The organism is Labrenzia sp. 011 (genome assembly GCF_003075075.1).
GTDB lineage: Bacteria > Pseudomonadota > Alphaproteobacteria > Rhizobiales > Stappiaceae > Roseibium.
The window spans coordinates 1-57,532 of record NZ_QCYM01000017.1; the positions used below are offsets into that span (position 1 = coordinate 1).

The 57,532-nt window shown below is 61.4% G+C and carries 52 protein-coding genes and 4 pseudogenes (1 of these 56 cut by a window edge); 22 read left to right on the forward strand and 34 right to left on the reverse strand.

From position 1 onward, the window contains the following. Positions 1-23 precede the first annotated feature (23 nt). The 11 genes and pseudogenes from DCO57_RS16730 to DCO57_RS16780 form a co-directional block, all read right to left on the reverse strand. Positions 24-301, reverse strand: a pseudogene (locus DCO57_RS16730) (transposase); the annotation flags it as partial. Positions 302-451: 150 nt separating this feature from the next. Beyond that, complete coding sequence (locus DCO57_RS16735; protein ID WP_116700057.1) at positions 452-1,411, reverse strand: dihydrodipicolinate synthase family protein; 960 nt, start codon at positions 1,409-1,411, stop codon at positions 452-454. A gap of 92 nt (positions 1,412-1,503) precedes the next feature. Continuing rightward, a complete protein-coding gene (locus tag DCO57_RS16740; RefSeq protein ID WP_116700058.1) occupies positions 1,504-2,817 on the reverse strand; it encodes a TRAP transporter large permease subunit in 1,314 nt (437 codons plus the stop codon). 4 nt (positions 2,818-2,821) lie between these two features. Then, positions 2,822-3,337 (reverse strand): TRAP transporter small permease subunit, encoded by a 516-nt coding sequence (locus tag DCO57_RS16745; protein ID WP_116700059.1) that lies wholly within the window; start codon positions 3,335-3,337, stop codon positions 2,822-2,824. A gap of 20 nt (positions 3,338-3,357) precedes the next feature. Further along, the gene (dctP, locus tag DCO57_RS16750) at positions 3,358-4,419 is read right to left on the reverse strand and encodes a TRAP transporter substrate-binding protein DctP (protein WP_116700060.1); all 1,062 of its coding nucleotides are present in this window, start codon (positions 4,417-4,419) and stop codon (positions 3,358-3,360) included. Positions 4,420-4,665: 246 nt separating this feature from the next. After that, a complete protein-coding gene (locus tag DCO57_RS16755; protein WP_116700061.1) occupies positions 4,666-5,388 on the reverse strand; it encodes a GntR family transcriptional regulator in 723 nt (240 codons plus the stop codon). 376 nt (positions 5,389-5,764) lie between these two features. Beyond that, positions 5,765-6,733 (reverse strand): ABC transporter ATP-binding protein, encoded by a 969-nt coding sequence (locus DCO57_RS16760; RefSeq protein WP_165814773.1) that lies wholly within the window; start codon positions 6,731-6,733, stop codon positions 5,765-5,767. Positions 6,734-6,735: 2 nt separating this feature from the next. After that, positions 6,736-7,785: an oligopeptide/dipeptide ABC transporter ATP-binding protein gene (locus DCO57_RS16765; protein WP_116700063.1), complete on the reverse strand. Its 1,050-nt coding sequence runs from the start codon at positions 7,783-7,785 to the stop codon at positions 6,736-6,738. Next, positions 7,772-8,659, reverse strand: a complete 888-nt coding sequence (locus tag DCO57_RS16770; RefSeq protein WP_116700064.1) for an ABC transporter permease — start codon at positions 8,657-8,659, stop codon at positions 7,772-7,774. Before DCO57_RS16770 ends, DCO57_RS16765 begins: the two co-directional genes overlap by 14 nt. Before the next feature lie 2 nt (positions 8,660-8,661). Further along, positions 8,662-9,615 carry an ABC transporter permease gene (locus DCO57_RS16775; RefSeq protein WP_116700065.1) on the reverse strand — a complete coding sequence of 318 codons (954 nt, stop codon included), beginning with the start codon at positions 9,613-9,615 and terminating at the stop codon, positions 8,662-8,664. Between the two features lie 125 nt (positions 9,616-9,740). Continuing rightward, positions 9,741-11,354 (reverse strand): ABC transporter substrate-binding protein, encoded by a 1,614-nt coding sequence (locus DCO57_RS16780; RefSeq protein ID WP_116700066.1) that lies wholly within the window; start codon positions 11,352-11,354, stop codon positions 9,741-9,743. A gap of 386 nt (positions 11,355-11,740) precedes the next feature. Here DCO57_RS16780 and DCO57_RS16785 point away from each other — a divergent pair, with 386 nt between their 5' ends. From DCO57_RS16785 to DCO57_RS16795, 3 genes are all read left to right on the forward strand, one after another. Further along, the gene (locus tag DCO57_RS16785; RefSeq protein WP_116700067.1) at positions 11,741-12,472 is read left to right on the forward strand and encodes an FCD domain-containing protein; all 732 of its coding nucleotides are present in this window, start codon (positions 11,741-11,743) and stop codon (positions 12,470-12,472) included. 28 nt (positions 12,473-12,500) lie between these two features. Further along, positions 12,501-13,664: an amidase gene (locus DCO57_RS16790; protein ID WP_116700068.1), complete on the forward strand. Its 1,164-nt coding sequence runs from the start codon at positions 12,501-12,503 to the stop codon at positions 13,662-13,664. Positions 13,665-13,758: 94 nt separating this feature from the next. Further along, entirely contained in the window at positions 13,759-14,682 is a 924-nt protein-coding gene (locus DCO57_RS16795) for an N-carbamoyl-D-amino-acid hydrolase (protein WP_116700069.1), read from the forward strand. Here the strand turns inward: DCO57_RS16795 and DCO57_RS16800 are convergent. Continuing rightward, positions 14,679-15,416, reverse strand: a complete 738-nt coding sequence (locus tag DCO57_RS16800; protein ID WP_116700070.1) for a hypothetical protein — start codon at positions 15,414-15,416, stop codon at positions 14,679-14,681. The two genes, DCO57_RS16795 and DCO57_RS16800, sit on opposite strands and share 4 nt — an antisense overlap. Before the next feature lie 123 nt (positions 15,417-15,539). On the opposite strand from DCO57_RS16800, the gene DCO57_RS16805 reads away from it, so the two are divergent. The 6 genes from DCO57_RS16805 (at position 15,540) to DCO57_RS16830 (ending at position 21,684) form a co-directional block, all read left to right on the forward strand. Beyond that, the gene (locus DCO57_RS16805) at positions 15,540-16,217 is read left to right on the forward strand and encodes an aspartate/glutamate racemase family protein (protein ID WP_133192695.1); all 678 of its coding nucleotides are present in this window, start codon (positions 15,540-15,542) and stop codon (positions 16,215-16,217) included. 347 nt (positions 16,218-16,564) lie between these two features. Further along, positions 16,565-17,296: an outer membrane beta-barrel protein gene (locus tag DCO57_RS16810; protein ID WP_116700072.1), complete on the forward strand. Its 732-nt coding sequence runs from the start codon at positions 16,565-16,567 to the stop codon at positions 17,294-17,296. Between the two features lie 111 nt (positions 17,297-17,407). Continuing rightward, complete coding sequence (locus tag DCO57_RS16815; protein WP_116700073.1) at positions 17,408-18,583, forward strand: helix-turn-helix domain-containing protein; 1,176 nt, start codon at positions 17,408-17,410, stop codon at positions 18,581-18,583. Between the two features lie 169 nt (positions 18,584-18,752). Further along, positions 18,753-19,973: a DUF1566 domain-containing protein gene (locus DCO57_RS16820; protein WP_116700074.1), complete on the forward strand. Its 1,221-nt coding sequence runs from the start codon at positions 18,753-18,755 to the stop codon at positions 19,971-19,973. A 71-nt stretch (positions 19,974-20,044) separates the two neighbouring features. Further along, positions 20,045-20,575, forward strand: a complete 531-nt coding sequence (locus DCO57_RS16825; protein ID WP_133192696.1) for a ricin-type beta-trefoil lectin domain protein — start codon at positions 20,045-20,047, stop codon at positions 20,573-20,575. Between the two features lie 158 nt (positions 20,576-20,733). Continuing rightward, the gene (locus DCO57_RS16830) at positions 20,734-21,684 is read left to right on the forward strand and encodes a hypothetical protein (RefSeq protein WP_116700076.1); all 951 of its coding nucleotides are present in this window, start codon (positions 20,734-20,736) and stop codon (positions 21,682-21,684) included. Positions 21,685-21,919: 235 nt separating this feature from the next. On the opposite strand, the pseudogene DCO57_RS23935 reads toward DCO57_RS16830, so the two are convergent. Then, a pseudogene (locus DCO57_RS23935) lies at positions 21,920-22,030 on the reverse strand (UDP-2,3-diacylglucosamine diphosphatase); the annotation flags it as partial. A 406-nt stretch (positions 22,031-22,436) separates the two neighbouring features. Between DCO57_RS23935 and DCO57_RS16840 the strand changes: the two are divergent. The 3 genes and pseudogenes from DCO57_RS16840 to DCO57_RS23945 all read left to right on the forward strand — a co-directional run. Further along, the gene (locus DCO57_RS16840; RefSeq protein WP_116700078.1) at positions 22,437-23,900 is read left to right on the forward strand and encodes an amidohydrolase family protein; all 1,464 of its coding nucleotides are present in this window, start codon (positions 22,437-22,439) and stop codon (positions 23,898-23,900) included. 66 nt (positions 23,901-23,966) lie between these two features. Next, positions 23,967-24,353, forward strand: a pseudogene (locus DCO57_RS24080) (META domain-containing protein); the annotation flags it as partial. An 81-nt stretch (positions 24,354-24,434) separates the two neighbouring features. Further along, a pseudogene (locus DCO57_RS23945) lies at positions 24,435-24,674 on the forward strand (MliC family protein); the annotation flags it as partial. Positions 24,675-24,696: 22 nt separating this feature from the next. Here the strand turns inward: DCO57_RS23945 and DCO57_RS16850 are convergent. Next, a complete protein-coding gene (locus tag DCO57_RS16850; RefSeq protein WP_116700080.1) occupies positions 24,697-25,740 on the reverse strand; it encodes a magnesium transporter in 1,044 nt (347 codons plus the stop codon). Between the two features lie 240 nt (positions 25,741-25,980). Here DCO57_RS16850 and DCO57_RS16855 point away from each other — a divergent pair, with 240 nt between their 5' ends. Beyond that, complete coding sequence (locus DCO57_RS16855) at positions 25,981-26,793, forward strand: DUF481 domain-containing protein (RefSeq protein ID WP_205756188.1); 813 nt, start codon at positions 25,981-25,983, stop codon at positions 26,791-26,793. A 12-nt stretch (positions 26,794-26,805) separates the two neighbouring features. Here the strand turns inward: DCO57_RS16855 and DCO57_RS16860 are convergent, their stop codons facing one another. The 16 genes from DCO57_RS16860 to DCO57_RS16935 all read right to left on the reverse strand — a co-directional run bounded on the left by DCO57_RS16860 (position 26,806) and on the right by DCO57_RS16935 (position 44,294). After that, positions 26,806-27,693, reverse strand: coding sequence for a hypothetical protein (locus DCO57_RS16860; protein WP_116700081.1), 888 nt, complete (start codon positions 27,691-27,693; stop codon positions 26,806-26,808). 154 nt (positions 27,694-27,847) lie between these two features. Next, positions 27,848-29,227, reverse strand: a complete 1,380-nt coding sequence (locus DCO57_RS16865; protein WP_116700082.1) for a glutamate decarboxylase — start codon at positions 29,225-29,227, stop codon at positions 27,848-27,850. Between the two features lie 85 nt (positions 29,228-29,312). Continuing rightward, a complete protein-coding gene (locus tag DCO57_RS16870; protein WP_116700083.1) occupies positions 29,313-30,428 on the reverse strand; it encodes a linear amide C-N hydrolase in 1,116 nt (371 codons plus the stop codon). Positions 30,429-30,571: 143 nt separating this feature from the next. Beyond that, positions 30,572-32,077: a TolC family protein gene (locus DCO57_RS16875; RefSeq protein ID WP_116700084.1), complete on the reverse strand. Its 1,506-nt coding sequence runs from the start codon at positions 32,075-32,077 to the stop codon at positions 30,572-30,574. 47 nt (positions 32,078-32,124) lie between these two features. Beyond that, entirely contained in the window at positions 32,125-33,945 is a 1,821-nt protein-coding gene (locus DCO57_RS16880; RefSeq protein WP_116700085.1) for an FUSC family protein, read from the reverse strand. Continuing rightward, a complete protein-coding gene (gene mdtN / locus DCO57_RS16885) occupies positions 33,929-34,966 on the reverse strand; it encodes a multidrug transporter subunit MdtN (protein WP_205756189.1) in 1,038 nt (345 codons plus the stop codon). Before mdtN ends, DCO57_RS16880 begins: the two co-directional genes overlap by 17 nt. Positions 34,967-34,986: 20 nt before the next feature. After that, positions 34,987-35,265: a YtcA family lipoprotein gene (locus DCO57_RS16890; RefSeq protein ID WP_165814770.1), complete on the reverse strand. Its 279-nt coding sequence runs from the start codon at positions 35,263-35,265 to the stop codon at positions 34,987-34,989. Between the two features lie 74 nt (positions 35,266-35,339). Further along, on the reverse strand, positions 35,340-36,413 hold the full coding sequence (locus DCO57_RS16895) for a transporter substrate-binding domain-containing protein (protein WP_116700088.1): 1,074 nt from the start codon (positions 36,411-36,413) through the stop codon (positions 35,340-35,342). 354 nt (positions 36,414-36,767) lie between these two features. Then, positions 36,768-37,862, reverse strand: a complete 1,095-nt coding sequence (locus tag DCO57_RS16900; RefSeq protein WP_116700089.1) for an aldose epimerase family protein — start codon at positions 37,860-37,862, stop codon at positions 36,768-36,770. Positions 37,863-37,921: 59 nt separating this feature from the next. After that, positions 37,922-38,734, reverse strand: coding sequence for a TIM barrel protein (locus tag DCO57_RS16905; RefSeq protein ID WP_165814771.1), 813 nt, complete (start codon positions 38,732-38,734; stop codon positions 37,922-37,924). Between the two features lie 7 nt (positions 38,735-38,741). Then, the gene (locus tag DCO57_RS16910; protein ID WP_116700091.1) at positions 38,742-39,701 is read right to left on the reverse strand and encodes a sugar phosphate isomerase/epimerase family protein; all 960 of its coding nucleotides are present in this window, start codon (positions 39,699-39,701) and stop codon (positions 38,742-38,744) included. 36 nt (positions 39,702-39,737) lie between these two features. Further along, positions 39,738-41,027 (reverse strand): TRAP transporter large permease, encoded by a 1,290-nt coding sequence (locus DCO57_RS16915; RefSeq protein WP_116700092.1) that lies wholly within the window; start codon positions 41,025-41,027, stop codon positions 39,738-39,740. Further along, positions 41,024-41,554, reverse strand: a complete 531-nt coding sequence (locus tag DCO57_RS16920; RefSeq protein WP_116700093.1) for a TRAP transporter small permease — start codon at positions 41,552-41,554, stop codon at positions 41,024-41,026. The genes DCO57_RS16915 and DCO57_RS16920 overlap by 4 nt, the downstream gene beginning before the upstream one ends. A gap of 16 nt (positions 41,555-41,570) precedes the next feature. Further along, positions 41,571-42,551, reverse strand: coding sequence for a TRAP transporter substrate-binding protein (locus DCO57_RS16925; RefSeq protein WP_116700094.1), 981 nt, complete (start codon positions 42,549-42,551; stop codon positions 41,571-41,573). Between the two features lie 23 nt (positions 42,552-42,574). Next, positions 42,575-43,276 carry a GntR family transcriptional regulator gene (locus DCO57_RS16930; RefSeq protein WP_116700095.1) on the reverse strand — a complete coding sequence of 234 codons (702 nt, stop codon included), beginning with the start codon at positions 43,274-43,276 and terminating at the stop codon, positions 42,575-42,577. 535 nt (positions 43,277-43,811) lie between these two features. Next, positions 43,812-44,294 (reverse strand): nucleoside deaminase, encoded by a 483-nt coding sequence (locus DCO57_RS16935; protein WP_116700096.1) that lies wholly within the window; start codon positions 44,292-44,294, stop codon positions 43,812-43,814. 406 nt (positions 44,295-44,700) lie between these two features. Between DCO57_RS16935 and DCO57_RS16940 the strand changes: the two genes are divergently transcribed. The 5 genes from DCO57_RS16940 (at position 44,701) to DCO57_RS16960 (ending at position 49,850) form a co-directional block, all read left to right on the forward strand. After that, a complete protein-coding gene (locus tag DCO57_RS16940; RefSeq protein WP_116700132.1) occupies positions 44,701-45,705 on the forward strand; it encodes an ABC transporter substrate-binding protein in 1,005 nt (334 codons plus the stop codon). A 6-nt stretch (positions 45,706-45,711) separates the two neighbouring features. Then, complete coding sequence (locus DCO57_RS16945; RefSeq protein ID WP_116700097.1) at positions 45,712-46,491, forward strand: ABC transporter ATP-binding protein; 780 nt, start codon at positions 45,712-45,714, stop codon at positions 46,489-46,491. Further along, positions 46,491-47,351 (forward strand): ABC transporter permease, encoded by an 861-nt coding sequence (locus DCO57_RS16950; RefSeq protein ID WP_116700098.1) that lies wholly within the window; start codon positions 46,491-46,493, stop codon positions 47,349-47,351. The genes DCO57_RS16945 and DCO57_RS16950 overlap by 1 nt, the downstream gene beginning before the upstream one ends. Further along, complete coding sequence (locus DCO57_RS16955; RefSeq protein WP_116700099.1) at positions 47,348-48,766, forward strand: amidohydrolase family protein; 1,419 nt, start codon at positions 47,348-47,350, stop codon at positions 48,764-48,766. The genes DCO57_RS16950 and DCO57_RS16955 overlap by 4 nt, the downstream gene beginning before the upstream one ends. Before the next feature lie 85 nt (positions 48,767-48,851). Next, positions 48,852-49,850, forward strand: coding sequence for a 2-oxoglutarate and iron-dependent oxygenase domain-containing protein (locus tag DCO57_RS16960; RefSeq protein WP_116700100.1), 999 nt, complete (start codon positions 48,852-48,854; stop codon positions 49,848-49,850). 62 nt (positions 49,851-49,912) lie between these two features. On the opposite strand, the gene DCO57_RS16965 is transcribed toward DCO57_RS16960, so the two are convergent. The 4 genes from DCO57_RS16965 to DCO57_RS16980 are packed head-to-tail and all read right to left on the reverse strand — an operon-like array spanning position 49,913 to position 52,956. Beyond that, complete coding sequence (locus tag DCO57_RS16965) at positions 49,913-50,740, reverse strand: amidohydrolase family protein (protein WP_208978000.1); 828 nt, start codon at positions 50,738-50,740, stop codon at positions 49,913-49,915. An 8-nt stretch (positions 50,741-50,748) separates the two neighbouring features. Continuing rightward, positions 50,749-51,180: an RbsD/FucU domain-containing protein gene (locus tag DCO57_RS16970; RefSeq protein ID WP_116700102.1), complete on the reverse strand. Its 432-nt coding sequence runs from the start codon at positions 51,178-51,180 to the stop codon at positions 50,749-50,751. Next, entirely contained in the window at positions 51,165-52,220 is a 1,056-nt protein-coding gene (locus DCO57_RS16975) for an aldo/keto reductase (RefSeq protein WP_116700103.1), read from the reverse strand. Before DCO57_RS16975 ends, DCO57_RS16970 begins: the two co-directional genes overlap by 16 nt. Positions 52,221-52,242: 22 nt before the next feature. Further along, the gene (locus tag DCO57_RS16980; protein ID WP_116700133.1) at positions 52,243-52,956 is read right to left on the reverse strand and encodes a GntR family transcriptional regulator; all 714 of its coding nucleotides are present in this window, start codon (positions 52,954-52,956) and stop codon (positions 52,243-52,245) included. A gap of 102 nt (positions 52,957-53,058) precedes the next feature. On the opposite strand from DCO57_RS16980, the gene DCO57_RS16985 reads away from it, so the two are divergent. The 4 genes in view from DCO57_RS16985 to DCO57_RS17000 are tightly spaced (at most 44 nt apart) and all read left to right on the forward strand, a layout consistent with a single transcriptional unit that may run on beyond the window. Further along, positions 53,059-54,585 carry an altronate dehydratase family protein gene (locus tag DCO57_RS16985; RefSeq protein WP_116700104.1) on the forward strand — a complete coding sequence of 509 codons (1,527 nt, stop codon included), beginning with the start codon at positions 53,059-53,061 and terminating at the stop codon, positions 54,583-54,585. A 44-nt stretch (positions 54,586-54,629) separates the two neighbouring features. Continuing rightward, on the forward strand, positions 54,630-55,385 hold the full coding sequence (locus DCO57_RS16990) for an SDR family oxidoreductase (RefSeq protein ID WP_205756193.1): 756 nt from the start codon (positions 54,630-54,632) through the stop codon (positions 55,383-55,385). 36 nt (positions 55,386-55,421) lie between these two features. After that, complete coding sequence (locus DCO57_RS16995) at positions 55,422-56,948, forward strand: sugar ABC transporter ATP-binding protein (RefSeq protein WP_116700106.1); 1,527 nt, start codon at positions 55,422-55,424, stop codon at positions 56,946-56,948. A gap of 41 nt (positions 56,949-56,989) precedes the next feature. Beyond that, on the forward strand, positions 56,990-57,532 hold the 5' portion of the coding sequence (locus tag DCO57_RS17000) for an ABC transporter permease (RefSeq protein WP_116700134.1). It continues 417 nt past the right edge of the window; only the first 543 of its 960 coding nucleotides appear in the window; it begins with the start codon at positions 56,990-56,992; its stop codon lies beyond the right edge, outside the window.

Genomic DNA, 57,532 nt, shown 5'->3' on the forward strand with positions numbered 1-57,532 from the left:
TTGGCGGGTTTTAAAACTGGACTTCAGGCCGCTGTTTTCAGTTTCATTGCGGGTGTGATGCCGCCGATGGCCATGTTGGGCCGCTCGTTGTTGTATGTCCATAGCCAGCGCGTGGCGTGGTCCTGTGCCTCCTCGATCGTTTCGAATATGTATTGTCCGAGCCATTCATGGCGGACGGTCGGTTGTAGCGCTCGACATAGGCGTTCCGTTGCGGTTTGCCGGGCAGGATGTATTCCAAGCCGATCCCACGTCTTGAAGCCCATATTTGCAGGGCGGCACTGACGTTTTCCGGACCATTTTCGTCGGTGCAGACCTTTCGACAGTTTCCCAGGTGACGGGCCGGATTTTCCCGGCCCGGCAAATGCGCACCACTGTGATCAAGCGGCCTGGATCGGGAACCGGTCAGCGACGTCTTGCGTCAGGTCCAGACCCTGGCCGAAATGCATTGCATCTACAGGGTTTCGCTGACGATACCGGGCTGCCGGCTCCAGTCGGCGTACCACGACCGGAAGAGCGCATATTGTGCGTCGAGATAGTTGCGTTGCGCATCGCTCAGGGCGTCGGTTTCGTTGAAGTGCAGCTCGTAGGCGTCGTCCCCGGTCAGTACCATCAGGCGCTTGTAGAAGAGCACAAGGTCCGCTCCTTCGTCGAAGGTGGACAGGACATGGAGTGCTTCGTCCAGTTCCTGCGCCTTGACGCGCGCCTGCGCATCTCCTGCCGCCGCCAGTTGGCAAAGCCGGGTCAGGTGCAGCACTTCCTTCGGCAAGGCATTGCCGATACCGGTGATGGCGCCATTGGCTCCGCAATTGACGAAGCCGTGGAAGACATTCGTGTCGACACCGATCATGAGCGAGATGTCCTCGCTGCGGGAGGTGATATTCTCGGCCGCGTAGCGCAGGTCCTCGGCCCCGCCGAATTCCTTGAAGCCCACCAGGTTGGAATGCTCTTTCCGCAGTTCGAAGAAGAGATCGGCGCGCGTCGAGAACCCGTAGTAAGGGCTGTTGTAGATGACGGCGGGAAGATCCCGGGCCGCGGTCAGGATCGCCTTGAAATGCGCTTTCTGGGCGATGGCGGACGTGCCGCGCGACAGAACCCGGGGGATGACCATCAGCCCCTGCGCACCGACATCCGCCGCATGGGCCGTGAGACCCACGGCACTGGCGGTGTTGATGGCCCCCGTGCCGACGATGGTCGGGACGCCGGCCGCGACGAGCCGGGCGACACCTTCCTTGCGCTGGTCGTCTGTCAGCAGCGGCCAGTCGCCCATGGATCCGCAATAGATCACCGCGGACATGCCCGCCTCGATCATCTCCGTGCCCTTCTTCACCAGGGCATCAAAGTCCGGGGTCCGGTCCGCCTTGCAGGGGGTCATCAGGGCGGGCATGCAGCCGGAAAAGGTTTGTACTGCCATTTTAGGTCCTAGTTGTGTTTGCCGGAGAACCGCGGACGTTCGGCGCGGGTGTCTGACCGGCGATTGTTATGGTCTGTGCGGCCGCGTCAGTGTCAGAAGCCGACGATCTGGTCCGGCAGCCAGGTCGCCAGCGCCGGGAAGAGAACGACCAGCGCGAGTGTGGCGAGCTGCAGGAAAATGAAAGGCACCACACCGCGGCACATCTGCCCGTAGGTCATGTCCGGCGGAGCGATGGACTTCAGATAAAAGATTGAAGAGGCCATTGGCGGCGTCAGGTAGCTGGTCTGGATCACCACGATCACCATGGTCCCGAACCACACCGGATCGATGCCCGCCTGGCGGATGACGGGCGTGAAGAGAGGCACGCAGATCAGGACGTTCGCGGTCCAGTCGAGCACGAAGCCAAGCAGGAAGACGATGATCAGGAAGAAGACGATGATGCCTGCGTCCCCCAGGCCGATGTTCTCCACCGCCGAGCGGATGAGGCGGGAACCGCCATTTGCGGCGAATGTACCCATGAACATGGTGCCGGCCGCCACGATCAGCAGGATCATCGCCGAGATGCGCACGGTGATCTGCAGGGACTCCCGCAGCATTGCCAGAGAAAAGCGGCCATAGACCACACAAAGGACGAGCGCGCCGACGGCTCCGACCGAGGCGGCTTCGGTCGGCGAGGCGATGCCGGCCAGAAGCGAGCCCAGCACGGTGAAGATCAGCGCGCAAATGGGCACGAGCGACGTGACCGTCAGGCGCAGTTTTTCGCCCAGAGGCATCGTGTCGGCCTCGGAGCGGTCCTCGATCTTTTCCGGCGGCCAGAGGAGGCCGTGCAGCATCAGATAGGCGATGAACAACACCACCATCAACAGGCCGGGCAGCATCATGCCGGCAAGGAGTTCACCGACGGACATCTGGGCCAGCGAGGCATACATGACCGCGATCACCGATGGCGGGATCATGGTGCCGAGCGAGCCGCCGGCGCAGATCGTGCCGGAGATCAGGCTGTTGGAATACCGGAACTTCTGCATGGCCGGGATGGCCATCATGCCGATCATGACTTCCACGGCGCCGACGACGCCGGCAGCCGCCGCGAAAATGGCGCCCATGGCGATGGTCGCGATGGCGAGGCCTCCGGGGAGCCGGCCCATCCAGATCTGCATCACCTTGAAGAGCCGCTCGGCGATGCCGGAGCGCTCCAGGACCGCCCCCATCAGAACGAACATCGGGATGGCGGCGAGAATGAAATTCGTCGCTGCCGAATAAAAGGAGCCGTAAAGCTGGGCAAAGACATTCGGCCCGAAGACCATGTAGCCGGCCCCCGCGGAAACGATGGTCAGCGACAGGGCAATCGGAATCCCTGTCAGGACCAGCAGGAACAGCAGTGGGAACATCAGTAGCGCAACGGACATCGGGTCAGGCCTTCAGCTTGAATTCTTTGCCCGCCGTGCCGCCGAAAGTACGCAGGCCATGGACGAGGATCTGCAGCGTGAAGGCCAGGAGACCGACAGCCAGCAAGGAATAGAAAGGCCACATCAGCGGCGCCCAGGGGCTGACCATCTCGACTTCCATCGTGGCATAGGCGCGCCAGGCCCGCTTGATGGCAAACCACGACAGGCCGCCGTAGATTGGCGTCAGCAGTATCACGAAGACGGTTCCCTCGATGATCTGCCGCAGGCGGTCAGGGAGCTTCTGCGCAAGGAAGTCGATCCTGACATGGGCATCTTCCCGAAGGGCGTAGGCCGCCCCCAGAACGAACAGGGTGCCCGTGCACATGTATGAAATGTCGAAGGCCCAGATCGTCGGCGCGCTAAAGACATAGCGCGCCGCGACTTCGTAGATCATGGAGACGACCAGGATGAGGGTCACAGCCTCTGCGACAAGGGAAAGCGCCTTCGAAAAGACATCGACTGTTTTGAACAACCCTGACATACCGGCCGCCTCCCGCCAGCTCAGTTCTGGTTCCGGATCAGGTAGCTGCTTTCGGCAGACCAGCGATCCAGGAACGTCATGTAGTCGGCAAGAAGTGCGGACATTTCAGGCTTGCCGGCTTCCTTTTCGCTCGCCGCCTTCTTGGTGATCCAGTCCTTGCCGGCTGCGGACAATTCAGTCACGAATTCCGGGTCGAGCGTGATGATCTCGTTCTTGCCGTTCTGGTAGGTCGCGAGCGCCTTGACGTCTTCGGAATAGAAGTTCAGCAGCGCCTGCATGGTTGTCAGGTCGGCCGCCTTCTCGATCAGGGGCTTCAGGTCGTCGTCGACGGCATCCCAGGTTTCCTGTTTCAGGACGACTTCCCACAGGAAGGTCGGCTGATGGACACCGGGAACGATGATGTATTTCGCGGCTTCATGGAAACCTTCCGGCAGGTTTCCGGACGGCGGGCCCCATTCGATCAGGTCAACGCCCTTGCGCTGCAGAAGCGTGTAGATTTCTCCCGGCGGAACCACGGTTGGCACTGCGCCGAAATATTCGCTCATGACTTCGGCCCATGGGCCGGACGTGCGGTACTTGAGACCTTTCAGATCCTCCGCGGTACGCACCGGCACGTTGGAGTGCGCCATGATTTCGGAGGAGCCGATGCCGACGATCAGGCTCTTGAAGCCTTCTTTCGCGCGCAGGTCGTAGAGGGCTTCCTTGCCGCCGTCCTCGTAGATCCAGGTGATATAGGCTTCCGGGCCCATGCCGCCCGGGAACCCGGCGAACACCGCATTGATCGGATCCTGGTTGACGAGATAGCTCGGCGTCGAATGCCCGGCCTGGATCACCCCGTTACTGACACCTTCATAGACCTGAAGCGCCGGGACCAGGATGCCGGCCCCGAACGGCTCGATCTTGACCCGACCCTGGGTCAGGACGTCGACATTGTCGGCGAACCGCTCGACGAAATTCACGAAGTAGGGGGAGCCTTCGGGAACCGAGGTGGGAATCTGCCAGGTAATGTCCTGGGCCGCCGCGGGCATTGCAGCTGTCAGCAGAGTGGCTGCGAGCCCCCATGCCTTCAATCGATCGAACATTGTTGTTCTCCTGTCTGACGCACGGAATTCTTACGTCCGCGCTCTGGAAGGGCCGTCCAGCCTGGGGTGGCTTCCGGACGGGAAATGCTTAGCAATTCGAACCTAGGTCAAAATATATTTTATGTCGACAAGAAAAATTTAAAAAATATACAAAGAACGCGCAGGCGAGTAATGTACTGAAAAACAACAAAAAACCGGCCTGAGCCGGTTTCTTTTACGGGTATCCGAGTGACGGGAGGAACGCCGCTACAGCGAGATTTCCGCGTTCAGCCGTCTGTCATCGACGATGTAGCTCTGGATCTGGCGGACGATCTGGTCGGCATGCTGCCCGGCGATACGATCGGCGGCGCCGACATCTCCGGCCTCGATCGCGCGGACCATTTCCTCGTGCTCGTCCAGATAGGCAGCCGGCAATTCGTCGTTGAAGGAGGAATAGTAGAAGCGCAGCAACCGCCGCCCCTCATCCAGGAGCCGTTCGAAAAGCTCCGTGTAGTAGCGGTTCTTGCCGGCCTTCGCGATGGCCGAATGAAAGTACCGGTTGACCTCGATCATCCGGTAGACGTCCTTGTCGGCGACCGCGTCGGAATACTGTGCCTGCAGGTCCCGGATGACGGCGACCTCGTCCTGCGTCCGGTTTTGGGCCGCAAGGCGCGTCGTCACGCGGTACATCAGCGTCAGGGCATCGTAGAAGCTCGGCAGCTCCAGAAAGTCGAGCGGTGCGACGATGGTCGCCCGGTTCGGCAGGGTCACCACCAGCCCGTCGTTGGCAAGCTTGATCAACGCCTCGCGGATCGGCGTGCGGGACATCTTGAAGCGCTGGGAAAGCTCGGTCTCGTCGATCGGGCTGCCGGGCGCAAGCTTCAGCTCGAGAATTTCCCGGCGCAGCGTTTCCAGCACCGTGGAAACGCCAAGCCCGCGTTTCGGCTTCGCGCCGCCCGTTTCGGTTTCGTCCTTTGCCTTTGCCGCCATCGCACGGTCTCCGTGTCGTTTTCCTTCCCGGAAAAGAGCAACAAAAAAACACTCTGTCGACTAAAACCCGCTCCCGCGACGAATTGACCACAATTCGTTGGCTTCAGGTTCCATAGCGCTGCGCGCAGGACAAAGACCGGATTTTGCCGATCCTGCCGGTGGCTCCGCACACCGTGAACTGAGCCGCCTCAGGGGTATGGACATCCGGGAAGCCAGGTCCGTATCGACATCTCCCGCAAACAGGACCTGTTCCCCATGCGCGCGGAACACGGCGCGTCCGGCATTGCCGTGTCCCTCATGTCGTCAGAGGAGCTGGATCGGGCAGAAAGCCAGTGAGGATTCCGCGCTTCACCTACCGGTCATTCGGCAGCGCAGATCATACGTTCTCCGCCTCCAGGACACAGGTGACCTGATGCTGACCGGAGACATTCACCACAGGCGGCAAGGCGCTGCGGCAGCGGTCGGTTGCATGGGAGCAACGTTCGGCAAAGGAACAGGCGTCCGGCGCCCTCTCCAGGGCCGGTGGAGAGCCCGGAATGGCGTCCAGGCGCTGGCCCTTCACGGCCCCATGCAGGTTCGCCGCCAGAAGCCCCTTGGTGTAGGGATGTCTCGGATCCTTGATCACATCGGCCGTCGAGCCGGTCTCCACCAGGTTGCCGGCATACATGACCGCGATCCGGTCCGAGACTTCAACGGCAACGCCGATGTCGTGGGTGACGAAGATGACGCCCATGCCGAATTCCTGCTGCAACTCGCGCAGCAAGAGCAGGATCTGGATCTGGACCGTCGCGTCCAGAGCCGTTGTCGGCTCATCGGCCAGCAGGAGTTTCGGACGACAGGACAGGGCCAGTGCAATCATTGCCCGTTGACGCATGCCTCCGGACATCTCGTGCGGATAGTTTTTCAGGCGGCGTTCCGGCGAGGGAATGCGCACCCTGGTCAACATGTCCAGCGCCACGTCCATGGCCGCGCTACGACTGACACCCTTGTGGCGCATGACGGTTTCCGCGATCTGCTCTCCGACCGTGTAAACGGGATCCAAAGCCAGCGCGGGCTCCTGAAAGATCATGGAAACGTCGCCGCCGCGGTGGTTGGCCAGGGCCTGCCCCGAAAGGCTCATGACATCGGTGCCATTGACACGGATCCCGCCTTCCAGTTCGCTGCGCCTCGGTGGCAGCAGGCGCAGCAGGGTCTTCAGAGTCACGCTCTTGCCCGAGCCGGACTCGCCCAAAAGAGCAAGCATTTCTCCCGGCTGCAGCGAAAGGTTCAGGCCGTTGATCGCATGAACGGTGCGTTCGCCCCTGAACCGCACCGTGAGATTTTCGAACTCGACCAGTGGGGTCACGCTCATTCCGCAGCCTCCTTCAATGCCTGGCTGTGCCCGGAAGCAGGATCCTGAATGTGGCAGGCGGCCAGATGTTCCGGGACATCGCCGATGACACTGAGTTTCGGCTTTTTCTGCGCGCAAATGTCTTCGGCAAAGCGGCAGCGGGTGTGGAACCGGCAGCCCGTGGGAGGATCGATCGGGTTTGGCGGATCGCCGGCAAGCGGCGGTTCCTCTGTGCGATGATCCGGATCCATGGACGGCATGGCGGCGAACAGGGACGCGGTGTAGGGATGGGCCTGTTTCGCGTAGATGGTTTCGGCCGGACCGATCTCAACCACTTCCCCCAGATACATCACCAGCACCCGGTCGGAGATGTAGCGGACCACGTTGAGGTCGTGGGAGATAAACACATAGGTGAGACCAAGTTCTTCCTTGAGGTCGTTCAGGAGGTTCAGAACCTGGGCTTCCACGGACTTGTCGAGTGCCGATACGGCCTCATCGAGAATGACCAGCCGCGGGGAAAGCGCGAGCGCCCGGGCTATATTGACCCGCTGACGCTGGCCGCCGGACAGTTCGTGAGGATAGCGCTCCGCAAAGCGTTCAGGATCCAGGCCAACCTTTTCCATCAGATCCCTTGCGACGCCGGATGGATCCGCATGGCCATGGATCTTCGGGCCGAAGGCGATGGAGTCCACGATGGTCAGGCGCGGATTGAGGGACGCGTAGCTGTCCTGGAACACCATCTGAACGCCACGGCGCAGCTCCTTCAGCTTGATGTCCGCCCCAAGGGCGTCACCATCGAAGATGATCGAGCCCTCGTCCAGCTCGATCAAGCCGATCAACAGGCGGGCTGTAGTGGACTTGCCGCAGCCGCTTTCCCCCACAATACCGAGGGTTTCTCCCTTGTGAACCTCAAACGAGACGCCATCGACAGCATGAACTGTCGCTGTCTTGCGATTGAGCAGGCCGGAGCGGATCGGAAAGTGCTTCTTCAGATCCTTCGCGATGATCAGAGGCTGATGCGGGCCACCGCGATCAGCTGTGCTGAGGCTGGCTTCAGTCTTTGACATTCATTGCACTCCGAAGACCATCGCTGAGAAGATTTAGGCAAAGAGACGTGATGAAGATCATCATGCCCGGCAGGGCGGCGATCCACGGATTGATGTAGATCGCCGTGCGCAGGGTGTTGAGCATCAGCCCCCATTCAGGTTCGGGCGGACGCACGCCGATGCCCAGGAATGACAGACCGGCCGCTAGGATCATGCACACGCTTGTCAGGCTGGTGGCATAGACGAAGATCGGCCCGAGGACGTTCCCGATGACATGGACACGAATGATGGTCAGGGCACTGCCGCCCGTGGCCCTCGCGGCGTCTATATAGTCCAGCGACCTGACACTTGCGGTGGCACTTTCAGCCACACGGGCGATCGGCGGAATGAAGACGATCGTCAGGGACACAAGACTGTTCACGATCCCGGCCCCCAGGGCGCTCGAGATGGCAATGGCCAGAAGCACGGACGGGAAAGCGAAGAAAACATCGACCGTGCGCATGATCATTGTGTTGACCCAACCTCCGACATAGCCCGCCACCAGACCGAGGGTGGAGCCGATGAAGAAAGCCAGAACGACGGGCACCAGGCCGACAAAAAGCGTGAGGCGGCCGCCGTAGATCAGACGGGCCAGCATGTCGCGCCCCTGTTCGTCGGTGCCAAGCGGAAAGCCCGGATAGCCGATGGGCTTCAACCGGTTGATCATGCTGGCCTTGTAGGGATCGTTGAGGCCCAGATAGGGCGCAAAGATCGCAGCCAGGATCAGCAGGACAACGATAACCGTGCATGTGACGGCGACCGGATCCTTCGAGAAACGCTTGAGCACGCCAGCCCAGTAGCCAGGCGCCTTTCGAACAGGTTCCGAAACCTCGGCCGTATCTGCAATGGCGGTCATGGTCAGGACCTCTTGATGCGTGGATCGATGGCGGCCTGTGCCACGTCGACGATCAGATTCATGGAAACAAAGAACAGGGCAAGCACGAGGATCGTTCCCTGCAGGAGAGGCAGGTCGCGCTGAAAGATCGCATTGGACAGGAGAAAGCCCGAACCGGGCCAGTTGAAAACGGTCTCGATCAGGATCGACCCGCCCAGGAGGTAGCCGAGCTGCAGCCCCATAACCGACAGGGCCGTCGGGGCCGCGTTGCGGATCACATGACGAAGAACGTCACCGTGGCGCATCCCCTTGGCATAGAGAGCCTGAACGAAATCCATGGAGAAAATATCCCCGACCAGCGCCCGTACGGTCCGGGCGACGATGCCGATCGGAACGACGGCCAGAGTGACCGAAGGCAGAATCAGATGACGAATATGGGCGTAATCCCAGGCCCATTGACCCGACCCGCCCGGGCCTGCGCCCATGGAAGGGAGCCAGCCAAGCTGGACGGAAAACACGATGACGAACACGATGCCGAGCCAGTAATTGGGCACCGAGACGCCCGTGATGGCGCAGGCCGTGACCAGCCGGTCAATGATCGTGTCTCTGTAGTACCCGGCGATGAAACCGAGCAGAAGGCCTATCGGAAAAGCAATCACGCTCGCCGTGAATGCGAGCAGAAGTGAATTCTTGACGGCGGAGAAGACCTCCTGAGCGACAGGACGCCCGGTGGCGATGGACTTGCCGAGATCTCCTGTTACCGCCTTGCCGATCCAGATCGCGTATTGGACAGGCAGGGGCTTGTCGAGCCCATAGGCAGAGCGCATAGCCGCCTGTTCTTCCTGCGTGGCATCGACCGGCATGATTGCCGTCAGCGGATCGCCGGGAGCGATGTGTACCAGCAGGAAGCAGATGATGCTGACGCCGATGGCGACAGGAAGGACATAGACCAGCCGGCGTATGAGATATGCAAACATATGGGGCGACCGTGTGTTTCTGGCTTCGGGCTACTGGTCAGCAAACGGCACTGACCTCGCGGGCGACGTGTCGCGACACAATATTGTGAGGAGTCCGCAGGGCAGCCCTGCGAACTCCGGGTTTTCTATTCTTCGATCGTGATGCCGGAGAAGTTCTGGTACCAGTTCTGGGCCTGGACAAAGCCCTTGACCTTCGGGCTCATCGCACGGGGCGCCACGTCATGGGTGACCATGAGGAACAATGCGTCATTGACATATTTCTCATGGGTTTTGCGCAGCACCGCATTCTGGGCTTCCGGATCGAATGTCGTCTTGATCTGATCGAACAGGCTCTGCATTTCCGGATCGCAGTAATGGCCCCAATTGGTACCGTTCGGTGCGATCAGGTCGCAGGAAAGGTGCCGGATCAGGCCGGTGAAAGGATCCTGAATGAAGTAGGTGAAATTGATCGACTGGGAGCCATCAACGCTCGGATCAGCGGCGCCTGCACGCCACAGATTGATCATCTGGTTCCATTCCACGACCATGAATTCAACGTCGATGCCCACTTCGGCCAAACTCTGCTGAACGTATTCATTCATCGGCAGCGGCAGCATCTGGCCGGACCCTGACGGAGAGATCAGGGCTTTGACCTTGATCGGGTTTTCCGTGCTGATGCCCGCTTCCGCCAACAAAGCCTTGGCAGCCTCGGGATCATATTTCACTTCAAAGGTCGGTTCGCCGAACCACTGGCTCGCAGGCGGAAGGAACCCTTTCGCCGGGATCGCAAGGCCGCCGAGAAGCTCTTTCAAGCCCTCACGGTCGATCGCCAGATTCGCTGCCTTGCGGACGCGGATATCGTTCCAGGGCGAACCTTCCAGACGCGACAGATGCCATGTCCAGTTGTGCGGATAGGCATTGGAGACGATTTCCATCCCGTTGCCCGTCAGAGCCGGAATTGTGTCGGGAGCCGGAGCTTCGATCCAGTCGACCTGCCCTGACAGGAGTGCGGCGGTCCGTGCGTTGGGCTCGGGCAGAGGCATCAGGACCATCTTGTCGAGCTGCGGCACGCGGCTTGAATCCCAATAATCTTCGTTCGGGACGAGTTCTGCGCGCTCACGAGGCACGAAACCCGTCAGCTTCCATGGGCCCGTGCCTGACGGTGCCTTGGCAACTTCTTCCCAGTCCTTGCCGAGAGCTTCCCAATTGGCCTTGGAAGACATCAGGATCCAGGCAAGCTGGTAAGGAAGGGTCGCATCCGGAGTCTTGGTTGTGATTTCAAGTGTGAAATCATCGATGGCCTTGTAGGAGGCAACGGCAGGAATGCGCGACTTGCCCTGGGCAGACTGCCGCGGATCATATTGCTCGCTGTCGGGCAGCAGAAGCTTGTCGAAGTTCCACACCACATCATGCGCCGTGAACGGGCTGCCATCATGGAAGGTCACGCCTTCGCGGATCTTGAACGTCCATTTGGTGTTGTCGTCAGGATCCACCGCCCACTCGGTCGCGAGGCCGGGGATCAGCATTGACGGCTTGTCGGCACTTGTCAGGTCCCATTCGATCAGGGAATCATAAACCGTGTAGCCCATGAAACGCATGCCTTCACCGCCCTGGTCGGTTTGACCGGTGGTGAGAGGGATATCCGACGCCGTCATGCCGACACGGAGCGTGCCTGCGGCCCAGGCGTCGAAAGACGCTGTCGCGAGCGCGGCGATTGACAGGGCCGCCAATGCGGCGCCCCTCAGGTTTCGTAGTGCCATTGCTGATGTCCTTCTTTCAAAGTCAGCTGACTGCAGTCGAGCGGCCGACAGCAGGTTGAACGGTGTTCTCGAAACGTTTCCCCGCAAAGCCAGTTCTGGCCCCTGGTCCGATCCTTCCGCGCTGGTTTTGCCGGAGGCCGGTTGTTGTTTGAGTTGGGCAGCGGACCTGGGTCCCGAACCTGCCAGTCAGTCAGTGTGTGGCATCTCCGCCACGACCTCGAAAGCAGGCCCGAATTCATCGGTCCAGCCAAAAAGATCAATTATATCAATAGCTTTTCCAGTTTCTCCTTGCCGGAAAGCGATTTATCAGCTACCAGATTTTCTGGTCTGACCAGTTCAGCGTAAAACAGACTAATAAACGCGCAAGGTCAAAATTTGAGCACAAAATGTCCAATTTGACGTCATCGAGTGAGAATGCATCGAACCACGCCGAGGGCTCCGAACGGGAAGCCACCGTGCCGGCGCGCGTTGCCAAGGCAATTCAGCAGATGGTCACCGATCGCGAGCTGAAACCGGGCGACGCCTTGCCGTCACAGCGTGAGCTTGCGAGCCTGCTGAAGGCATCCCGTCCCTCCGTTCGTGAGGGTGTCTCCATGCTCGAGACGCTCGGGATCATTCGCGTGGAGGGCCGCAAAGGGCTGTTCGTGGCGGCGACCGGTGGCAAGCGGCCAGCCGATTTCTGGCAGTTCCACAAGGGCTATGGTCTCCGCGAAGTTTACCAGTTTCGAGTGGGCTTTGAACCCGATGCCCTTGCGCTGGCCTTTTCAAGACTGACCAGCGACGCACTCCGGCGTCTGCGCGGTCATGCAGAGTCCCTGATGACCGCGGCGCGCCAGGGCAACGCGGTGGAAGCAGCAGAGCAGGACACTGCCTTTCACGACATTATCTTTGAATATTGCGGCAATCGCATCTTTCTGGACATCCGCAGCCATTTGTCGAAGGCGATGCAGGACAGCCAGTGGGTGCCGATGGTCATCGTTGAACGCGTCCGGGATACCGCGCGAGAACATCTGGCCATCGTCGAGGCGCTGGAAGCGGGACGCTGTGCAGACGCCTGTGAGGCGCTGCGAACCCATATCCGCGCGGCGGCGCGTCGTTGCGATCTTGATCTGAGCTGAAACAACCGTGGCAGGGGAGCCGACCTGAATGATAGAGGATAACGTGTACGCATTTTCCGAGCTCCTCCTGGAGCCGGTCAAAGCCGCGTCGGGACCGCTTGACGGTTTGACCTTCGCTGCCAAGGAAAATTACGAGTTCGCAGGGCGGGTGGCGTCGAACGGCAATCCGACCTGGAAGGCAAGTCACGGACCGGCGGAAAAATCCGCCGTATGCCTCGACATGTGTCTCAAGGCAGGCGCGTCGCTTGCCGGCTTTACGCATATGGATGAGCTCGCGTACAGCATAATCGGCGCGAACACGCATTTCGGCACGCCGGTGAACAGCGCTGCCGCCGACCGGGTTCCCGGCGGCTCCTCTTCCGGGTCCGCTGCCTCGGTTGCGGCCGGTCTGGTGGACTTCAGCCTTGGCAGCGATACCGGCGGGTCCGTGCGAATTCCGGCCTCGTTCTGCGGTCTCTACGGGCTTCGCACCAGCCACGGCAGGATTTCGTCAGACGGATTATTGCCTCTGGCACCCAGCTTTGACGTTCCCGGCTGGTTCGCGCGCGATCTGGATGTGATGACACGTGTCAGTGCCGCCCTGGGAGCAGACGCCGCGCAAGGGGAACTCCCCTTGCGGCTATGGATGCCGTCTACGGTCTGGTCCGGGCTGAGTGCCGACGCCCTGGAAGCATTCAAGCCGATGATAAGCCGTCTGGAAGCACTGGTTGCTCCCGTAAAGACGACCCCCTTGCCGGGCCCCCCTCTGGAGCAGTGGTTCGAGACCTTTCGCATTCATCAGGCTTTTGAAGTCTGGCAAACGGTCGGTCCCTGGGTTTCATCGGCCGCCGCACATTTCGGACCCGGTGTGGCCGAGCGCCTCGATATGGCCAGCCGGATCAGCAAGGCGGAATTCGAAAGCGCGGCCGCCACCCGGGAGGCTATCCGGGAGGCAATGGACACAGGCATGCGTGAGCGCACAGTTCTCCTGCTGCCGACCGCGCCAGGCCCCGCGCCCAGGACGTCGGCAAGTGAAGAGGACCTGAATGCGGCGAGAAAGGCCATCATGTGCATTACCAGCATCTCCGGCTTGAACGGCTTTCCGGAATTGACGATCCCGGGCGCGCTGATCGAAGACGCGCCGGCAGGACTGTCGCTTGTCGGTGCGCGAATGCGTGATCAGGATTTGCTGGCCCTGGCCGGATTGCTCTGAAGCGCAACGGCACACGGATATTCAGATACGGCCGGGGATCAAAAGAGATCTGGCATTTTAGTGTCCCCGGCACGGAACCGAGAAAGGCTCCAATATGTCACGCAGTCTGATGATCGCAGCAGCCCAGATGGGGCCGATCCTTCGCACCGAGAGCCGTACCGCTGTCGTGAGGCGCATGATTTTGCTGATGGAAAAAGCAGCCGCGCGCGGAGCAGAGCTTGTCGTGTTTCCGGAACTGGCGCTGACCAGTTTCTTCCCGCGCTGGTATCTCGAAGACCAGGACGAGATCGACACGTTCTTCGAAAGCCGGATGCCGTCCGAGGAGACCCTTCCGCTCTTCGATGCGGCAGCCCGATTGGGGCTGTCCTTCTCATTCGGCTATGCGGAAAAGATACGGGCCAGGGATGGCAAAACGCGGCGTTTCAATACCTCGGTCGTCGTCAGCGCCGAGGGCGAGATCCTGCTGAAATACCGAAAGATCCATTTGCCGGGACATCGGGAAGCGGAAGACTGGCGACCATTTCAGCACCTGGAAAAACGTTACTTCGAAGTGGGAAACCTTGGCTTTCCAGTCACCGACGCTTTGGGCGGCCGGATCGGGATGTGCATCTGCAATGACCGTCGCTGGCCGGAAACCTTCCGGATTCTGGGGTTGCAAAAGGCGGAGCTGGTGCTCACGGGGTACAACACGCCGGTTCACTATCCGCCCGCCCCAGCACATGATCATCTGCAGGACTTTCACAACCACCTGTCCATGCAGGCCGGTGCCTATCAAAACGGCACCTGGGTCGTTGGCGTGGCGAAGGCAGGACGTGAAGAGGGATGTGACTTGATCGGCGGATCCTGCATCATTGCGCCGACCGGTGAAATTGCCGCGCAATGCGTGACCCTTGGAGATGAAGTAATCGTTGCGGAGTGCGACCTGGACCGGTGCCGGGAAATCCAGGACAACATCTTCAATTTCGCCGAACACAGACAACCGGACCAATACGGCCTTCTGGTGGAAACCACACCCTAGATGCTATCGGAAATCTCAAGCGACACTTCGAGCTCATCGCGCCAACGGGCCGTCCAGCTTTCCGGACCGGAGACCTCCTGCATCCCGGTCAGGGACCCTGTGATCACCCACTGACCAGCCCGGAGCCCGCCGAGCCTGTCGCCACCGCAGTTGACGTAGGAGCGAATGGACTCCACGGGATCGATGTCGATGGGTTGAAAAGGCTCACTCCTGCCATTTCGCAGAAGGCTCACCCCCTCGACGGGAGAAGGGATGTCGCCCATGAAAGGACGCTCCTTGCCGAGGATGAGACCTGCGTTCGCGAAACAGTCCGCTATGCGCTCGGGCAACGCAAGACCGGACGCGGCAAAACGCCGGCCGACCAATTCAAATGCCAGTGTAAAACCTTGTATTGCTGCCAGGATGTCATGGCGTGAATAGGGGTCCCTGGATCGTATGGGCAGGTCACGCCCTAGCCTGAAGGCAATTTCGGTTTCGAGAATGTCCACATTGACCAGCGATACAGGAGCGTGATGAACTGTTCCTGCGAAGATCGGGGCCGCGACGCCCGTTCCGGGTTCATGGGCCGCCACTTTCCAGCCCGCGACTGCCAGCCCAAGGGCCTCGGCAACCGTTGCTTGCGCGACATAACCGTCGGACACGTTCCGCGGCCTGCAATCTTCCGGCAGACGATCGAGCTGTGTTCCGCTGCACCGCGCTTTTGCGATCAATTGTGCTGCCGTATCGATATACATTCAGATGAAATTCCTGTCTTAGGGGTTCCTGACCAACGAAACCATGACCGCAGACGCCACAGCAGCTGGTGAACACCTTACAAACCTGAGCGTTTTTGAGCCAACGGGAATTAAGAACCAATCATGCCTAGCAACCTGCGGAAGACGCGTTTCGCGCTCATCAATCCCAACACATCACAGGAAACGACCCGGGCGATGGTCGAGATCGCAACATGCGCCGCGCCTGCAATGGACATTGTTGGCTTCACCGCATCGTCCGGGCCCGGATTGATCAGCAATGCGGATGAATTGGCAGCAGCAGGAGAAGCTGTTTCTCGTTTGGACCCTCAAATGTTCGAAGGGTTTTCAGGGGCGATCGTGTCTGCATTTGGAGATCCCGGTCTGGAGTCCTTGCGAGACGCGCTGGACATCCCGGTCCTCGGGATCGCGGAACAAGGCATGGCGCGCGCCACGCGCAATCACGGACGCTTTTCCGTGGTGACAACCACTCCGGATCTGGTCCATTCGATCAGGTCACGCGCCGAGAGCTATGGCTTTGGCGCACAGCTCGCGTCGGTTCGGCTAACCGAGGGAGAGCTGCACGAAACGATGGCTGATCCGGAACTGCTGCTGACCAGGCTCCGGAAAGCAATTGCACGAGCAATCGAAGAGGACAAGGCAGAAGCGATTGTCATTGGCGGCGGGCCACTAGCCCGCGCGGCAAGCGTGCTCGCCAACGAAGTAACGGTTCCCCTGATAGAGCCGGTGCCGGCAGCCGTCCTGGGTCTCGCCGCGGTTCTTGGGTATGAACCGACGATTTGACTCAGGCATAGGTTTCGGGAGTGCGGAGTGGCTTCCCTCTCTCCCATCCCCCCCCCGATTTGAAAGATCCCGGCTTGCCGCGTCCCGCGTGGAGACACCGCAAGCGCCGGTTTCCTGTCTCTGGTGACACGACCAACCCTGGCCTTTTCCCGGACGGCTCCGAATCATCTTTACGCCCTGTTAGGGCGCGCGCTGATACTGATCCGGAACCGACTGTCGGACGCCGGGTCCCGGGGGGCGACCATTTCGACGCTGCGTCACTTGTCGGCAGATAAAAGCAGGCACACAATTTTCAGTCACCCGGCCTGGAACACACCGTTAAAATTTGTACACAGGAATACGGGCACATGCAGATTTCAGAAAAGATTCTCCTGGCGACATCGTGTCTGCTTCTCGCCAATCTCGCCAACGCATCCCAGGCAATCGCCGACGATAGTTTCCTGTCCGGTTTCTATGTCAAAGGTGAAGCAGGTGCTTCCATCGGCGGTTCTGCGGGCAAAATCACGTTCGAGGATCAGCTCGGCACGACGGCGCGGACAAAAGATACCACGCTCGGGCTGGGCGGTGCGTTCGGCGTCGGTCTGGGGACCCAGGTCACGGACAAGCTGCGCGCTGAGCTGATGTTCAATTACAGAACCGGCCACCAGTGGGACACCTCACTTGTGAATTACAGCAGCGAGCGGTTCGAGGCCGATGTGTCCTCATATTCCCTCATGGCAGCCGGAATTTTCGATATCTATACCTTCAGGATGGGCACCATCGAGGTAACGCCGAACATCACCGGAATGGCGGGTATCGCCATCAACCAGACGGGCGATTTCACCGCGACAGCGCCCGGGGACCCGAACGTCGTCTGGAATGGCGACACGTCGACCAATTTTGCATGGGGTCTGGGAGCCGGTACAGGCATTAAACTGTCGGAAAAGACCACCCTCGACCTGGCGTACAGATATGTCGATCTCGGAACCTTCAAATCGGCAACAAAGCTGACGTCCGGGGTAAGCGGCAATCTGAAGAAACGCGTTGAGGGTGACTACACGACCAATGAATTGATGCTTGGCCTGCGCTACAAGTTCTAGGTTATGAAGCTGTAACGCAGGCCCCGTGCCGGTGGTGGTGAGCGGTGCGCAGGCGCCCTCTCCCTGGAGCGCGCCTGCGATACATGTGCCAGAGGACAGTGTCAGCTCAGGATGGAAGACCTTCTTTTCGCCGGCGTCGTGCAGGCGCTGTTTACCGCTGTCTTTCTGGCCTTCAAGCCGAAACGCGCGCTGAGCGATGGAATCCTTGCCGTCTGGATGCTCTTTATCGCCCTGCCCATGATTGGCGGCGCCGCAATACGTCTGTGGCCTGATTTCACCATTCCCGTTCTGCAGTCTGACCTCATCTATCCGCTCACCTACGGGCCATTCATGTGGCTGTACGTCCGGGCGATCACCGGGGATATCGACCGCCTCACGAAACACGAGCTGTTTCACTTTCTGCCCTTTGCTGCGGTCAGCGCGTGGCAGCTTGCGTCGGGCTGGGCGCCGCCGCCGCCCAATCCGGAACACGTGGTCTTCGATACCAGCACACGCCTTGTTGGTGCCCTCAACCTCGCCCTGATATTCTCCTATTCAATGGCCGTCGCGCGGCGCCTGTGGCGGCACGGCCAGGATGTGAACCAGCATTTTTCCAACCTGCCCAATCAGGTCACCCTCAAGTGGCTGTTCTGGCTGATTGCCGGATTTTCCGCGGTATCGCTCGTGCTGTTTCTGGCATCGCTGTTTTCGCTTCCTGCCATGCTGCGAGTCCATCTGCCGGCACAGATCGCGATCATACTGGGGTTGAGTTTCTTCGGCCTGAGGCAAAATCAGGTGTTTGACCGGGACCATGCGCCCTCCGGCGGAGATGACGAACAGGATCGGCAGGAGATCTCCCCACCATCCATGCAGCCCCCCGGGACCGGACCTGCAGAAGCCGCCTGCCACAGTGCGCCGCCGGGCGAAGTCAAGAAGCGCTATAGCAGGTCCGGGCTGACCGAGGAGCGCGCCGAACGGATCCTGGTCAAACTCGAAGCCTTCATGGAAACGGAGCGGCCCTATCTGTCCGCCGACCTGACCATCGTGGACCTGGCAAGGCGGATGGCGGTTCCGCGCCACCATCTGACCGAAGTCATCAGCACCCGATACAACAAGAGCTTCTACGTCTTCGTGAATGAATACCGGATCGAGGCCATCAAGCAGGCGATGGAAAAGCCCGAGAATTCGGACGCCACCCTTCTGGATCTCGCCTATGCCTACGGGTTCAACTCCAAGTCCCCTTTCAACTCGGCATTCAAGCAGCTGACGGGCATGACACCATCGCAATACCGCCGCCAGCTGAAGTGATCCGGCGCCCGGCAAAGGGTGTGCTATATATGGGTAACCGTCCCTTCCGGCTCCGACAGAGGGTGCCGGTGCTAGCCATGAACGTACGGGCTTGGCGGCGCGGACGATTTTTGCGGACTGTCACCCCATTTCGGACGCGGACACAACAACGCCCGGAAGGACTGTTCCCTTGCGCCCCAATTCGAGCCGCCATGTCATCGCTTCTGTTTCTGCTGTTCTGCTCGTCCTGTCTTCGAACGGCCTTGCGGCACAAGGTCTGAGCTACCCGCTTGTCGATACCATGCAGGACGCCTGTTACGATCTGACCGGCGCAACGATCACCTGCCCGGCAGAAGGGGCAGCCCTATACGGACAAGACAGCCAGCACCCCCGGCTGGCGGCCGCCTACATCGACAATGGCGACGGGTCCGTTCAGGACGAAAACACCGGTTTGCTGTGGCAGAAAACGCCGCAGTACGACCGGATGCAATATGCAGAAGCGCTCGACTATTGCGAGGATCTGGACCTGGCGGGACACAGCGACTGGCGCGTCCCGTCGATCAAGGAGCTCTATTCGCTGGCGGACTTTCGCGGCGAGTTGCTGAAACCCGAAGAGGGCACGCCGACACCCTATATCGACACCAGCGTGTTTGACTTTCAATACCCCGATGGCCTGCCCTTTGCCGGGCAGTACTGGAGCAGCACGCTCTATGTCAAAGGACCGGTGATGAACGGTCGCAATCAGGGAGCCTTCGGCTTCAACTTCGCCGATGGACACATCAAGGCCTATGGCACGGGACTGGATTTCTACACCGGTGGCGACGCGGTCAACAGCGGTCTGCCCAACGGTCCCGCCGACGGCAAGGCGCCGGGCAACTATGTCCGCTGCGTGCATGGCCAGGAAGACGTTTACGGTGTGAACCAATTTGAAAACAACGGCGATGGCACGGTAATCGACGCGGCCACGGGGCGCATGTGGCAGCAGGCCGATGACGGTATCCGCCGTGAATGGGCGGATGCGCTTGCTTATTGCGAGGCGCTCGAGCTGGGCGGCCATGATGACTGGTATCTGCCCAATTCCAAGGAACTCCAGAGCATCGTCGACTATCGGCGCACGGGCTTCCCGGCGATCGACGAAACGGTCTTTGCACTCACCCGGGACGCGGAGAGTCTGGATTTCTGGACCAGTACAACCTTCGGCGACTTCAAGAATTACGCCAATGTGATTGCCTTTGGAAAGGCTCTCAGCAAGGCAGGGGAGCAAACCGAATACATCGACTGGCATGGTGCCGGCGCACAGCGCTCGTCGATCAAGACAATCGTCGGTCAGGACATGACCGAAGCCACCACCTGCTCTGTCAACGCCTGCGACTACAACCGCTCCGACAATCTTGTCCGCTGCGTGCGCTAACGGATGCGGTTTTCCGCAGCCTCTTTCTCCCGCAGCCGCAGCCAGTTCCAACCCTGACAAAGGATGACATCATGATGAAACACATGTTCTGCACCGCCATTGCAGCAACGTTCCTGTCCGCCTTCGCCGCCCGGGCCGAGCCGGTGGAAATTTACCTGACCGACAAACTGGACAACATTCAAAACGGCTACTGCCTTGATATCGGCGGCGCCAAAGGCTGGGACGCCAAACCCGAAAGCGGGCTGCAGGGCCATACCTGCTACAGTCCGCTCGGTGCGCTTGGCGTCGACCAGATCTTTGAATCCGACATGTTCGCCGAAGGCACCCTCTACATGCCCGAATTCGACGTATGCGCGGAATTTGCATCCGTTGCCGCCGGCACAGGGATCGATCTTGCCGCCTGCGACGGCAGCCCGGCCCAGTCCTTCGTCTTCAGCGGTGAGGGAGTGATCACGCCTGCGTCGGCAACGGACATGTGCCTGACACTCGCCGAAGATACCCGCTTCGGCCGCAGCAAGGAAAACCAGATCAAGAATCTGTCTCTGGAGCCCTGTGAAGACAGCCGGTCGGCCTACCAGACCTGGGCCGTTCGCAGCGAATAGGCTGCCCGCTCCCGCGGCCCGGCCGGACATCCCACCCGGGCCGCCAGGATGCCGCGCGCTCTGGCCGGCCCCAACCTCTCGCAACGCACCGCAGATGGCGGCGCTTCTCCTCCCTCCGCCCGATCCAGGCGGACAAAATTCTCGGAAGGACCCGAACCATGAAACCTGTGTGCCTGACCCTGGCGGTTGCGACAGCGCTGGGCGCCGCGCCTGTTGTGGCGCAAGAGGCCAGTTTCTCGACCGGCCCGGCAAAGACAATCGTCGAGAGCCTGATCGATTGCGGACCGGGCTCGCGCACCAGCGCAGTCGGCGAAATCGTCTCGGATGACGGCACACGGCGGACCGTTCCTGCGGCGACACACTATCTGAGCGCTCCGCATGCGCCTGACCTTTACAATGCCTGCGCCGGAGTTGAACCCGACACGCTCAGCGATGTGGATCTTGACGCAATCGAGACCTTTGATGCGGGCGGCACAGAGGCTTTCACGGCCTATATCTTCGGCGACAACTATTTCGAGCTCTACGTGAACGGCCGATTGGTTGCTGTCGATTCCGTGCCCTTCACCCCTTTCAACGCAAGTGTCGTGAAATTCACGGCGGACCGCCCCCTCACCATTGCCGTCATGGGCGTCGACTGGGAGGAAAACCTCGCGCTTGGCTCCGAGGCCGGACGCGGGTCCAAATACTATCCCGGCGACGCGGGGATCGTGATGCAGGTGCAGGATGCCGCCGGAGACACCATCGCGATCACGGATACGCACTGGCGCGCCCAGACATTCTACGTCAGCCCCCTGCAGGACCCGGACTGCCTGGTGGCAGAGGGGCAAACCCGCGACAGTTCTGCCTGCAGCACGGCCTCAGCCCGTGACGGCAGCGGCTTTTCCGCGGCCTACTGGGATCTGCCCGCTGACTGGATGGCTCCCGATTTCGATGACAGTGCCTGGCCGAATGCCGTGGCCTACACCAATGACACCGTCGGCGTGGACAACAAGCCCGCCTATACCAACTTCACGGAGCTGTTTGACGCGACCGACGCTGATGCCTCCTTCATCTGGAGCTCAAACCTCGTGCTCGACAATCTCGTGCTGTTGCGCAGGACGATTGAATAGGAGCTGAAGCGCACCGGGCTTGCCGGACAATCGCGCGCCAGATCGCCACCATCAGCGCCGCGAGAACGCCGAACCAATAGTGCATCAGCACCACGCCGGCGAGGTTCTTCTGGTACAGATAGACATAGCCGAAGACGATGCTGGCGAAGAAGGTGATCGCCACCGTGTCGACCCCGAAGGTCAGATGCAACGAGGCGAAGATCATGCTGGTCAGCAAGATGGCGCGGTGCCCCCTCGTCTCGGTCTGGTGGTGTCTCAAAAAGTCCCGAAGCGGCTCGGCCTGACAGCCGCGCGTGCCCAAATGGATATCGGAAAGAAAAAGCGTCCGGAACGTCCGGATCTGAATATTCCTGCTCTTGAATGACTGAGGTTCCTGAATACAATGATTGCAGCGAGTATTGTTCCAACATCTTGTGTACGCAAGATTTCTGATACGGCCGTTCGACCGGTGGCTTGACGTCCCGTTTTGGCCTCGGTATCGCTCCGGATAGCGGACCCTGCCGGCAACCTTTACATGTCTGACGGTCCCGCGCTTTTCACGGCCGGCGGAGGCAAGCCATTCATGCAAATCCGTGCCGTGATTTTCAGTCCGGGATGTCAGCCCAATGCCATGATCGGCACGATCCGGACCCATTCAGCGGTTAACAGGGCTTTCATGAAGCCTCGGTCGATGCCAAAAACAGGACAATCGGTCCATTTGGCAGGATTTTAACACTGCGTGCCTGTTCCTCCAGATTTCCAGGAGTTTCGGAATGAGAATTTGCGGTTGCAATTGTGTCCACCAGCCGTCTTTCACCAATCTGCCGACCAGTTGCCGGTGTTGCGCTCCCGAAACCCTGGCCGCCTATGAGCGGATCAATGCCGACATTTCAAGGCGGGAAATGCTGGGCGGGACGATGGCAACCCTTGGCATGTTCGCAGGTTTCGGCCTGTCGCCCTCCTATGCGCAAGGCGGGGCTTCGGGACGGCCGTTGCTTCTGGAGAACCTGCGCCTGTTCGACGGCGAAGCCCTGACGCTGCGCGACGATGCCAATATCCTGATCAAGGGCGACCGGATCTCCGCGCTGGTGCCGCGCGGCGAGGAGGTCGCGGATGTGGAGCGTGTCGATTGCGGCAACCGGGCCGTCATCCCGGGCCTCATCGACGCCCACTGGCACAGCACCCTCGCGGCCGTCAGTCAGATGACCGCCCTGACGGCCGACATCGGCTACATTCATCTTCTGGCGGCCCGGGAAGCCGGCGCCACCCTCAACCGTGGCTTCACCACGATCCGGGATGTCGGCGGACCCTCCTTCGCGCTCAAGCGGGCCATCGACGAAGATGTGGTCGAAGGTCCGCGGATCTTTCCCTCCGGTGCGATGCTGACGCAGACCTCCGGACATGGAGACTTCCGGCAGCTGAATGAAATTCCCTCCGTGCCCGGAACGCTCAGCTACGCGGAGAAGATGGGGGTATCGTCAATCGCGGACGGCGCGGACATGGTGCTCATGCGCGCACGGGAACAGCTCATGAAAGGGGCCAGCCAGCTGAAGATCATGGCCGGCGGCGGCGTCGCCTCCCCTTACGATCCGCTGGACGCGGTGCAATATACCGAACGGGAGCTGAAAGCGGCCGTCGAGGCGGCCAGCGACTGGGGGACCTATGTGTGCGCCCATGTCTACACATCCGAAGGCATCCAGCGGTCCGTGCGCGCGGGCGTCCAGAGCATCGAGCACGGCCAGCTGGCGGACGAGGAAACCGTCAGGATCATGGCCGATGCCGGTGTCTGGTGGAGTCTTCAGCCCTTCCTGGCCGATGACGATGCCAACAAATATCCGGACGTCGCCCGGCAGGGCGCGCAGAAAAGGGTCGCCGAGGGAACCATCACGGCTTACGAATGGGGCGACAAGTACAACGTCAACATCGCCTTCGGCACCGACATCCTGATGAACCCGGCCGGAACCGTCACGCAGGGCAGGCAACTTGCCAAGATCACCCGGTTCATGTCGCCTCTGGAGGCCCTGCGCATGGCGACCGGAAGCAATGGCCGGCTGCTCGCCCTGTGCGGTGCCCGTGCGCCCTATCCGGCGCCTCTGGGTGTCATCGCTCCGGGCGCCATGGCCGATCTTCTGGTGGTGGACGGCGAGCCGGAAACCGATCTCGCCTTCCTCGGAGATCCCGAAAACTCGCTGCGCCTGATCATGAAGGGCGGGAAGGTCGTCAAGAAGATACTCTAGGGTGTGAACTCACAAATGAGCCTCAAGCCTTGTCTGATTTCAACTGTAGCATTCAGGACCACAGAAATGATCCGCACATCATCCTCCCTTGCACTCAGCATCTTCGCGGCAGTTTTTGCAACGTCCGGCGCCCTTGCGTCGGATGACGCCCTCCCTGACGGGCCCTGGAAAGTCATGGAGATCGACGGCGCCGCGTCGGCGGAGGATGTGGCCTCCACGCTGACCATCTCTGCCGATGGCACCGCGTCCGGCCAGGCCGGCTGCAACCGGTTCACGACACAGGCCACCATCGAAGGTCAGTCGCTGACATTCGGCGCGATCGCCGTGACGCGGATGATGTGCTCCGAAGCCGAGATGCAGCAGGAAAAGCGCTTCCTGGACGCTCTTGCCGCGACCGCCCGATGGGAGAACGTGGATGGCGCCCTCGCCCTGTACGACGGCACGAACAAGGAACGGCTTCGTTTCGGCTCGGCCCTGTCCGAGATCAGCTTCAAGGTGGCGCTTCCGCAGGGAGAGACGGTCGACACCCTGAAGGTCACCTATGAATGCGAAAGCCGGTCGCTCGACGTCGAGTACATCAATGCCGGACCGATTTCGCTCGCGATCCTGAGGATGCCGGACGAGACGGTCGTCGCATCCCAGGTCATCTCCGGATCGGGGGTCCGCTACGCCGGCGGCGAATACGTGTGGTGGACGAAGGGCATGAAGGACGCCTCCCTGCAGAACGTCCGCGCGGGGGAAGACGCTCCGGTGGAAACCTGCACAGCCCCCTGAGCTTCCGCTCTCGGGCGTGCGATCAGCCGGTTTCCACCAGTTTCAGACCCAGCATCTGGGTCGTGATGCTGAAATAGATGAGCAGGCCGGTCACATCGACGATGGTTGTCAGTGCCGGGCCGGAAACCACGGCCGGGTCCTGCCTTGCGGCCAGTGAGGCCACCGGAAGGATCGCTCCTATGAGCGTGGCGCTGACGACCTGAACCGCAAGTGCGACGGCAATCGCGAGGCCGATACCGTGCAGGGTCAGGCCCTCGGGCACGTCGTGCACGTTGGAAATCAGCAGCACCTTGAGAAAGGCGAAGAGGAAGAGGGCGCCGGCGAGCAGCAGGGAGACCCTGGTCTCGCGCCAGAGCACCCTGGCCGCATCGCCGACGGCCAGGCTCCCTGAACTGATGGCGCGGGTGACCAGACTTGCGGACTGGGTTCCCACATTGCCGCCCGTATCGGCGACCATCGGCATGTAGAGCGCGAGAATGACCAGCGCGTCCAGCGCGCTTTCATAGAGATGGACCACGTAGCCGGCCGCCAGTCCGGCCACAGCAAGCCCCAGAATCCAGGGGACGCGACGGCGAAAATCCGCCCAGATCGACAGCTTCAGATAGTCGTCTTCCGGATCGCCGACGAGGCCCGAAAAGACGTTCGAGTCGGCTTTCAGCTTGTCCAGCAGAAAGCGGTGGGCCGCCAGAGCAGTGACCACCCCCTTCACGTTGCCGTTTCCGTCTATGACCGGAAGCGCTTCCAGACCCTCGTTGACCACCTTGTGCGCGGCTTCCTCCGCCGTCCAGTCGGGGCGGGCTACCGGGTGGTCCCGTCTGGCAACCCGGTCGACGGTGACCCCCGCTCCTCCGCCAGCGCATTGGTGCAGCGTCACCATTCCCAGATATCTGCCATCCGGCGCAGTGACACAGATATGCTCACCGCGGCCAGTGTCCATCAGGGCCAGTGTCCGGACCGCTTCGTCGCAAGGCATGGTTCCCTCCAGCACGGCCGGATCGGCCGCCAGCAGGAGTTCAACAGGCTCAAACGGCTTTGTGTCGATGGCATCGTTCGGAATCTCGGTCATGCGCCCTGTCTTGGATATGGTCACGGGGAAACCTGTGCGTCCCCCTTTTTTCGCCAGGCGGGATCGCGGTTGTCAATCGCTTGCCGGCCGGAAAGTCCGAGACGGCAACCGGTCCGGTCGCCTGGAAGCACCTGTTGACGCTTCACAAGCACGGCAAAAAAATGCTACCGCTCAGGGAGCGGGATCCTTGCGGGCCCCGATCTTCTCACCAACCTGTCTTGTCGATTTGCGTTCCTGCCAATGAAACCTGCCCTGACAACTCCTTCAAACCTTGCGGTGGCCACCGTGCTGCTGCTGACCTCGGGAACCGTTGCGTCAAATGCGGCGGATGTTTCGCCTCGACCCGCGGACGCCATGGTGCAGAGCCAGCCGGAGGTGGCCTTCCAGATCACCCCTTATGTCTGGGCGACGGGCCTGCAGGGCGACGTGTCTCCCTTCCGGCGCGTTCCGACCGTGCAGGTGGAGAAATCCTTTTCCGATATTTTCGACGATCTGAATTTCGCCGGCTTCGTCAATCTCTACGGCAGATACGGTCGCTGGGTCCTGTCCGGCGACGTGATGTATGTGAACCTGTCGGAAAGCGAGACGGTCGGGCCGCTGCCATATGTCGGCGCGATCGGTGCCGAATTCGATACCGTCCAGTTCTCGGCAACGCTTCAGGCCGGCTATCGGCTCGTCGACACCGACCGTTTCACCTTCGACGTTCTGGGCGGCGCCCGCCGTTGGCATCTTTGGAACGACCTGAAAGTGAGCGCGGCCGGGCGCCAATTCACGGTCGAAAGCAACTACGGCTGGACGGACCCGCTGATCGGCGCGCGCGCGCATCTGCATCTGAACAGGAAATTCTCGCTGCTCGCACAAGGCGACATCGGCGGGTTTGGGGTCGGTGCGGACACCACCTGGCAGGCACTGGCAACCGCGAACTACAACATCAACGACAGGTTCTCCGTTTCACTGGGCTACAAGGCACTCTACGTCGATTATGACAATGACGGCCATGTGTTCCAGTCCACGCTTTCCGGTCCGGTTGCCGGGGTCACCTTCAGGTTCTGAGGCCGTCCGGAGTCAATCGTCGCTCATTGCGGCCGGCCCGACCTCGTAGGCTTCCTTTTCCCAGTCCTTCCGGGCTTCGAACATCAGCAGGATCGCGCCAGCGAAAAAGCATGCCGCTCCGATCAGCAGGTTGATGTTGGAGGCCGGAAGTATCCAGCCCGGCTCTTCGCCTGCGGGGACGTAAGCCAGCAGCGAGGAGGCCATGAAGGTGATGCATCCGATCAGGTTTATGAAAGTGATCCACCAGTCGAGCTGCCGTGGCCGGAACGACCAGTAGGCGTGACCGGTTTCGATATAGGCCAGATACCCCGACACGAGAAACAATATCGAGCCGATCATTCCGGGGACCCAGATGATCAGGTCCTGGATGACCTGGCCGGAAGGCGCGTCAATCGCGTCGAAAGTGTTGAAATTGAAGGCCACCGTTCCGACGAATTGCGTGAGCGTGCACCACCAGCCGGAATTTGTGGGTTGCCACCCGATCAGGCGCAGCTTTTCCGGAGCCGGAGCCACGTCGGCAAGTTCGGAGAATTCCGGCGTGTTCGCCGCCTGAAAGTGCTGGAGAAAGCCGGCGAGGGTGAACGGGATGGAACCGCTGAAGAAGACGGTGCCGATTTGCGTCCCGGGCAGGGACGTGGTGACCAGTGCCAGCACGGCGCCGATCATGAAAAGCGCCGCTCCGATCGCGAAACTCAGGCCCATGAACCAGTTGTAGGCGGGCCGATGCCAGAACGTGGTGTCCTTCTGACCGGGCAGATGTACAAGCCCCTTGCGGTGCTGTCTCGCCCGCCAGATGAATTTCCTGTCACGCAGACGGTAGGCTCTGTATGTGACGAAAGGCCAGGGTCCCTCCCGGTGAACCTCAATGGCGCCAGCCAGATTTCGCACGAAGCCGTTCATTCATTTCTCGCATGTCTCAAGGAAAGCGCACCGATGACGAAACAGGTCAGGCCGGGCGGCAGCCATCCGCCCGCTGACGGGTGAACGACTGCCATTCGCCCGGGATCGCTCCCATGGGATCATCCCCCGGGCGCCAATCCTGCCGGCAAGGGCCTCAGTGATGAAAGCCCGAAAAGTTGTCGCCATCCAGAGGCGTGGCCGGCTTGTAGGAAGACAGGTGGTCGAGCGCGGCCTTCACGTCCTGCATGAGTTGCGAACACAGGTCGAAACTGACTCCGTTGCGCACCAGGATTCGCTGGATCGCCTGATCCTGGCAATTGGCCGGCAACGTGTAGGCGGGCACCTGCCAGCCGCGAACGCGCAGCCTGTCGGCGAGGTCGAACAGCGTGAAGCCGGGATCGATTCCCTCCTTGAGCTTCCAGGACACCGCCGGAATGCCGCGGGCCGGATCGCCGTCGAAAACGATGTCGAACAGCCCGAGCTTGCCGATCTCGTCGGCAAGGAACCGGGCGCTGCGATAACAGGCGCCATGCACCTTCGCGTATCCTTCGTGTCCCAGTCTCAGGAAATTGTAGTACTGGCAGACGATCTGGCCGCCGGGCCGGGAGAAATTCAGGGCAATGTCGCGCATGTTTCCGCCCAGGTAGTTCACCCAGAACACCATTTCCTCCGGCAGGTCCTTTTCCTCGCGCCACAGCACCCAGCCCACACCCAGCGGAGCCAGGCCGAACTTGTGGCCGGAGGCATTGATCGAACGGACGCGCGGCAGGGAGAAGTCCCAGGCCAGATCGGGAGCGCAGAAGGGTGCCAGGAACGCGCCGCTGGCGCCATCAACATGGATGGGAATATCGAGACCGGTCTCTTTCTCGTACTGGTCGAGCGCATCGCTGACGGCCTTGACCGGTTCGAATTCGCCGGTGAAGGTGACGCCCAGTGTCGGCACCACGCCGATGGTGTTTTCGTCGCAGTATTTCAGGACCTCTTCCGGGGTCATGAGCAGGCGGCCTTTTTCCATCGGAATTTCGCGATGTTCGACATCCCAGTATCTGGTGAACTTGTGCCAGCAGACCTGGACCGGCCCGGTCACCAGGTTGGGCTTGTCGGTCGGCTTGCCGGCGGCGCGCCTGCTTGCTTCCCATCGCCGCTTCATGGCCAGTCCGCCGAGCATGGCCGCTTCACTCGAACCGGTGGTGGAGCAGCCGGTCGCCGGCCCCTTCGGCGCATGCCACAGGTCGGCGAGCATCTGGATGCAGCGTTTTTCGATTTCCGCCGTCTGGGGATACTCGTCCTTGTCGATCATGTTCTTGTCAATGCAATCATCCATCAACTGGTGAATCTCGGGCTCTTCCCAGGTCTGACAGAATGTCGCCAGGTTCTGCCGGGCGTTTCCGTCGAGCATCAGTTCGTCGCGGACGACGGCATAGACGTGGCGCGGATCGCGTTCGTTTTTCGGGAACGCGGTTTTCGGCAGCGCCGCTCCGGCGTCGCTGGCGCCGTAGACTTCATCAAACTCCGCATTGCGTCTCTTGCTCATTACACTCTCCAGGCGTGTGAAACTGAATTTTGCCGGCACGACACCGGATTGTGATCGTCACTGCACGGGCGCGCAGCACCGGCCGTCACTTTTGGGCAGTACCCTGCAGGTGCGTGGTCGCATCCGTCTGGCCGCCTTTCAATGCGGAAATGGGCATGATGCCCACGTCCGATCCCCGGGACAGGACACCAAGGTCAAAGCTCGAATAGTTCAGGCTACCATAGGTCCGCACATGGAACAGCTTGCGATCGAGGTCCGAGAGGTTCGTCCAGCTCGTGAATTCCGTGGCATAGGCTTCCGCGCTCCCCGACGAGAGACCGGCAACCTCCAGGTGACCGCCCCCCTCTTCCGGATAGTCGATGGTCACGCCCCGGGCGCGGTCGAAATTGTTCATGACGTGGGCCAGGGTCACGACCGCCTCGTCGGGCGAGGCGGCCTTTTCCGTGAACTGGGCGTAATAGGCCGCGCGCACGAAGCGGCCCACGGAGGTGTTCGACGCCGGCAGACCGGCGGTTGCGATGCCCGAGTCCGGCTGAACGGCATGATAATCGCCGAATTGCGCGCTCGTCTTGTCCACGTTGGACAGGAACGTGTAGTTGTCCAGATTGGTCAGGTGCCAGGGAAACTCCGGCCCGTTGGTCATCACCCCGACGGGATTGTCATAGAGCGACATCTTTCCGAGATTGAACTCGACCACGAGCGACGCGCCGCTGGCGTCGTGAACAACGTAATGGAAAGGCGATTCGACACCTCCCAGCAGCGCTAGAGGCTCAAGCAGAACCGGCTGGTCTTCCAGTGCCTTCCTGACCTGCGCGACCGTCGCGAACTGGCTGAGGGCCCAGGAGCCGAGATCCGACGCGGAAAGCACTGCGGCCGTCGTCTCGACGGACTGCTGCTTTCCGCCGGCAGACGGGTAGGAAAGCAGACTGAAGGTCAGGCCCTGCTCGTTCATGCCTTCAAGGGGCTTGAGGTCCTGATAGGTCAGGGGATTGTCGGGGGTAGGCCTGCGGCCGGGCATGGTGATGCCGATGAAGGCGTAATTGCCGGTGAACTCAAGATCGGGATGTCCCTCGATTCGGGACTTGTAGGCCAGTGCCTTCGGGAAGAAGACAATCTGGTAGGGAAGCTCCATCGTGAGTTCCAGTGTTCTTCCAAGGTAAACCTTGCCCGCGGCATCGCGGTAAATAAGTGATGTGCACATTTCCCGGACTTCCAGTTGTTGAATTTTCAGCGGTCCAAATTGATTTTCGACTTGTCTTTCGTCAGTACGATGAACAGCTCCTGTCTGCTTCGGGCCCTGTCATTCTGCGCAATGCGCCCGGAACAGGCCCTGTTAACGTTGGATCACCTGACCGTCGTGAGCGGTGAGGTGGAAGATGTCATCGCGCCCAGAGAGAACGCCAGAGACGCGGCGGCAACCAGAGACGCCGCATGGGCCTCCGCCTGCGCCTGGCGGGCATCCAGAAGGCCGCTGTCGGCAAGCGTGACATCCGTGATCGTGCCCAGACCGTTTCGGAACGCGTCGAATGCCGCATCAAAGGTCAGGCTTGCGGCAGCTCTCAATTCGGTCGCCGCGGCATAGGCCTCCAGAGATGAACGCAGGTTGTCGGACGCAATCACGATCTCGCGCATTGCCGTATTGCGCGTCTGCTCGAAGCTCGCCTGGGCCGAAGCCGTGACGGATTGCGCCCTCTTTCGGCTCGCGCTTCGAAGACCTCCGTCGTAGAGTGGAATGCTAACGCCGACGAAAACGCCGGTCGACCCTGTCTGGACCCCGACTTCCGGCAGGTTGCCGACCTGAAAACCGGTCTGGTTGGAGGCGGCGATGCCGCTCAGATAGACTTTCGGCAGAAACTCGGCGGTCGCGGCCCGTTCGTTCGCCTCGCTGGCCTTGACGGCGGCGTAGCTGGCCAGGACATCCGGTCTGCGCGCCAGGGCCGTTTCGATGAGCTTGTCCGTCGGAAGGGCACTGGCGCGAGGCAGGCGACGGTCGGCGACGGAGACGATCCTGATTTCGGACCTTGGCGAAATGCCGACCGCGCCGATCAGCTCATGATAGGCGTCACGGCGCGCATCCACCGCCTGTACGCGCCTGAGCCTGGCTTGCGCTGCAAGCTGGTTCGCCTGGGCCACTTCGATTTTCGTTCCGGTCCCATTCTTGAATCTGGACTCCGCCGCGGCCATGACTTCCCGACTGTTTCGCACTGCCTGGTCGGCGATCTTCACGTTGGTCTGCGCAAGGTCGTAGCGGTAATAGGCCTGGGTCACACCGTAAATCAGTGCCTGATGGGTTCCGTTGAAGCCCACATTCGCTGCGAAGGCATTCTGCTTGGCCGCATCCCGCCACGCCTGGCGCTGGCCAAAGTCGAAGACGAGCCATTGCAGCGCCAGATTTGGGGTCGCCCCCTTGACCGTGGTCGTCAGGTCGAACGTTCCGCCCTCGATGTCGGGAACCGGGGTGACGACTTCGCTCCAGCCGCCGATCACGTTTCCGGTCAGGACCGGAAGGAACGTCGCCTCCACCATGCCGACAGACAGGGCGGCCTGACGCGCCCTTTCCCATGCGACACGGGTCGAGGGATGGTTCTTCTGCGCCAGATCGATCAGTTCCGCCAGTCCATAGGTCGCATTCACCTTCACTTCCCTGGAGCTGCCTGCAACTTCCGGATTTGCCGGAACGGAGAAGTCGGATGAGGCGCCGGTGCTGTCCTTCGGGTGCCAGGCCTGGTCGGGAGCGGAAGGCGCATCGCGGTAGGAATCGGCGACGCAGCCGGAGAGAATTGCGGCAACGCACAGGATCGGCCCGAATTTCGGCGCTCTTTCTCGGACTGACTGGCAATGCCGACGCATCATGCTCTCCGCAATAAATAATCAAACGCCGCAGGCGCCTGGACGGGTTAGCTCCGCAATTCCGCTGCCGACCTGGAAAGTCGCGGAACAGAAGACGGGGCTGACGGGAAATTTCCGAGGCTGCTCAGAACGGAATGGGCTTCCTCACCGGACATGCTACCGGTCCCGAGATCGATTGATAAGTCCCTGAGCTGATGAATCTCCCGATTCAATCGCGAGACGACATCGTCTGACGGCTTCAGGCTGGCGGGTTCGAAGAAAATCGTGTCCATCAGCCTCCCCGCTTCGGCCAGTTCCACGTTCGCCTGAGTGACCTCGTCGAACCGCAGCGCGGGCGATGCCTGCGACGCCGCGCGGTCGAGGGAGGCAATCGCGGCCGATATTCTGGCGACGACTGTCTTGAAGGCACTCCTGGGCCAGACCTGTGTAAACATGAGATAGATCGCCAGATTGCCGACCAGGATTCCGATGATCCGGTCGCTTGCCTGGGAGAATTCGAAACTCGGTCCGAAATCGTTGAGGACCGTGAGCAGGAAAGCGAGGGCGATCTGCACGCCTGCGTAGTTGATCCGTTCGTCTCCGGACGAGACCCAGGCACCGATGAAGACACCGCAGAAGACCAGTGCCATAAGGCTGCCGATCGAGGTGATGTGCGGCATGACGAGGACCAGCGCGGCAACGCCGAGCGCCGCACCGATCAGGCAGCCGCCAATTCTGAGCAGCAGCTTGTGAACCGTCTCGCCGACACTCCCCAGGGAGGCGACGTAGCAGGTGATCATGGCGGTGTGAATGCCGTTCCACTGAATGCCGGTATAGATGAGATAGCAGAGAATTGCGGCCGAGGCGGTCTTCAGCGCAAAGCGCAGATGATCGGGATTGCTGAGGGCGTCTTCAGCGAACAGGGGCGGCATGACAAATTCGGGAGTGGCGCCGCCATCGGCGTTGCCCAGCCTGTCGAGGAGCTGCCACAACGTCGAGCCATGACCATGCGTGCCGGACTCCGGATCGGCCACGGGCGGCATTTCGCCTGCCTCGATGCGATCGGCCGCGGCGGTCAGGGCATGCTTCAACTCCGCAACCTCATCGGCGGGAGCATCCGGTTTCAGGCCCGCGACGGCCAGAAGGATCCGACAGCTGGTTTCAATGGCTCCCGTCAGCCAGAGCGTCTGAGCCCCGGGGGCCAGATGCAGCAGCCGGGCCAGCTTCATCCGCTGCAGCGCTTCCTGGTTCCCCTCGCCGAGAAGGTCGGCGAGATCCTCCGGGGCCGTGCCTGTTGCGATCCGGTCAGCCGACAACCGCAGCCGTTCCACGATCTTCTCGCGCACCAGTCTTTGCGGCGACGGGCCGGCAAGCAGGCTGAACACGAACATCACCGCCATCGGTACCGCCACCATTTTCCAGGCCATCAGCAGGCCCTGGTCGGCGACTTCTCCAACCGGCACATCGGTGACCAGGGTCAATATGAAGGCAATGATCAGGCCGATGATGGCGGCCTGTTCTCCCAGGGTGGTGGCGGAACTGAGGTAGAGGAACACGAACGAGGCCGTGAACATGGCGGCAAGCCGCATCGCGGGACTGTCTATGGTGGCGTTGATCAGGGGGATCATGCCCGCCACCACCAGGGTCGCCAGCAGAATGAGGCCGATCCCCATGACGCAATTGTTGAAGGCGTCCCGCTTCATCAGGAAAATCACGAGGTAGAGACTGATCGACGCTTCCGGAACCCGGTAGGTCATCGAGACCGCCGCGGCCAGCGCGCACACGAGCGCCACCTGCCAGGTCAGCTGGAAACGGCCGGGAAAGGGTGCCAGATCCCGAAGAATCCGCTGCAGAAAAGCCGGTTCATGCACCTCAGCAGGCCTGGTCATGATGGATGATCGTATTGGCGGAAGCACCGACCCGCATCAGGTCGGCCGGGGGATCGATGAGGCGAATGCGCACCGGAAAGCGCTGCTGTATGCGCACCCAGTCAAGGGACTTGGGAACGATCGGCAGGCTGATCGGCAAGTCGAGAAGCTCTTTTGAACTGACCCCCCAGCCGATCCCCTCGACAACACCCCTGATTTTGGTCTTGCGGCTGGAGAGCGCATAGACGGTCGCGCAATCGCCCACCGAAATCTCCGGCAGGCTGGTTTCCAGATAGGCGGCGGAGGCATACCAGGTATCGGTCTTGATCAAGGTGAAGATCCGCTGGCCCGGCAGCACATATTCGCCCGAGGAAATGTTGAGGCCGACGATCCGGCCATCGTGGGGGGCGCGTATCGTCGTGTTGGAAAGCTCATGCTCGGCCAGGGCCAGTGCCGCCCGCCTCGCGGTTACCAGGGATTCGGCGGCCGCTTCCGTGCGGACCAGCGCCTCGGCCGCCTCGAGCTGTTTCAGCGCCTCATTCAGGCTGACCTGTGCATCCTTGCTTGCCGAGCGCGCGGTATCCACCTGCTGGGCGGAAACATACCCCTTCTCCTCCATGGGCAGGAGGCGGTTCAGCGTCTGGGTGGCCAGTTCCAGATTGGTTTCGGCACGCTGCACCTGTTCCTCGGCAATGGCGACATTGGCGAGCTGCGCCTGGATGTTCTGTGCCTGATCCGTCTGTTCCGCCAGTGCGATCTGGAGATCCGCCCGCGTTTGCTCCACGGCGAGCCTATAGGGCGTCGGATCCAGCTCGAACAGGACGTCCCCCTTCTTGACGAAGGCGTTGTCCCTGACAGGCAGATTGACGATCCGGCCGGCGACCGAAGGCGCAATGTGAACGACGTCCGCGTTGAGAATGGCATCGTCCGAAGCCGAGACTTCGGAAGAGGCCCGGACCCCGAGGACGACAGCCGCGACGGCGGCCGAAATCAGGATCAGGCTGACAAGTGTTCCGGCGATTTTCGCGTTTCTGCTGGTCACGGAATTCGGTGCCTCCTGGCTCAAAAGACGGTCAGCTCGATGAGCGCGGCAATCCCGGCGACCAGAGAGAGGTACATGGCGCCCCGCCATCGGAGGATGTTTTCAAGACCGGTCGCCACGAAGAGGATGCGCAGGACGACGGTCAGCAGGACCGCGGCCGCGACAGACAACAGCCAGGAGGGAAAGTAGCTTCCGAACATGGGAACACTCGGCGCCGCAGCCTGAGCACCGCCGCCGGAAAACACCCATAGGAGGAGAACAGCGGGCACGATGCGGGTCCGGGCTCTCCGTTCCTTCATGAACACGTCCATCCTTCCATTGCACTGCGCTTCCCGGTCACGGAAACCGGGGGGATAACCAGCCGTTTCGACAATCAGTTGTCACCGAAATACTCCTTGCGAAGATCGTTGATTACACCCTCTTCATGGGCGCCCACGACCTCTATCGTCATCGCCCGCCTGAGGGAACTGCCGTGAGGAAGACCGAAGCCGTATTTCTCCGGCTGAAAAATCGGCCCGACCACCTTGAGACCCGCCTGCGGATTTCTGTACAGGTAATACTCCAGAACCGGGGCATCACCAATGATCGCTTCCACCCAGCCGTTTTCCAGAGCCTCGACGGAGGCCCTGAGGTTCCTGGTGGAGATCGAGGTGATGATGGAATCATGCGCGAATTCCTCCGCGCTGCTGCCTTCGGAAACCGCAACCGTTCTGCCGGCCAGATCGGAGACGTCGTTGATGGTTCCGGTCAGCGTCAGGCTTGTCATGACACTGGTGACCGAAGAGGTGACATAGGCCATGACGGCGATCCCGCACACGAGCCACAGCGCCTGCCAGATCCGGCCCACCCAGCCGAACAGGTTCTTGCGTTTCGGTGCCTTGCCCGAAGTGACGACGGACATGACCGAATAGAAGCTCTCGGCGATGCCCTCGGTCCATTCGCGCGGAAAGCCAGTGTCGAACTTCCGGTCGAAAAGGGTCATGCCGATGGTCGAGACAACAATGATGAACGCAAGCCAGGCATAGGCCTTGAGATAGCCTGCATCCCTCAGCCCCGCGACCACGCCCCAGAAGCCGACGCGCGGTGTTTCGCTGGCCATGATACGCAAACCTGCGTCGAACCACGGCTGTGTAAAGTCGAAACGGGCGGCGCGCTTCTCGGTGATGGTCAGATTGGTGACGGCAAGATCGACATTCTCGGCCGCAACCGCATCAACCAGCTGACCAACGGTTTCGAAAGGCAGGTAATCGTATTCGACGCCGATCTCGCCGGCGATATATTCCCACAGGTCGACCGCCATGCCTGAAACTTCGTCCCCTTCGATCATGACAAAGGGAGGACTTTCGTGAATACCAACCAGAATTTTCCGGGCCGGGTCCTCCTCCTGCGCGAAGGACAATGTTGAAAAGCAGATTAGCGCGGCAAACGCGGCGAGAACTCGCAGCATGGCAATGACCTTGGTCGAACTCTTTCGGAGGGATATCGAAGCTGGAATGAAATCCAATTAACAAGCTCAATCGGTTAGATGCAACTCATGCAACGTTTTCAATTAAGGAAACGAAGGGTCCAGCCACTGGAAACATGTTGTCTCCTTAGATTTTAACGTCAAGTTAAAGATCGCAACGCTGCGGAAGCGGCGCCGGATTTATTGTGGTTAGCCACTGAAAAATGCGCAACCCGCCCGGAAATTGGCCGTGTCGTGGAGCGGAGACTGGCCGACTCCGATGCGCGCCATGCCGGGGCGGGCCTGAAGGCGGTGTCCTGAAGCGGTGCCCGGCACCCGGACGCTGTTGCAGGCACCTCAAAAGCGGTATTCGTTGACCTGCCGGTAGGTGGCATTCGCCCTCAGGACGGCAGAAGGAAAATGTGACCGGTTCGGACTGTCCGGCCAGGCCTGGGGCTCCAGACAGATTCCCGAGCGTTCCGGATAGGGGATGCCCAGATGACCGGCGTGGCTGCCGCTCAGCTTGTAACCGTCATACAGATGAAGGCCCGGCTGGGTTGTCCAGAGCTCCATTTCGACATCGCCGCAGGAAAGCGTCGCGGCATGCGCAAGAGGGCCCGCCTGAAGCCTGTGCAAGGGATAGGTGTTGTTGAACTTGTGCTTCGGTAAACCACGGGGAGATGTGAAATCGAAGGGCGTTCCCGTGACCGGAGCGATTTCTCCCGTCGGAACAAGCGTGTCCTTGGACGGCAGATAGTGGTCTGAAAATATTGTCAGCTTGTGCGCGTCGGTCGATGGGCTGCCGGCAAAATTGAAGTAGGGATGATGGCAGATGTTGACGATCGTGTCCCGGTCACAGGCCGCTTCGAAGGACAGCCTGAGCGTGGCCTGATCGATGATTTCGTAACAGGCCACAACATGCAGGCTGCCGGGATAGCCGGCTTCGCCGGCAGGGCCGGTGAGTTCAAACGAGACCTTCGCGGCACTCCGTTCCTTAACGCTCCAGATCCGGCTCCAGTATCCGGCATTTCCCCCGTGGAGATGGCGCTCCCCCCGTTCGTTGCGCTCCAGATCGACCGTATGTCCGTCAAGCCGGAAGCGGCCGTTGGCGATGCGGTTCGCATACCGGCCGATGACCGCCCCCATGAACTGGCGATCCTCACGGTATATGTCCGGATTTACATAGCCCAGGACAAGCGGAGCCGCGCAATCAGACAGGCGCAGGTCGCTCAGGCTCGCCCCATGGGGAATGACGGTGGCGCTCAACCGGCCATTGCTTATCGAAATCGCTTCATTGCCATTGGTCGTCGTCATCATCAGCCTGATTTCCAGATCCGCGAACCGCAAGCCGGTCCCGGCCTGACCGCCTGCGCGAGATCTTGCAGAGGAAGGAAAGGGCCGGCCGACCGCCGGCGAGGACGCCCCGAGACGGAACGGGAGAGAACCGGTCATTCCGAATCTCGGGGCGCCGCACGGGCCGGGTCCTTCAAGTCAAGGTCCCGGCCACATCTTCAGCAACTCAGAAATTTTCTGGCGGTTTCGGAGCTTTGCACAACCCACTCGTCCTCCCGGGCAGCAAGCCGTTCCGGATCCGCCTCCCACGGCAGCCATTGTTCGAGAATGGTGTTGATGTGTCTTTCATCCGGTTTCACCAGATCCAGTACGGCCGGGATGTCCATCATGCCCTGACCGAGCGGCGTTCCCACCACGGCAAAGCCCACCCCGTAGGGATCGACCGCAAAGCGGCAATCCTTCAGGTGAAGATTGATGGCATAGGGCGCCAGAAGGCGCACGGTTTCCATCGGCCATTCACCTGCGCAGATCGAGTTTGCAACATCAAGACAGACGCCGAAACTGTCGGACTCCAGATGCTGTACCAGCGACACGAGACTGGAGGATTCCAGGGCGAAGTGGTTTTCGAAGGCTATCCGGACATTCCGGTCGGACAGGGATTGCTGGAAGGCTTTCAGCTCCGCAACGATCCGGTCCTGGCCCTTTGCCAGATCATCCGCGTCGAGGGAAACGCGGATCAAGGTGCAATCCAGCTGCGCGGCATAGTCGAGATAGGTTTCGAGACTGGCAGTGTCCGTCGCGCCCGCAAGCCCGAGTTCAATCGCCATGCCCCTTGATCTGGCTTCCCGCGCAAGCTCGTCGATCTCTCCCTTGTCACGTTCGTGCAGGGGAATGTTGTCCGCAAACTGAACGAGCCGAAGCCCCGCCCGTTCGGCGCGCTCGAGCAAGTCGAGCAGGCCGAGGGGATTTTCGGGAATCCGGTCCTTGAAGCCGCATGACCAGCGGTAACTGAAACTGCCGAGTCCAATCACGACGACCTCACAAAAGCGACGCGATGAGCTTGTTGATGTTGCGGGCCGGAACCCCGTCGGCCACCATCGCGTCAAGCTCCTGCATGGAGATCTTGCTGCGCAGCTTCTCCAGATTGTCCATGATTTCGAAGGTGGCCGCGATCGCCTCGACGTTGTCGCCATTCCGGGTGAAGACGTCATAGGCGAACCAGCCGTCCCACCCCATGCGATCGATGTAGTAGAGAAGCTCCAGCGTCTCCCACAAATTCACCGATGCCGGCAGCATGTCCCAATCGGCACCACGGTCGTTGTCATTGAAATGAACGTAGAAGAGACGGTCGAGATCGTTGCCGAGGGCGGCTTCGGCGGCCGGGGTTTCATTCGCCATCAGCGCATGGCCGACGTCCATCGTCACGCCGAGGTTCGCGGCCCCGATTTTCTCGCAAAGAACGAGCGAGCGCGCCATGGTGGGCAGAATGATCCGGTTGCGCGATTCAAAGGGCTTGTATTCGATCGAGATGCGCACGTCGTCCCGATGGGCGGCCGCGGCTTCGAAAGCTTCTACAAGCCATCTCCACTGGTCCTGGTAGTCGACTTCGAACGGATAATCCCAGCCGTCGATCAGGGGACAGACGGAGATCATGTTCGCACCGAATTCGGCGGACATGTCCATGGCGGTCTTCATGTATTCGATGGCCGTGTCGCGAACCTTCTTGTCGCGCGATGTGACGGATCCCTTCCGGTACATGTCCTCCGACTTGACATTGACGTTGACCGCCGAGACCGCCAGCCCGCTTTTCTTCACCAGATCCACGGCTTCGCCGCCATGTCCCAGGTCCTGCGGATACACGGGTTCCACTCCGTCGGTGCGCGGTATCTTCAGCGCGAGTTCCAGCCGCTCCTCAAGCTCGCGATGCTCCTGATAGACGTGAAAGCGGTCGTTGTAACGCCCGATCGTGCCGAGCAGTATCGAGTTCTTGAAAGCCATTGTTCTTACTTTCTTCGCGGTTGTCGGGCTCGCGCCCTATCGGTTGTAAATGAGGTCGGGAATGGTGGTCACCAGCTGGGGGAACAGCATCAGAAGACACAGCAACGCCAGGTGGACGCACAGGAACGGGAGGATCGCCGTCATCATCCTGCCGATCTTCACACCGGCAATGCCACCGGCGACATAGAGCGACAGACCGACGGGCGGGGTGATGGTTCCGATCATCAGGTTGATGGACATCAGCACGCCGAAAAACAGCGGATCGATGCCGAAGGCCTTGATGACCGGCAGCAGAACCGGAGTGAACACGATGATCGCCGATCCGCCATCGAGAAAGCATCCGGCGACAAGAAGCAGCAGGTTGATCAACAGCAGCAGCACCAGGACGCTGGACACGTTTTCCGAAAACCACCCGGCGATCGCCGAAGGGATCTGTTCGATTGTCAGGACATAGCCAACGAGGCTGGCCGCGCCGACAATCGCCATCACGAGGGTGGTATCGCGGGCGGTCCGGAACAGGATGTCCGGCAGGTTCGCAATCCTGAGTTCACGGTAGGCGATGCCGATCACGAAGGCATAGGCAACGGCGACGGCCGCAGCTTCCGTCGCGCTGAACGCGCCGGTCCGGATCCCCCCCACAATGATCCCCGGAAGCAGCAGGGCCGGCAGGGACTGAAGGAAGACCCGTGCGAACCCCTGTCTTTCGGAGGTTTCGGACTCCACTTCCCTTTTCGCCACCGGTTTCGAACTGAAGTAGATGTACCCCATCAGGCCAAGGCACATGAGAATGCCAGGGACGATACCTCCGAGAAAGAGGCCCCCTATGGATACGCCGGACATGACGCCATAGAGAACCAGGGGAATTGACGGCGGTATCGTGGAGCCGATGACACCCGAGGCAGCGACGACGGACGCCGCATAGGCGGGATCGTAGTTCCGGTCCTTCATGCGCGGAATGATCGTGGAGCCGATCGCGGCGGTGTCGGCTACGGACGATCCGCTGACACCTGCGAACATGGTCGCGGCAAGAACGGCAACATGGGCAAGCCCGCCACGAATCCAGCCCACCAGGTAGAAGGCGAAATCGATGAGCCGGCGGGTGATGCCGCCCGCCTCCATGAGCTTGCCCGCAAGCAGGAAGAACGGAATTGCAAGCAGGGGGAAACTGTCGATGCCCGCGTAGACCCTCTGCAGCACCAACTGCGCCGACATCAGGCCGTCACTTGTCAACAGCACGATACAGGCCGCGATCAGGGCGAAAAAGATGGGCACGCCGAGAAGCAGCAGCACGAAGAACGTGCCTGCGAGAATAGCCAGTGCCGTCATGGGGCTTCATCCGAGGTATGGTTGCATATGGCGATCAGCAGTTCCCGGATGAGATTGATTCCCAGCCAGAAGATCATCAGCAACACGGACAGAAAGATAACGGAGTAGATCAGTCCGAAGGGCACCTGGAGCGCGGGTGTCAGCTGCGCCCATTCCCGGCCGAGCGCCAGCCAGGCCCCCTTGGCAAGATACCAGGCGCAGTACATTCCGACTGCCTGGGCTCCGGCGATGCAAAGATGGCGGAAGCGCGCCGGAAACAGTTCGATGACCGTTGTCACCGACAGATGCTCATTGTTGCGACTGAGAACCGCGGCGCCCAGAAAGACGAGACATATCATGCAGATACGCGCAGCTTCCTCACTCCACGTCAGTGAAAAATCCAGCAGGTACCGGGAGAAGACCTGCGCCAGAACCGCGAGGATCATCGTCGCGACTATGGCAATAAGCAGGAAGCGCAGCATGGCATAGACGATGAATTCGACCGTCGACATCCAGGCCAATAGCTTTTTTGAATTACCGTCTGTCATGCTGCGCCTCTTGAGATCAGCGGGCCTGATCGATCAGTTCGATCCAGCGGCCGGACTGGTCACCGAATTCCTCGATCGCCTGTTCGCGCAAAGGCGCGACCTTTTCCGCGAGCGCGGCCCGGTCCGGACGGGTGATCTGCATGCCTTTTTCTTCAAGAACCGCAAGCAGGCTGGCATCGTCGGCAGCGACCTTGTCCCTCTGGACCTGCTGGCTGTCGATCACGGCCTGGGAGATGATCTCCTGATGTTCCTTGGAGAGCTTGTTCCAGAGTTCCTCGGAGTACATGACCATGTGAGTCAGATGCAGATGGCCCGTCAGCGCCAGATGATCGTTGACCTCATAGAAGGCGGCCGCATGAATGTTCGACAGCGGGTTTTCCTGACCGTCGACAATCTTCTGCTCCATCGCCGCATAGAGCTCGCTGAACGCCATGGGCGTAGGACTTGCGCCCATCATTTCCACGGAGGTGAGGTGATACTTCGCATTCGGCGTGCGGAGCTTCAGGCCCTTCAGGTCATCCGGCGTGTTGATCGGCCGCACGGAGTTGGTGACGTGGCGCATGCCGGCTTCATAGAAACCGAGATGCTTGACACCGTGTTTCTCGATCAGGGTCGCGACTTCCTCGCCAAGCTCTCCATCGAAGGCGCGGAAGGCATGTTCGCGATCGTCGAAGAGGTAGCCGATCTCCAGCGTATTCATGACAGGCTCCCAGGAGCCGAAGAAGCCGGTTGTCACCCAGGTGATCTCGAGCGTGCCATTCCTGAGCTGCTCAACCAGTTCGCGCTGGTTCCCGAGCTGCCCGTCCGTGAAGATGCGCACCTCGATTTCGCCGTTCGAACGCTCTTCCACCAGACGCTTGATTTCGCGCGCACCGACGTTCTCGGGATGATCCCCGGAGACGACGGTCGCGATCTTGACCGTGACGTCGGCGGCGAAAGCCGGCAACGCGACGGCTGACGACATGACGAGCGCCGCAATAAACGGAATATGTTTCATTTCTTTCCTCCCTTTGATGTGCCTCAAGGCACGAAGATATCCGCCGCCGGCATGCCGCCGGAACGATGGCGGTTGAATCCTTCTATGATTTCAATCATTTCGTTCGTAGTCCGCTCCCAGTGCGTGCGGTAAAGCGCGGCGACCCGGTCCAGTTCCCCCGCCTCGATCGCATCCAGCATGCCCAGGTGCTCCTGCGTGGACTGCACCGGCAGCGGCCGGAGATGCAGCACGAACAACCGGGCCCGGTCCGTCAGCACACGCAGGCTGTTGTATTGCTGGATCAGGCGGTCATTGCCCGAGCTGGCAACAATTCCGAGGTGGAATCTGGTGTCCGCCTGCACCCATGCGTCGCGGTCCCCGCTCTCGATCGCTGCCTGCATATCCGCGGCATGCCGGCGCAACTGCGCAAGCGCGTCACTCTTTTTGCCCTCGCAGAGCAAAAGGGCCGCCTCCAGTTCCAGCGCCCGGGCAATCTGATGAATCTCGCGTACATCCTTGACGCTGAGAGGCAGGACACGAATGCCCCGCCGGGGCAGGACTTCCACCAGCCCCTCGTCGCGCAGGCGAAGCAGTGCCTGATGCACCGGGGTGCGGCTTAGCTCGAAACGTTCGCAAACCTCTCGTTCAGATGCGAAGGACCCTGGCGCCAGAAGATTGTTCAGGATTGCCCCGCGCAGAACTGCATATGCCTGATCTGCCAATGATGTGTTCGCGCCGTCAGTCACTTGCGTTCGTGCTCCCCGTTTCTTCACCGGCAAGATTTATCAGATAAAGCTTCATGTCAAGTTTCAACTGATATTTCAGTTGAAACTTTCTTGTTGCAACAAGCTGAACCGCCGCGCAACCGCGCGACATCAGCTGCAGAAACGGAAGATCCACACAGCGGAAAAATGGAATTATCCATTTGAATTAAATGGTATTTTTCGAAATATTCCGCACAGCGAGAACAGCCCGTCAGGGCATGTCGGCCTGTCCCAAGAAAAGATGAAATGAATCGCGCCCGAGTCCTGCGGGACGCCATGACTGGTGCCCCTGCCGGTCAAAGCCAAATCGTCACGCGGCGGCACGCCGCCACAAGCCTGTGAGCAGCCGGAGCCTTCGCATGACCGACACCACCGGCGACGGGCATGCACCGCAAGTTCCTTGAGTTGCCGGATCAAGCCCCGTCATTGTCGCCGCGCAGGGCTGCGTCAAGGCCACCGAAGAGCCCTCCAAACGCAGTCAGATGCGTCGGAAAGACAACTCTTCGCTCCCAACCCCCTAGGACCAGAAATCGGCCTGAAGCTGCGCGGCTTCGTCCTCCAGGAGCGGGCCGATGACCTCGACCTGTCTTTGGCCGGCAGCGAAGACCGTGCGGCAGGGAAGGTCCAGAGTCGGGTTCTCGTCATGATCGCCGGTCTGTTCCTTGAGCGATTTTTCCGTCTGGCCGAAGACGACACGGCCGATGCCGGACCAGTAGACGGCACCCGAACACATGGCGCAGGGTTCCGCCGAAGTATACATGGTGCAGCCGGCGAGAAACTCCGGCCGCCACCGCTTGCTGGCGCGCGTGGCGAGCAGGCGTTCGGCATGGGCCGTCATGTCCTGGCCCTCGGCGCTGTAGCCGTTTCCCTGCTCCATCAGGATCTCTCCCTCCGGCCCGACCAGAAGGCAACCGAACGGATGGTCGCCGGTTTCCCGGGCCGCAGCGGCGATCTCGAACGCCCTGCGCAGCAGCGCAATGTCCCTGTCTTCCCCTGTCATGCTCACGCCTGTCTCCCGTATGCAGTTGCGTAAAAAACGATCATGCCCGGTTTCACCTTGCAAGTGCCTCGAAACAATCAGTCGATCTGGATAGAATTTAACCAATCTGCTGACAAAAATTTAGGCATTCGCGGAAATGTTAAGCGAAGCCCCTGCAATCAAATGCAATCACCTTCCCGTCTTCTTGACAAGAACACGGCCTTGATCTTCCGTTGGAGTGAGTAGAAGCGGTAGAGCCTTCGGCTTTGACATTGCTCATCTTCGTGGGTCGGCCAATGCTGCCTTGGGAAATGTCCCGAGCCTGCCTTGCGAACAATGGGATGAGAATGGCGAACGGTTCGAAATCATGCTCCCGCAGCTTGCCCCATTTTCCAGTGAACAACAGTGAAAGGATGTGCTGATGCGCATGTTTGACAAGAAAAGTTTGTGCGTTGCGCTGACATCGGTCGCGGCTGCGGTTGCCGGTGCGGCATCCGCCTCGGCAGCGGATCTTGTGACCTATCAGCTCGACTGGCTGCCGGGCGGGGACAAGGCTCCCATCTACGTCTGCGTTCAGGAAGGATTCTGCGAGGAAGCCGGTCTGGAAATCAAGATCGAGCCGGGCCGCGGCTCCTCGGAAGCCATCACCAAGCTGGCGACCGGTACGTCGGATATCGGCTCTGCCGGACTGGGCGCGCTGATGGCTGCCAGAGCGACCGAAGGCGTGCCGGCGACTGCCGTCATGTCCATCTTCAACATGGGACCGCACGCCTTCTACACGACGGCCGACACGGGCATCACATCCATCAAGGATGTCAAGGGCAAGAAGATCGCAACCTCGCCCTTCACCTCGTCCAATGTCTTCCTGCCGCTGGTACTCGGCGACAACGGGATTTCCGAAGACGAAATCACCCTGACCAAATCCGATCCCGGCGCGCTCGGCCCGTTGCTGATGACCGGCCAGGCCGACGCCATCATCGCCTGGCTCACGGATGTGTCCCGCTACACCAATCAGGCCAAGGAAGCCGGCAAGGAGATCGTCATTCTGCCGTGGGCCGATGCCGGTCTGGAACTTTATTCCGCCGCCCTCGTGGCCAGCGACTCCTTCCTGAGCGAGCGCCCGGAGGTGGCAAAACGCTTCGTGGCCGCGTTCAAGAAATCCCTGGAGTTCGCCTATGCGAACCCGGACAAGGCGGCGGCTGCCGTTGCGGCGATGGTACCGGAACTGTCGGCGGAAGACGTCAAGGGCTCCTGGCTCGACGCCTCCAAGCTGGCCTTCAACGAGGTAACGGAAACCTACGGCCTCGGCGCACTGGATGCGGACCGTCTGCAAGCCACTTGGGAGCGGGTCGCCGCATCCCAGGGACTGGACCCGGCGTCGCTGCAGCCGGAAGATGCTGTCGACCGGTCCTTCCTGCCGGCCTCGGAGTAATACCCCGTGGCGCTTGCACCCAACGCGATCGCCTTCTCCGGTGTCGGCCAGACCTTTCTGACCGGCACCGGCGCCGTGACGGCGCTGGACGGCGTCTCCGTCACCATAGCGCAGCATGAGTTCATCGCGGTGCTGGGGCCGTCGGGCTGCGGCAAGTCCACCTTGCTGCGGCTGACAGCAGGCCTGATGAAGCCGTCCACGGGCAGCGTGAGCGTCTTCGGCCTGCCCGTCACGCAACCGCGCGACGACGTGGGCATCGTCTTCCAGAAGCCGACCCTGCTTCCCTGGGCGAATGTGGAAGACAACGTGGTGTTTCCCGCAAAGCACAAGCAGGGCCGGGTCACCCGCGAGGATCGCGACCAGACGCAGGCGATCATCGAAACGGTCGGGCTGGCCGGGTTCGAAAGCCGCCTGCCCTCGGAATTGTCCGGCGGCATGCAGCAGCGGGTGGGCATTGCCCGGGCGCTGTTCCTCAATCCGGACATCCTGCTGATGGATGAACCCTTCTCCGCCCTGGACGCCCTGACACGCGAGACAATGGGCTTCGAGCTTCTGCGCCTCTGGCAGGCCAGTCCGAAGACGGTGCTGTTCATTACCCATTCCATTTCCGAAGCGGCGCTTCTGGCCGACCGGGTCCTGGTGCTCAGCGAGCGGCCCGGACGTGTGATCGCCGACCTGCCGGTGCCCACGGCGCGGCCGCGCGACGAAAGTTCCCTCGGCACCGCCGAAATGCAGGACTACGCCGCGCATCTGCGCTCGCTGCTGATCAGGAAGGATGCCGCCTGATGACCGCCACCGACCTGCAACGCCCCACCGGCGCGACACCGCCGGAAGCCTCACGCCCCACCCCTTCCGTCCAGCCGCGCCTGCCCCTGGGAGAGCGGCTGCTGCGCACGCCCGTCGTGCTGCCCCTTGTGACCTTCCTGCTGCTGCTGGTTCTGTGGGAATCCTGCACCCGGCTGTTTTCCGTACCGTCCTACATCCTGCCGTCTCCCTCGCGCATCGTGCTCGGGTTTGAATCGGTGTCGGCAGGGCGATGGGCCGAGCATATATGGGCCACGCTGCGGGTGGCGCTTCTGGGCTATCTGGTTTCCTTCGCCGTCTCCCTGCCCATTGCCGTGGGACTGGCGAAATCCCGGCTGCTGTCGGGGGCGCTCTATCCGCTGCTGGTGGTGATCCAGTCCGTGCCGGTGGTTGCCGTCGCACCGATCATCATCGTGGTGCTCGGCACGGGAGATGCGCCGCGGGTGGTCATCACCTTCATGATCTCCTTCTTTCCGCTGGTCGTTTCCATGACCACCGGACTTGCGGCGACACCGCCGGAACTCATCGAGCTGTCGCGGTCCCTGCGGGCGCCCTCCTTTCGGGAGATCACCCAGATCCGCCTGCCCTATGCGACCCCCTACATCTTTTCCGGCATGAAGATCTCCATCACCCTGTCGGTCATCGGAGCGGTTGTTTCGGAGTTCGTGGCGGCGGACAAGGGCATCGGCTATTTCATCCAGTTCTCGACCTCCATGTTCAAGCTGCCACAGGCCTGGGCCGGTCTGGTGATCCTGGTGGCCATGTCGCTGCTGCTGTTTCAGATCGTCAGCCAGACCCAGCGGATCCTTTTCCCCTGGTCCCTGCCGAAAGGGCAGAAATGACCTCGCTGCTGATCGTCAACATCGATCACGGTCTTGCGGGCAACCGGCAGGGAGACCGTTTCAGCGGCGCGCTGCGCGTGCGCGATGGCGTGATCAGCCAGATGGGCGCGCTTGTCCCCCTGCCCGGCGAAGAGGTCGTCGATGCCGCCGGCTGCGTGGTGACGCCGGGGCTGGTAAACAGCCATCATCATCTCTTCCAGTCCATCCTCAAGGCGGTTCCCGAAGGGCTGAATGCCCCGCTCGACGACTGGCTGATGCAAGTGCCCTACAGCTACTGGCCGCTGATCGACGAAGAGGCCCTGAGAGTGGCGGCGCGGATCGGGCTGGCGGAGCTTGTGCTCACCGGGGCGACGACGGTGTGCGATCATCACTACGTCTTCTCCGACCGCTACGAGTACGACCCGGCCGACATCCTTTTCGAGGAAGCCGGCGCCCTCGGCATCCGCTTCGTGCTGGCGCGCGGCGGCGGCACCCGCGGCAGGTCCTTCGCGGACCCGGCCCTGCCCCCGCCGCCGACCGAACCTCTTGACGTCTTCCTGACGTCCATCGAGCGCACGGCCGGCCGCTGGCACGACCCCTCGCCCGGCTCCTTGCGCCGGGTTGCGGTTGCGCCGACGACGCCGACTTTCAATGTCGACGCCGGCGAGCTGAAGGACATTGCCGGGTTCGCGCGCACCAAAGGTCTGCGGCTGCATTCGCATCTTTCCGAAAACCGCGCCTATGCGGATTTCACCCTTGCCAGATATGGCAAGCGGCCGGTGTCCTGGCTGGCGGAACAGGACTGGCTGGGGCCGGATGTCTGGTTCGCCCATCTGGTCGACTGCGACGCGGAGGAAGTCCGGCGTCTTGCGGAAACCGGCACCGCCATGGCCCACTGCCCGCAGGCCAATGCCCGGCTCGGCTCCGGTATCGCGCCCGCCGATATGCTGCATGAAGCGGGCGGGACCGTTTCCCTGGCCGTCGACGGCGCCGGGGCGAACGAGGCGGCGGACATGGGCGCGGCGCTCTACAGCGCCTTCACGCTTCACCGGGCCGCCAAGGGTGTCGATGCCCTGCACGCGGAAACGGCACTGAACTGGGCGACGGAAGGCGGCGCGCAAGCTCTCGGCTTCGACAGACTGGGACTGCTGGCTCCGGGAATGGCCGCCGATATCACCCTCTTCGATATCAGCGCGCCCCGTAACCTGGGCCTGCACGATCCGGCCCTGGCACCGGTTCTGACCGGGGCCACCGCCGTGAAACACAGTTTCGCCGCCGGCCGGCAGGTCGTGAAAGACGGGCGGATTCCCGGGCTCGACCTTGCGGCCCTTGCCGACGACGCCCAACGGATCACCCGCCGTATCATGGACAGGAAAAAGGAGATGTCGGCGTCCGCCGGGGCCCGCGCCGCCCTTGAGCTTCCCGCGTTCGGATGAACGCGGATGTGTGGAGTATAAGCTGGCAGTGCCACCGCGGCACGGGTCATTGCTCCGTGAACCCTTTTTTGAGGAGAACGGAAACATGAGCACCTCTACATCCTACGGCCTTGCGGAACTCGAGAAGGAAAAGAGTTTCGGCGGCGAGGGCGAAACCGTCGATCGCGACATCCCGCGGATCGACATGTCGGACTATTTCTCACGCAAGGCGGAGATCGCCGAAGACCTGTGGGAGGCTGCCACCGGAATCGGCTTCTTCCAGCTCACCAATCACGGCATTCCCCAGGAACTGATCGACGAGGCCTTTCGCCTCTCCGCGGATTTTTTCAGCCTGCCGGCGCAGACGAAGGAAAAATTCCCGCTCAGGCCCGGCACGAACGCGGGCTGGGAATTCAAGGCCCAGGTGCGTCCGTCCACCGGCACGGCGGATCAGAAGGAAAGCTACCAGATCACCCTGCCACGCATGACGGGCCTCTGGCCGTCCGGGGAAGAGGTCACGGGGTTCAAGGCCACCATGCTGGCCTTCGAGCGCCACAACTGGGCGCTCGCCATGAAGGTGCTCTCCTGTTTCGCCGACAAGCTGAATTTTCCGCCCGACTTCTTCACCGACGGTCATGATCCCCTGACGCCGGACTATCAGTCCACCCTGCGGCTGATCCACTATCTGGGCATGGAGGACGCCAAGCCGGAGGACTTCAAGTTCTGGCGCGCGGGCGCGCATACGGATTTCGACTGCCTGACGTTATTGCACCAGAAGGCCGGACAGGGCGGATTGCAGCTGTGCCCGGGCAAGGACAGCCAGGGCCGCGCCATCGCCTGGACCGATGTGCCGCCGCTGGAAGGGGTGATCACCTGCAATATCGGCGACATGCTGATGCGCTGGTCCGACGACAAGCTGCTGTCCAACCTGCATAGGGTGCGCATGCCCAAGCCGGACGAATATCTCGGTCCGCGCTATTCCATGGCGTTTTTCGCCCAGGCCAACATGGATACGATCCTGGCCGGTCCGGAAGGCAAATATGAGCCGATGAGCGCGCATGACTACATCCAGATGCGTCTCGGGGCCAATTTCGGCCGGAAATAGGCAGGTTCAGGCAAACGGGTCCGGCAAGTGCTGCAATGCCGCCGGGCCCCTTCCTCCCCTGTTCAGAGGCCGTAGACCCTGACCGCATTGTCGTGCAGGACGCATCTTGCCTGCGCTTCGCTCAAGCCGGCCAGCAGCCGGTCCGTTGCCGCGACCCAGTCCGCGTAGGTCGCAGCGAGGGTACACACGGGCCAGTCACTGCCCCAGATCAGGCGATCCGCTCCGAAGCTGGCAAGCAGATGGTCCACATAGGGTCTGAGATCGTCCACCGTCCAGCCGTCGGCGGCTTCGGTGACGAGGCCCGAAAGCTTGCAGCAAGCCGAGGTCTGCCGCGCAAGCACGCTCATGTCATGCGCCCATGCATCGAAGGCCCTGGTGCGGATCGCGGGCTTCGAGCCGTGATCGATGACGGTCGTCAGATCCGGATGGCGGTCCAGAAGCACGCGCAGGTTCTTCAGATGCCCGGGCAGGGTCAGCGCATCGAAGGTCAGGGCGTGCCTTGCCATGGCCTCGAAAGCCGGCGTCAGTTGCGGCCGGAGCATCCAGTCCACATCGGGGATATCCTGAATCATCGGCCGCAGGCCGACCAGGGCGGAACGTTCCGCCAGCGCGGCAATCTGCTGCGGAGCGTCCGCGGCCTCGAAATCCACCCAGCCGACAACGCCCCTGACGAACGGATTGTCCTCGGCCAGCGACAGCAGGAAGTCCGTTTCGGCGTCGGTCGGGGCCGCCTGAACGAGCACGGTTCCGCTCACGCGGTGCGCGTCCAGAAAAGGCTCGAAGTCCGCGGGCAGAAAGTCCCGGTAGATCGCACCTGCCTCGGGTGTCAGCCAGCCATAATCGCCGCGGTCGAGTTTCCAGAAGTGCTGATGGGCATCAATACGGGTCAAGAACGCATTCATGACCCAATGACACCCTTTTTCAGAAGGATATTGCCATAGAGCCGGGTCTCCCCGGTCTGGAGAATGACAAAGGCTTCCCGGGCGCGCTGATAGAAGGCATGCCGCTCCAGACTGCCGATACTCACCGGGTTGTCGGCCTGTTCGTTGACGATCTTCTGGAATTCCGCAACCACCGGCGGGATCTCTGACGGGTTGCCGACCACCTGCATGGTCAGCGCCGGGTCGGGCACATAGATGTCGAGCGGAAGAACCTGCAGCACGGCCTCCAGCGCCGCCGTCGCCGAGACGCCGTCGAGGCGGACCACGCGCTGGCCGTTGCTGTGCGCGGGAAAGTTCGCGTCGGCGATCACGATGTCATTGCCGTGTCCCATGGCCGCCAGAGCATGCAGAAGATCGGGAGACAGAAGAGGGTTCAGGCCGCGTAGCATGTACGGTTCTCCGGCATGGGGGCGTCCTGGCGGACGAGACCGCCGGACTTCAGATCCGACCAGAAAGCAGCCGGGATGGATGTCTTCAGGACCGCCAGATTGGCTTCGACCTGTGCCGCGTTCACGGCGCCCGGAATGACCGTCTTGACGCAGGGGTGGCCCAGCACGAACTGCAGGGCAGCGGCGACAAGAGGAACGGAATGGGCGCTGCAAACTTCCTCGATTTTGCGGACGCGTTCAAGTATGTCCGGCGGCGCGTCCTGGTAATTGTATTTCGCGTCGGGGACGGCGCCGGTCGCCAGAATGCCGGAGTTATACGGTCCGCCCAGAATGATGCCGACGTCGCGGGCCTCGCACAGGGGCAGGAAGCTTTCCAGGGCCTCCTGCTCGAGCAGCGTGTAACGGCCTGCGAGCAGGAAACAGTCGAAATCGGCAAGGCCGAGCAGTTTCTCGCAGACCTGCCATTCGTTGACCCCCGCGCCGATCGCGCCGATTTCGCCCGCCTCCCTCAGCTCGCTGAGGGCACGGTAACCGCCAAGATCGAAGAGTTCGCGGACGCGGGCATCGCTTGCTTCCTGCGAGCCCTGGGAAAAGGCACAGACATCGTGGACGAAGAGAATGTCCGCGTTCGTCACCTGCAACCGCGCCTTGCTGGCCTCGTAGCTGCGCATCACGCCGTCATAGCTGTAGTCGAAGACGATCCGCTTCTGCGGCACATCGACGAAGGCTTCCGGGGTCACCTCGTCCGGCTCGCAGTCGAGCAACAGGCGGCCGATCTTTGTCGACAGGTGGATGGTGTCCCTGCCGAAGCGCTTTATGGCGCGCGCGAAACGTTCCTCCGAACGGCCGAGACCGTATTGCGGTGCCGTGTCGAAATAGCGGATGCCGTTGTCATAAGCCGCCTGCAGCGCGGCCTGGGCATCGGGTTCGGCAACCTTGCGGTAGAGATTACCCAGCGGCGCGCCGCCGAAGCCCATTTCCGTCAGCTCAATCCGCTGCGGCGTCCGGCTGTTCAGCAGATTCGTTCGAAGACCGTTCATTGCATTTCCTCTGGTTGACACCCTAATCGAACAGGTCCGGGCGGGTTTCGACGAGCGGCTCCAGGCGGGTGACCAGCCGACTCAGATGTTTTCGCATGGCCCGGCGCGCCTTTTCCGGGTCCCGGGCGCGGACGGCCTCGAGGATGACCTTGTGCTCTTCATACGCTTCCTCCGCGCGGCCGCGCATGGGCAGCAGCAGTTGCCGGGCGCGGTTCACCTGGAGCCAGCCGCTGGCGGCAAGCGCATTCAGTTTCGGAAAACCGGTGAAGGAAAAGATGAGCTCATGCATGCGCTCGTCCTCCCGGTAGAAGCCGGCCTCGTCGTAGTCCTCGAGACAAAGCGCCTGGAGCCTGAGATTGCGGGTCAGTTCGGAGAGCTGGTCCTCGGTCCGCTCCGCCGCGACCCTGGCCACGGCGGCCAGCTCGATCGCTTCGCGCAGAAAGGCACCCTCGTGGATTTCCGACATGGAGAACTTCGCGACCCGCGACCCGGACTGGGGAATGACTTCCACCAGCCCTTCCCCCGCCAGGCGGGTGATGGCCTCGGTGACCGGAGAACGGGAGACCCCGAGCTTCTCGCAGATGAGCTGCTTTCGCAGCACGGTCCCCGGCGGCAGGTCCATGGCGAGGATGGCCGAGCGCAGCGCTTCGTAGACACGCTGCGCAAGGGACCCGGTCAGCCTGCCGATGTCCGGCAAGGGAAATTCGTCAGAGTGTTGTTCGTTTGTCAGCGACATGACCATCTCGATTAGAATGCTAACATGTTAGTTGACACAGTTGCCGTGTCAAGCTAGTCCTGAGGCAAGATTGGTCCGAAGAGCCGAACCCGGGAGAGTTCCTTGCTGCAGACCCATGCCAATTCAATCCTTCTCAACCCCGGCGACAACGTGGTCGTCGCGCTCGAGGATATCGAGGCAGGCGCGAATGCGGCTTTCGTGGACATGCCGCTTCCCGGACAGGTTCTGCGCGGCCACAAGATCGCCCGCCGGCTGATTTCCGCGGGCGACAACGTGATCCGCTATGGCCAGATCATCGGTCAGGCGAAAGTGGACATCCAGCCGGGCGAGCATGTGCATGTTCACAACCTCGGCATGGGGGACCACAGCCAGGATTACCAGCATGCGCAGGCCTGCGTCCCGCTGGAGCCGGTCACCGAGGAGCGGACGTTTCTGGGCTACCGGCGCCCGACCGGCAAGGCCGGAACCCGCAATTACATAGGCATCCTGACATCGGTGAACTGTTCCGGCTCGGTCGCCAGATTCATCGCGGAAGCGGCGGAAAAATCCGGGTTCCTGAAGGACTATCCCAATGTCGACGGCATCGTTCCGATCGTGCACGGCACCGGTTGCGGCATGTCCGGCAAGGATGAAGGCTACGCGACCCTGTTCCGCACGCTGTCGGGCTATGCCCAGCATCCCAATTTCGCCGCCATCCTGCTGATCGGCCTCGGCTGCGAAGTGATGCAGGTGGCCGATCTGGTCGGCGAGCGGAAGATGCGTCCGGGCGGCGACTTCAGATACATGACCATCCAGCAGACCGGTGGCACCCGCAAGACGATCGAGGCGGGCCTCAGGGAACTGGCGGAACTGGCAAAGCTCGCCAATGAGGCCGAGCGCACGCCGGTTCCCGTTTCCGAGATCACGGTCGGCATGCAGTGCGGCGGCTCGGACGGCTATTCGGGCATCACCGCCAATCCGGCCCTGGGCATCGCCTCCGATCTCCTGGTCCGTCACGGCGGCACGACCATTCTTTCCGAGACCTCGGAAATCTACGGCGCGGAACATCTGCTCACCCGCAGGGCGGTTTCCGTCGAGGTCGGCAGGAAGCTCATCGAACGCGTGCGCTGGTGGGAGGATTACACCGCCCGCAATGGTGGCGAGATGGACAACAATCCCTCGCCCGGCAACAAGCGAGGCGGGCTGACGACAATCCTGGAAAAATCCCTCGGCGCGGCGGCCAAGGGCGGATCCGCGCCGCTGGTGGATGTCTACAAGTTCGGCGAAGCCATCGACAAGAAGGGCTTTGTCTTCATGGACAGTCCCGGCTTCGACCCCTGCTCCGTCACCGGGCAGATCGCCTCCGGCGCCAATATCATCGTGTTTACCACCGGACGCGGATCGGTCTCCGGCTACATGCCGACCCCCTGCATCAAGCTGGCCACCAACAGCGAGATGTACGGCCGCATGTCCGAAGACATGGACATCAACTGCGGCGACATCGTTTCCGAGAATGTCAGCCTCGAGACAAAGGGACGGGAGATCTTCGAGAAGATCGTCAGCGTCGCCTCCGGTGAGCATTCCAGGAGCGAGGAACTCGGTTTCGGCGGTGTCGAATTCGTTCCCTGGCAAATCGGCGCCGTGATGTAAGGCCACCACAAGAACAGATCATATCCGCAGAAGGTTTCGGGAGGATTTCAGTGCGTTTGAAAGACAAAACCATATTGGTCTCGGCGGCCGGCCAGGGGATCGGCCGCGCTAGCGCGATCGCCTGTGCAAGCCAGGGCGCGAAGGTAATCGCCGTCGATATCAACGAAGCAACCCTGGCCAGCCTTGCGCAGGAATGCCCGGGCATCGAGACCCACAGGCTGGATGTGCGCGAGCGCGACCAGATCACGGCACTGGCGGAGCGGTTGCCGGATCTCGACGGTCTTTTCAATTGTGCCGGCTACGTCCACCACGGCACGGTTCTGGACATTACCGAGGAAGACTGGGCGTTCAGCGTCGATCTCAATGTCACCTCCATGTACCGCATGATTCAGGCCTTCCTGCCGGGCATGCGTGCGCGGGCGAAGGACACCGGAACGGCCTCCATTCTCAACATGTCGTCGATGGCCTCATCGATAAAGGGCTTTCCCGTGCGCACCCTCTACGGCACCACCAAGGCCGCGGTCATCGGCCTGACCAAGGGAGTGGCCGCCGACTTCGTCCAGGAATGCATCCGCTGCAACGCCCTGTGTCCGGGGACCGTCGACACGCCGTCCCTGCGTGGCCGGATCGCCTCCGCTCCCGATCCCGTCGAGGCGGAAAAGAACTTCATCGCCCGTCAGCCGATGGGCCGCCTGGCGACCGTCGACGACATGACTCCGATGGTTGTCTACCTGCTGTCCGACGAAAGCCGGTTCGTTTCCGGACAGGCGCTTCTTGTTGACGGAGGTGTCACCATCTAGGTGACACGCCCGTTGCGGTTTTGGGAGGACTGCGCAATGACAGACCTGGTCAGAATGACCGGAATCGAAAAACGGTTCCCCGGCGTTCATGCCCTCAAGAATGTCAGTTTCGACCTGGCCAGCGGCGAGGTTCACGCCCTCATGGGCGAGAACGGCGCCGGCAAGTCCACGCTGATGAAGATCCTCTCCGGCATCTATCCCAAGGATGGCGGCGAGATCCTCATCAACGGAGAGCAGGCGGAGCTGAACGGCCCCAAGGCGGCGCAGGATCTGGGCATCGGCATCATTCATCAGGAACTCAGCCTGATGAACGACCTGACGGTGGCACAGAACATCTTCATCGGCCGCGAGCCGCGCCTCAGGTTCGGCCGGCTGGACGAGGCCGCTCTCAACGCCCGGGCGGTCGAGATCTTCAGGTCGATGAATCTGGCCCTGGATCCGAAGACGGTCGTCGGTGACCTGACCATCGCCAAGCAGCAGGCGGTGGAAATCGCCAAGGCCCTTTCCTACCGCTCGCGCGTCCTGATCATGGACGAACCGACCGCGGCGCTGAATGATGCGGAAATCGCCGAACTCTTCACCATCATCCGCCGCCTGAAGGCGGACGGCGTCGGCATCATCTACATCAGCCACAAGATGGACGAACTGAAGCAGATCGCCGACCGGGTGACCGTGATGCGCGACGGCGCCTATGTGGGAACGCTCGATGCAGCCGGAACACCGGTTTCCAGGATCATCTCCATGATGGTTGGACGGGAAGTCGCCAACGAGACGGCCGATATTCCCGACCTGTCCGGAGCCGACACCCTTCTGGACGTGCGCGGCCTCAACCGGGGCCGGGAAATCCGCGACGTCAGCTTTTCCGTCCGCAAGGGCGAGATCCTCGGCTTTGCCGGGCTCATGGGCGCCGGACGCACCGAGGTCGCACGGGCGATCTTCGGGGCGGACCCGCGCGACGGCGGCGAGATCCGCGTCCACGGAAAGCCCTGCGCCATTTCGCAGCCTTCCGACGCGGTGAAGGCGGGGATCGGCTATCTTTCGGAAGACCGCAAGCACTTCGGCCTGGCCACCGGCATGGATGTGCGCACCAATATCGCCCTCGCCAGCCTCGACCGCTTCTCGAGCCCCCTCGGGGTCCTCAGGGAAGAGGAGATGCGGCGCACGGCGCAGGACTATATCGGCAAGCTGGATATCCGCACCCCGTCGGACAGACAGGAGGTGCGGCTGCTTTCCGGCGGCAACCAGCAGAAGGTGGTCATCGCCAAGTGGCTCTACCGGGACTGCGACATCCTGATCTTCGACGAGCCGACGCGCGGCATCGATGTCGGGGCGAAATCCGAAATCCACAAACTCCTGACCAACCTTGCGAAGGAAGGCCGGGCCATCATCGTGATCTCCTCCGAACTGCCGGAAATCATGCGCCTCAGCCACCGCATCGCCGTCATGTGCGAAGGCCGGCTGACCGGCATCCTGCCGGGCGGCGAGCAAACCTCACAGGAAGACATCATGCACCTGGCGACACTCCGGACGCCGACCATGCAGCCAGAGGGATATCAGCAGTGACAGCCGTCAATCCAACATCCACGCCCACCCTGTTCGCCCGGATGATCGACACGGGGGCACATCAGAAGCTGCTGGCCTTCGCCAGCCTGGTCCTGTTGCTGATCGGCTTTTCGATCGCCTCGCCCAACTTCATGCAGACCTCCAACATGATCGCCATCCTGCAGGCGACCTCCGTCAACGGGGTGCTGGCCGTGGCGGCGACGCTGGTGATCATCACCGGCGGCATCGACCTGTCGGTCGGAACGCTGATGACCTTCTGCGCGGTGATCGCCGGCGTGGTGCTGACCAATCTCGGCATGCCGCTGCCGGTCGGCGTGATCGCGGCAATCGGCGCCGGCGCGCTCTGCGGCCTGTGCTCGGGCACCTTCATCGCCAAGATGAAGATCCCGCCCTTCATCGCCACCCTCGGCATGATGCTGATCCTGAAAGGCCTGTCGCTGGTGATTTCCGGCACGCGGCCGATCTATTTCAACGACACGCCGGGCTTCGACCAGATCTCGCGCGGCTCGCTCATCGGCGAGATCATTCCCGCCCTGCCCATTCCCAACGGCGTGCTGATCCTGTTCATCGTCGCCCTGTCGGCA

Coding starts and splice junctions, on each gene's coding strand:
- DCO57_RS16870 (WP_116700083.1), bottom strand. CDS start 30,428: ATGTGCACATCACTTATTTACCGCGATGCCGCGGGCAAGGTTTACCTT.
- dctP (WP_116700060.1), bottom strand. CDS start 4,419: ATGTTCGATCGATTGAAGGCATGGGGGCTCGCAGCCACTCTGCTGACA.
- DCO57_RS16860 (WP_116700081.1), bottom strand. CDS start 27,693: ATGAACGGCTTCGTGCGAAATCTGGCTGGCGCCATTGAGGTTCACCGG.
- DCO57_RS16770 (WP_116700064.1), bottom strand. CDS start 8,659: ATGACCGCCATTGCAGATACGGCCGAGGTTTCGGAACCTGTTCGAAAG.
- DCO57_RS16950 (WP_116700098.1), top strand. CDS start 46,491: ATGACCGCCACCGACCTGCAACGCCCCACCGGCGCGACACCGCCGGAA.
- DCO57_RS16745 (WP_116700059.1), bottom strand. CDS start 3,337: ATGTCAGGGTTGTTCAAAACAGTCGATGTCTTTTCGAAGGCGCTTTCC.
- DCO57_RS16995 (WP_116700106.1), top strand. CDS start 55,422: ATGACAGACCTGGTCAGAATGACCGGAATCGAAAAACGGTTCCCCGGC.
- DCO57_RS16735 (WP_116700057.1), bottom strand. CDS start 1,411: ATGGCAGTACAAACCTTTTCCGGCTGCATGCCCGCCCTGATGACCCCC.
- DCO57_RS16955 (WP_116700099.1), top strand. CDS start 47,348: ATGACCTCGCTGCTGATCGTCAACATCGATCACGGTCTTGCGGGCAAC.
- DCO57_RS16935 (WP_116700096.1), bottom strand. CDS start 44,294: ATGACAGGGGAAGACAGGGACATTGCGCTGCTGCGCAGGGCGTTCGAG.
- DCO57_RS16815 (WP_116700073.1), top strand. CDS start 17,408: ATGGAAGACCTTCTTTTCGCCGGCGTCGTGCAGGCGCTGTTTACCGCT.
- DCO57_RS16795 (WP_116700069.1), top strand. CDS start 13,759: ATGTCACGCAGTCTGATGATCGCAGCAGCCCAGATGGGGCCGATCCTT.
- DCO57_RS16865 (WP_116700082.1), bottom strand. CDS start 29,227: ATGAGCAAGAGACGCAATGCGGAGTTTGATGAAGTCTACGGCGCCAGC.
- DCO57_RS16840 (WP_116700078.1), top strand. CDS start 22,437: ATGAGAATTTGCGGTTGCAATTGTGTCCACCAGCCGTCTTTCACCAAT.
- DCO57_RS16900 (WP_116700089.1), bottom strand. CDS start 37,862: ATGACCGGTTCTCTCCCGTTCCGTCTCGGGGCGTCCTCGCCGGCGGTC.
- DCO57_RS16740 (WP_116700058.1), bottom strand. CDS start 2,817: ATGTCCGTTGCGCTACTGATGTTCCCACTGCTGTTCCTGCTGGTCCTG.
- DCO57_RS16805 (WP_133192695.1), top strand. CDS start 15,540: ATGCCTAGCAACCTGCGGAAGACGCGTTTCGCGCTCATCAATCCCAAC.
- DCO57_RS16780 (WP_116700066.1), bottom strand. CDS start 11,354: ATGGCACTACGAAACCTGAGGGGCGCCGCATTGGCGGCCCTGTCAATC.
- DCO57_RS16825 (WP_133192696.1), top strand. CDS start 20,045: ATGATGAAACACATGTTCTGCACCGCCATTGCAGCAACGTTCCTGTCC.
- DCO57_RS16850 (WP_116700080.1), bottom strand. CDS start 25,740: ATGACCGAGATTCCGAACGATGCCATCGACACAAAGCCGTTTGAGCCT.
- DCO57_RS16920 (WP_116700093.1), bottom strand. CDS start 41,554: ATGACAGACGGTAATTCAAAAAAGCTATTGGCCTGGATGTCGACGGTC.
- DCO57_RS16875 (WP_116700084.1), bottom strand. CDS start 32,077: ATGCGTCGGCATTGCCAGTCAGTCCGAGAAAGAGCGCCGAAATTCGGG.
- DCO57_RS16790 (WP_116700068.1), top strand. CDS start 12,501: ATGATAGAGGATAACGTGTACGCATTTTCCGAGCTCCTCCTGGAGCCG.
- DCO57_RS16915 (WP_116700092.1), bottom strand. CDS start 41,027: ATGACGGCACTGGCTATTCTCGCAGGCACGTTCTTCGTGCTGCTGCTT.
- DCO57_RS16970 (WP_116700102.1), bottom strand. CDS start 51,180: ATGCTACGCGGCCTGAACCCTCTTCTGTCTCCCGATCTTCTGCATGCT.
- DCO57_RS16810 (WP_116700072.1), top strand. CDS start 16,565: ATGCAGATTTCAGAAAAGATTCTCCTGGCGACATCGTGTCTGCTTCTC.
- DCO57_RS16755 (WP_116700061.1), bottom strand. CDS start 5,388: ATGGCGGCAAAGGCAAAGGACGAAACCGAAACGGGCGGCGCGAAGCCG.
- DCO57_RS16895 (WP_116700088.1), bottom strand. CDS start 36,413: ATGCTGCGAGTTCTCGCCGCGTTTGCCGCGCTAATCTGCTTTTCAACA.
- DCO57_RS16775 (WP_116700065.1), bottom strand. CDS start 9,615: ATGTTTGCATATCTCATACGCCGGCTGGTCTATGTCCTTCCTGTCGCC.
- DCO57_RS16980 (WP_116700133.1), bottom strand. CDS start 52,956: ATGTCGCTGACAAACGAACAACACTCTGACGAATTTCCCTTGCCGGAC.
- DCO57_RS16925 (WP_116700094.1), bottom strand. CDS start 42,551: ATGAAACATATTCCGTTTATTGCGGCGCTCGTCATGTCGTCAGCCGTC.
- DCO57_RS16940 (WP_116700132.1), top strand. CDS start 44,701: ATGTTTGACAAGAAAAGTTTGTGCGTTGCGCTGACATCGGTCGCGGCT.
- DCO57_RS16975 (WP_116700103.1), bottom strand. CDS start 52,220: ATGAACGGTCTTCGAACGAATCTGCTGAACAGCCGGACGCCGCAGCGG.
- DCO57_RS16890 (WP_165814770.1), bottom strand. CDS start 35,265: ATGAAGGAACGGAGAGCCCGGACCCGCATCGTGCCCGCTGTTCTCCTC.
- DCO57_RS16960 (WP_116700100.1), top strand. CDS start 48,852: ATGAGCACCTCTACATCCTACGGCCTTGCGGAACTCGAGAAGGAAAAG.
- DCO57_RS16910 (WP_116700091.1), bottom strand. CDS start 39,701: ATGGCTTTCAAGAACTCGATACTGCTCGGCACGATCGGGCGTTACAAC.
- DCO57_RS16880 (WP_116700085.1), bottom strand. CDS start 33,945: ATGACCAGGCCTGCTGAGGTGCATGAACCGGCTTTTCTGCAGCGGATT.
- DCO57_RS16830 (WP_116700076.1), top strand. CDS start 20,734: ATGAAACCTGTGTGCCTGACCCTGGCGGTTGCGACAGCGCTGGGCGCC.
- DCO57_RS16785 (WP_116700067.1), top strand. CDS start 11,741: ATGTCCAATTTGACGTCATCGAGTGAGAATGCATCGAACCACGCCGAG.
- DCO57_RS16800 (WP_116700070.1), bottom strand. CDS start 15,416: ATGTATATCGATACGGCAGCACAATTGATCGCAAAAGCGCGGTGCAGC.
- DCO57_RS16855 (WP_205756188.1), top strand. CDS start 25,981: ATGAAACCTGCCCTGACAACTCCTTCAAACCTTGCGGTGGCCACCGTG.
- DCO57_RS16765 (WP_116700063.1), bottom strand. CDS start 7,785: ATGTCAAAGACTGAAGCCAGCCTCAGCACAGCTGATCGCGGTGGCCCG.